45 protein-coding genes and 1 tRNA gene are annotated in these 52,543 nt (G+C 61.5%); 23 read left to right on the forward strand and 23 right to left on the reverse strand.

The genetic code is table 11. The features are described 5' to 3' along the window. Nucleotides 1-77 precede the first annotated feature (77 nt). Nucleotides 78-1,469, reverse strand: a complete 1,392-nt coding sequence (gene gabP / locus ACW9I6_RS07725) for a GABA permease (protein WP_003218057.1) — start codon at nt 1,467-1,469, stop codon at nt 78-80. A 554-nt stretch (nt 1,470-2,023) separates the two neighbouring features. Here gabP and ACW9I6_RS07730 point away from each other — a divergent pair. The 5 genes from ACW9I6_RS07730 (at nt 2,024) to ACW9I6_RS07750 (ending at nt 6,255) form a co-directional block, all read left to right on the forward strand. Next, nucleotides 2,024-2,797, forward strand: coding sequence for an ABC transporter ATP-binding protein (locus ACW9I6_RS07730; RefSeq protein WP_003218059.1), 774 nt, complete (start codon nt 2,024-2,026; stop codon nt 2,795-2,797). 13 nt (nt 2,798-2,810) lie between these two features. Continuing rightward, nucleotides 2,811-3,563 (forward strand): ABC transporter substrate-binding protein, encoded by a 753-nt coding sequence (locus ACW9I6_RS07735; RefSeq protein WP_003218061.1) that lies wholly within the window; start codon nt 2,811-2,813, stop codon nt 3,561-3,563. 73 nt (nt 3,564-3,636) lie between these two features. Further along, entirely contained in the window at nt 3,637-4,332 is a 696-nt protein-coding gene (locus ACW9I6_RS07740) for an ABC transporter permease (RefSeq protein WP_003218063.1), read from the forward strand. Nucleotides 4,333-4,370: 38 nt separating this feature from the next. Then, a complete protein-coding gene (locus ACW9I6_RS07745) occupies nt 4,371-5,060 on the forward strand; it encodes an ABC transporter permease (protein ID WP_032899447.1) in 690 nt (229 codons plus the stop codon). After that, nucleotides 5,041-6,255: a methyltransferase gene (locus ACW9I6_RS07750; protein ID WP_457339127.1), complete on the forward strand. Its 1,215-nt coding sequence runs from the start codon at nt 5,041-5,043 to the stop codon at nt 6,253-6,255. The genes ACW9I6_RS07745 and ACW9I6_RS07750 overlap by 20 nt, the downstream gene beginning before the upstream one ends. A 242-nt stretch (nt 6,256-6,497) precedes the next feature. Here the strand turns inward: ACW9I6_RS07750 and bcsQ (ACW9I6_RS07755) are convergent, their stop codons facing one another. From bcsQ (ACW9I6_RS07755) to bcsQ (ACW9I6_RS07800), 10 genes are all read right to left on the reverse strand, one after another. Next, a complete protein-coding gene (gene bcsQ, locus ACW9I6_RS07755; protein ID WP_457339128.1) occupies nt 6,498-7,439 on the reverse strand; it encodes a cellulose biosynthesis protein BcsQ in 942 nt (313 codons plus the stop codon). Nucleotides 7,440-7,612: 173 nt separating this feature from the next. Continuing rightward, entirely contained in the window at nt 7,613-8,740 is a 1,128-nt protein-coding gene (locus tag ACW9I6_RS07760) for an alginate O-acetyltransferase AlgX-related protein (protein WP_008435708.1), read from the reverse strand. Between the two features lie 12 nt (nt 8,741-8,752). Further along, nucleotides 8,753-10,168 (reverse strand): MBOAT family O-acyltransferase, encoded by a 1,416-nt coding sequence (locus ACW9I6_RS07765; protein WP_003218070.1) that lies wholly within the window; start codon nt 10,166-10,168, stop codon nt 8,753-8,755. Nucleotides 10,169-10,185: 17 nt separating this feature from the next. Then, nucleotides 10,186-10,851: an alginate O-acetyltransferase AlgF gene (locus ACW9I6_RS07770; protein WP_102367914.1), complete on the reverse strand. Its 666-nt coding sequence runs from the start codon at nt 10,849-10,851 to the stop codon at nt 10,186-10,188. Continuing rightward, nucleotides 10,851-11,522 carry an SGNH/GDSL hydrolase family protein gene (locus tag ACW9I6_RS07775; RefSeq protein ID WP_003218072.1) on the reverse strand — a complete coding sequence of 224 codons (672 nt, stop codon included), beginning with the start codon at nt 11,520-11,522 and terminating at the stop codon, nt 10,851-10,853. The genes ACW9I6_RS07770 and ACW9I6_RS07775 overlap by 1 nt, the downstream gene beginning before the upstream one ends. Nucleotides 11,523-11,539: 17 nt before the next feature. Beyond that, complete coding sequence (locus ACW9I6_RS07780) at nt 11,540-15,391, reverse strand: cellulose biosynthesis protein BcsC (RefSeq protein ID WP_177021910.1); 3,852 nt, start codon at nt 15,389-15,391, stop codon at nt 11,540-11,542. Next, nucleotides 15,373-16,569: a cellulose synthase complex periplasmic endoglucanase BcsZ gene (gene bcsZ, locus ACW9I6_RS07785; RefSeq protein ID WP_177009278.1), complete on the reverse strand. Its 1,197-nt coding sequence runs from the start codon at nt 16,567-16,569 to the stop codon at nt 15,373-15,375. The genes ACW9I6_RS07780 and bcsZ overlap by 19 nt, the downstream gene beginning before the upstream one ends. Continuing rightward, the gene (gene bcsB, locus ACW9I6_RS07790) at nt 16,566-18,824 is read right to left on the reverse strand and encodes a cellulose biosynthesis cyclic di-GMP-binding regulatory protein BcsB (protein ID WP_008435714.1); all 2,259 of its coding nucleotides are present in this window, start codon (nt 18,822-18,824) and stop codon (nt 16,566-16,568) included. The genes bcsZ and bcsB overlap by 4 nt, the downstream gene beginning before the upstream one ends. Next, nucleotides 18,821-21,040, reverse strand: a complete 2,220-nt coding sequence (gene bcsA / locus ACW9I6_RS07795; protein WP_003218076.1) for a UDP-forming cellulose synthase catalytic subunit — start codon at nt 21,038-21,040, stop codon at nt 18,821-18,823. Before bcsA ends, bcsB begins: the two co-directional genes overlap by 4 nt. After that, nucleotides 21,037-22,020: a cellulose biosynthesis protein BcsQ gene (gene bcsQ, locus ACW9I6_RS07800; RefSeq protein WP_301048785.1), complete on the reverse strand. Its 984-nt coding sequence runs from the start codon at nt 22,018-22,020 to the stop codon at nt 21,037-21,039. The genes bcsA and bcsQ (ACW9I6_RS07800) overlap by 4 nt, the downstream gene beginning before the upstream one ends. Nucleotides 22,021-22,711: 691 nt before the next feature. Here bcsQ (ACW9I6_RS07800) and ACW9I6_RS07805 point away from each other — a divergent pair. From ACW9I6_RS07805 to ACW9I6_RS07820, 4 genes are all read left to right on the forward strand, one after another. Next, nucleotides 22,712-22,942, forward strand: coding sequence for a DUF2790 domain-containing protein (locus ACW9I6_RS07805; RefSeq protein ID WP_003218078.1), 231 nt, complete (start codon nt 22,712-22,714; stop codon nt 22,940-22,942). Nucleotides 22,943-23,179: 237 nt separating this feature from the next. Next, entirely contained in the window at nt 23,180-23,410 is a 231-nt protein-coding gene (locus tag ACW9I6_RS07810; RefSeq protein WP_457339129.1) for a hypothetical protein, read from the forward strand. Between the two features lie 15 nt (nt 23,411-23,425). Then, nucleotides 23,426-23,501, forward strand: a tRNA-Thr gene (locus tag ACW9I6_RS07815). Between the two features lie 522 nt (nt 23,502-24,023). Continuing rightward, on the forward strand, nt 24,024-24,365 hold the full coding sequence (locus ACW9I6_RS07820; protein ID WP_003218106.1) for a DUF6124 family protein: 342 nt from the start codon (nt 24,024-24,026) through the stop codon (nt 24,363-24,365). Nucleotides 24,366-24,434: 69 nt separating this feature from the next. On the opposite strand, the gene ACW9I6_RS07825 is transcribed toward ACW9I6_RS07820, so the two are convergent. Genes ACW9I6_RS07825 through ACW9I6_RS07835 form a run of 3 tightly spaced genes read right to left on the reverse strand, consistent with a single transcriptional unit; the run spans nt 24,435 to nt 26,039 of the window. Further along, nucleotides 24,435-25,145 carry an SDR family NAD(P)-dependent oxidoreductase gene (locus ACW9I6_RS07825; protein ID WP_003218108.1) on the reverse strand — a complete coding sequence of 237 codons (711 nt, stop codon included), beginning with the start codon at nt 25,143-25,145 and terminating at the stop codon, nt 24,435-24,437. A gap of 31 nt (nt 25,146-25,176) precedes the next feature. Beyond that, complete coding sequence (locus tag ACW9I6_RS07830; RefSeq protein WP_457339130.1) at nt 25,177-25,827, reverse strand: DsbA family oxidoreductase; 651 nt, start codon at nt 25,825-25,827, stop codon at nt 25,177-25,179. Continuing rightward, on the reverse strand, nt 25,824-26,039 hold the full coding sequence (locus tag ACW9I6_RS07835; protein WP_003218111.1) for a tautomerase family protein: 216 nt from the start codon (nt 26,037-26,039) through the stop codon (nt 25,824-25,826). The genes ACW9I6_RS07830 and ACW9I6_RS07835 overlap by 4 nt, the downstream gene beginning before the upstream one ends. A 258-nt stretch (nt 26,040-26,297) precedes the next feature. On the opposite strand from ACW9I6_RS07835, the gene ACW9I6_RS07840 reads away from it, so the two are divergent. Then, nucleotides 26,298-27,071 carry an alpha/beta fold hydrolase gene (locus ACW9I6_RS07840; protein ID WP_177009290.1) on the forward strand — a complete coding sequence of 258 codons (774 nt, stop codon included), beginning with the start codon at nt 26,298-26,300 and terminating at the stop codon, nt 27,069-27,071. Between the two features lie 72 nt (nt 27,072-27,143). Here the strand turns inward: ACW9I6_RS07840 and ACW9I6_RS07845 are convergent, their stop codons facing one another. Together ACW9I6_RS07845 and ACW9I6_RS07850 are read right to left on the reverse strand one after the other, a co-directional pair. Then, the gene (locus ACW9I6_RS07845) at nt 27,144-28,430 is read right to left on the reverse strand and encodes an OprD family porin (RefSeq protein WP_003218115.1); all 1,287 of its coding nucleotides are present in this window, start codon (nt 28,428-28,430) and stop codon (nt 27,144-27,146) included. Between the two features lie 272 nt (nt 28,431-28,702). After that, nucleotides 28,703-29,410: a DsbA family protein gene (locus tag ACW9I6_RS07850; RefSeq protein WP_102367902.1), complete on the reverse strand. Its 708-nt coding sequence runs from the start codon at nt 29,408-29,410 to the stop codon at nt 28,703-28,705. A 227-nt stretch (nt 29,411-29,637) separates the two neighbouring features. Between ACW9I6_RS07850 and ACW9I6_RS07855 the strand changes: the two genes are divergently transcribed. Further along, the gene (locus tag ACW9I6_RS07855; RefSeq protein ID WP_457339131.1) at nt 29,638-31,710 is read left to right on the forward strand and encodes a TonB-dependent receptor; all 2,073 of its coding nucleotides are present in this window, start codon (nt 29,638-29,640) and stop codon (nt 31,708-31,710) included. Nucleotides 31,711-31,879: 169 nt separating this feature from the next. Here the strand turns inward: ACW9I6_RS07855 and ACW9I6_RS07860 are convergent, their stop codons facing one another. From ACW9I6_RS07860 to ACW9I6_RS07875, 4 genes are all read right to left on the reverse strand, one after another. Further along, entirely contained in the window at nt 31,880-32,092 is a 213-nt protein-coding gene (locus ACW9I6_RS07860; RefSeq protein ID WP_003213240.1) for a hypothetical protein, read from the reverse strand. A gap of 243 nt (nt 32,093-32,335) precedes the next feature. After that, nucleotides 32,336-33,442: an agmatine deiminase gene (gene aguA, locus ACW9I6_RS07865; protein ID WP_102604451.1), complete on the reverse strand. Its 1,107-nt coding sequence runs from the start codon at nt 33,440-33,442 to the stop codon at nt 32,336-32,338. A 6-nt stretch (nt 33,443-33,448) separates the two neighbouring features. Then, entirely contained in the window at nt 33,449-34,327 is an 879-nt protein-coding gene (gene aguB / locus ACW9I6_RS07870) for an N-carbamoylputrescine amidase (protein ID WP_301048807.1), read from the reverse strand. Between the two features lie 125 nt (nt 34,328-34,452). Continuing rightward, on the reverse strand, nt 34,453-37,362 hold the full coding sequence (locus ACW9I6_RS07875) for an aminotransferase (RefSeq protein ID WP_457339132.1): 2,910 nt from the start codon (nt 37,360-37,362) through the stop codon (nt 34,453-34,455). Nucleotides 37,363-37,542: 180 nt separating this feature from the next. Here ACW9I6_RS07875 and rfbB point away from each other — a divergent pair, with 180 nt between their 5' ends. The 7 genes from rfbB to ACW9I6_RS07910 are packed head-to-tail and all read left to right on the forward strand — an operon-like array spanning nt 37,543 to nt 44,627. Further along, nucleotides 37,543-38,625 carry a dTDP-glucose 4,6-dehydratase gene (gene rfbB / locus ACW9I6_RS07880; RefSeq protein ID WP_457339133.1) on the forward strand — a complete coding sequence of 361 codons (1,083 nt, stop codon included), beginning with the start codon at nt 37,543-37,545 and terminating at the stop codon, nt 38,623-38,625. Continuing rightward, the gene (gene rfbA / locus ACW9I6_RS07885; RefSeq protein ID WP_029615811.1) at nt 38,622-39,497 is read left to right on the forward strand and encodes a glucose-1-phosphate thymidylyltransferase RfbA; all 876 of its coding nucleotides are present in this window, start codon (nt 38,622-38,624) and stop codon (nt 39,495-39,497) included. The genes rfbB and rfbA overlap by 4 nt, the downstream gene beginning before the upstream one ends. Beyond that, nucleotides 39,494-40,039, forward strand: coding sequence for a dTDP-4-dehydrorhamnose 3,5-epimerase (gene rfbC / locus ACW9I6_RS07890; protein WP_003213229.1), 546 nt, complete (start codon nt 39,494-39,496; stop codon nt 40,037-40,039). Before rfbA ends, rfbC begins: the two co-directional genes overlap by 4 nt. Continuing rightward, nucleotides 40,036-40,917 (forward strand): dTDP-4-dehydrorhamnose reductase, encoded by an 882-nt coding sequence (rfbD, locus tag ACW9I6_RS07895; RefSeq protein ID WP_457339134.1) that lies wholly within the window; start codon nt 40,036-40,038, stop codon nt 40,915-40,917. Before rfbC ends, rfbD begins: the two co-directional genes overlap by 4 nt. A 36-nt stretch (nt 40,918-40,953) precedes the next feature. Next, nucleotides 40,954-42,762, forward strand: a complete 1,809-nt coding sequence (locus ACW9I6_RS07900; protein WP_023659335.1) for a sensor histidine kinase — start codon at nt 40,954-40,956, stop codon at nt 42,760-42,762. Beyond that, nucleotides 42,759-44,144: a sigma-54-dependent transcriptional regulator gene (locus tag ACW9I6_RS07905; protein WP_087692719.1), complete on the forward strand. Its 1,386-nt coding sequence runs from the start codon at nt 42,759-42,761 to the stop codon at nt 44,142-44,144. Before ACW9I6_RS07900 ends, ACW9I6_RS07905 begins: the two co-directional genes overlap by 4 nt. 27 nt (nt 44,145-44,171) lie before the next feature. Continuing rightward, entirely contained in the window at nt 44,172-44,627 is a 456-nt protein-coding gene (locus ACW9I6_RS07910) for a YiiD C-terminal domain-containing protein (protein WP_003213222.1), read from the forward strand. A 113-nt stretch (nt 44,628-44,740) separates the two neighbouring features. On the opposite strand, the gene cysQ is transcribed toward ACW9I6_RS07910, so the two are convergent. Both cysQ and nudE read right to left on the reverse strand, forming a co-directional pair. Then, the gene (gene cysQ, locus ACW9I6_RS07915; RefSeq protein ID WP_003213220.1) at nt 44,741-45,577 is read right to left on the reverse strand and encodes a 3'(2'),5'-bisphosphate nucleotidase CysQ; all 837 of its coding nucleotides are present in this window, start codon (nt 45,575-45,577) and stop codon (nt 44,741-44,743) included. Next, nucleotides 45,574-46,140, reverse strand: coding sequence for an ADP compounds hydrolase NudE (gene nudE, locus ACW9I6_RS07920; RefSeq protein ID WP_003213218.1), 567 nt, complete (start codon nt 46,138-46,140; stop codon nt 45,574-45,576). The genes cysQ and nudE overlap by 4 nt, the downstream gene beginning before the upstream one ends. A gap of 87 nt (nt 46,141-46,227) precedes the next feature. Between nudE and yrfG the strand changes: the two genes are divergently transcribed. Further along, a complete protein-coding gene (yrfG, locus tag ACW9I6_RS07925) occupies nt 46,228-46,890 on the forward strand; it encodes a GMP/IMP nucleotidase (protein WP_003213217.1) in 663 nt (220 codons plus the stop codon). Between the two features lie 120 nt (nt 46,891-47,010). On the opposite strand, the gene lysM is transcribed toward yrfG, so the two are convergent. Next, nucleotides 47,011-47,451 carry a peptidoglycan-binding protein LysM gene (gene lysM / locus ACW9I6_RS07930; RefSeq protein WP_003213215.1) on the reverse strand — a complete coding sequence of 147 codons (441 nt, stop codon included), beginning with the start codon at nt 47,449-47,451 and terminating at the stop codon, nt 47,011-47,013. Nucleotides 47,452-47,581: 130 nt separating this feature from the next. Here lysM and ACW9I6_RS07935 point away from each other — a divergent pair, with 130 nt between their 5' ends. From ACW9I6_RS07935 to ACW9I6_RS07950, 4 genes are all read left to right on the forward strand, one after another. After that, on the forward strand, nt 47,582-48,469 hold the full coding sequence (locus ACW9I6_RS07935) for a LysR family transcriptional regulator (RefSeq protein WP_457339135.1): 888 nt from the start codon (nt 47,582-47,584) through the stop codon (nt 48,467-48,469). 95 nt (nt 48,470-48,564) lie between these two features. Continuing rightward, nucleotides 48,565-49,404, forward strand: a complete 840-nt coding sequence (gene fdhD / locus ACW9I6_RS07940) for a formate dehydrogenase accessory sulfurtransferase FdhD (RefSeq protein ID WP_457339136.1) — start codon at nt 48,565-48,567, stop codon at nt 49,402-49,404. Further along, nucleotides 49,401-51,749: an FdhF/YdeP family oxidoreductase gene (locus tag ACW9I6_RS07945; protein WP_457339137.1), complete on the forward strand. Its 2,349-nt coding sequence runs from the start codon at nt 49,401-49,403 to the stop codon at nt 51,747-51,749. The genes fdhD and ACW9I6_RS07945 overlap by 4 nt, the downstream gene beginning before the upstream one ends. Before the next feature lie 231 nt (nt 51,750-51,980). Further along, nucleotides 51,981-52,463 carry a glycine zipper domain-containing protein gene (locus ACW9I6_RS07950; protein ID WP_008435777.1) on the forward strand — a complete coding sequence of 161 codons (483 nt, stop codon included), beginning with the start codon at nt 51,981-51,983 and terminating at the stop codon, nt 52,461-52,463. Nucleotides 52,464-52,543: the final 80 nt, after the last annotated feature.

The raw sequence follows: 52,543 nt of genomic DNA on the forward strand, positions 1-52,543 counted from the left end.
GACTGGCACACCGCCATCGCGGGCAAGCCCGGCTCCCACAGTGTTTTGCAGTGTTTGATGAATCGTATTTCAATCCATCAGTTAAGCACCGCAGCCCCAACCTTCCGGCCCTTGCGCCGACGCGACACCATCAGCCCCGCCGCAACTACCAGCAAGCTCAGGATCCCGGTGGCAATGATCTCCACCTGATGCGCTTCCTGGAACAACATGATCGTCAGCACGCCCACGATGAACACGATCACCGCATACGTCAGGCCCGGGAACAGCCACATCTTGAAGGCAATCTTCTCGCCCGCTTCCGTGCGTTTCTGGCGCATGCGCAGTTGCGACACGGCGATCACCAGGTACACCAGCAGCGCGATGGCGCCGGAGCTGGCCAGCAGGAATTCAAACACCGCCGCCGGTGCCACGTAGTTGGCGAATACCGCCAGGAACGCCGCGCCGGTAGACAGCAACACCGCCCAGTAAGGCGTGCCGCTCTTGTTGGTGATCTTGGACACCGCCGGTGCATCACCGCGACGGCCCAGGGAGAACATCATGCGCGAAGCGGTGTACAGCGCCGAGTTCAGGCAACTGGTCACGGCCACCAGCACCACCAGGTCAACGATCAGCTTGGCATTCGGGATGCCCATGCGTTCCAGCACGGTCTGGTAGGAACCGACCGCTGCCAGCGCAGGATCATTCCACGGCACCAGGGCCACGACGATGAAGATCGACACCAGGTAGAACAAGCCGATCCGCCAGATCACCGAGTTGGTGGCCTTGGAAATCTGCTGGCCCGGGTTCTTCGATTCAGCGGCCGCGATGGTCACGATCTCGGTGCCCATGAACGAGAACATGGTGGTCAGGATCGCCGCCAATACCGCGCCCATGCCGTTGGGCAGGAAGCCCTGGGTGTCGAACAGGTGCGAAACGCCGCTGACCTGACTGCCCGGCAGGAAGCCGAAGATCGCCAGGATGCCGAGGATCACAAACCCGATGATCGCCACCACTTTGATCAGCGCAAACCAGAACTCGAACTCGCCGTAGTTCTTCACACTGAACAGGTTGGTCGCGGTCAGCAGCAAGGTAATGATCAGGGTGAAGGCCCAGATCGCCACGCCGGGGAACCAGGCGTGCAGGATGGTCGCGGCAGCGTTGGCTTCCAGCGGAATCACCAGCACCCAGAACCACCAGTACAACCAGCCGATGGTGAAACCGGCCCAGTGCCCGATCGCACGGTCGGCATAAGTAGAGAACGAACCCGTGTCCGGCGATGCCACGGCCATCTCGGCCAGCATGCGCATCACCAACACCACCAGCGTACCGGCGGCGGCATAAGCCAGCAGCACGGCCGGGCCCGCCGCAGCAATCGCGTGGCCGGAGCCCACAAACAACCCGGCACCGATAACGCCGGCAATCGACAGCATGGTGACGTGACGCGGTTTGAGCCCCTGTTCGAGGTCATTGGAGCTTTGCGTACTACTCATTGACACACCTTTGCGAGGAATTGCGAATACGGTCCACCCGGTCTGGCGTCTTTCTCGTGAAAAGAAACCAACGGGGCGTTCTTTATTTTTTACGCAAGATTTGCGCCAAAATGTTACAGAGCCACGATTGACGCGGGCTGTAGGGAAACTCAATAGCTCTCGTAAGTCACTGACACTAATGGCATTCCGCTATAGCGTTACTGTGCGACTCACTTGAAAGACGAATCAGTGCACCAAAAACACACACAATTTGTGCGTGACGCCCCATAAAAGGGCTGATAAGGACCGTTCGCCGGTTTAACCCTTCCAACACCCGGACAAAGCTGGCACCATCGCGCCCTTTTTTACGCGAAACCTGTAGGAATACTGGTTCAAACGGCTGTTCGGTTGTTGATGGCGCGACACACTGCTGTGCCGATGCGACACCCTGCCGCAGACCGTCTGTTTACCGCCTGCAGGGCTGTTGGCTGTCATCCGGACGCTATGCTAGCTTGGCGCCTCGCCAGGAAGGCGGGCCAACAGCAGGAGCGCAATGAACACAATGAGGACCGCACATGGCTGAGGCCACGCCCGCGCTTGAAATCCGCAACTTGCATAAACGCTATGGTGAGCTGGAGGTGCTTAAAGGTATCTCGCTGACCGCCCGCGACGGCGATGTGATCTCGATCCTGGGTTCCTCCGGTTCCGGCAAGTCCACGTTCCTGCGCTGCATCAACCTGCTGGAAAACCCGCACCAGGGGCAAATCCTGGTGGCTGGTGAAGAGCTCAAGCTCAAGGCTGCGAAAAACGGCGAACTGGTGGCCGCCGACGGCAAACAGATCAACCGCCTGCGCAGCGAAATCGGTTTTGTGTTTCAAAACTTTAACCTGTGGCCGCACATGAGCGTCCTCGACAACATCATCGAGGCCCCGCGCCGCGTGCTCGGCCAGAGCAAGGCCGAAGCCACTGAAATCGCCGAAGCCTTGCTGGCCAAGGTTGGCATCAGTGACAAGCGTCATGCCTACCCCGCGCAACTGTCCGGCGGCCAGCAACAACGCGCCGCGATCGCACGCACCCTGGCCATGCAGCCCAAAGTCATCCTGTTCGACGAGCCCACATCGGCCCTTGACCCGGAAATGGTTCAGGAAGTACTTAATGTGATCCGCGCCCTGGCCGAAGAAGGCCGCACCATGCTGCTGGTCACCCATGAAATGGGCTTTGCCCGCCAGGTGTCCAGTGAAGTGGTGTTCCTGCACCAGGGCCTGGTCGAAGAGCAAGGATCGCCACAGCAGGTATTTGAAAACCCGCTTTCGGCGCGCTGCAAACAATTCATGTCCAGCAACCGCTAACGGAGCAACATGCATGCAGAACTATAAAAAATTCCTCTTGGCCGCCGCTGTTTCGATGGCGTTCAGCGCCACGGCGATGGCTGAAACCTTGAAAATGGGGATCGAAGCGGCCTACCCGCCGTTCAACAATAAAGATGCCAGCGGCAACGTCGTCGGCTTCGACAAGGACATCGGCGACGCCCTGTGCGCCAAGATGAAAGTCGAGAAGTGCGAAGTGTATGTCTCCGACTGGGACGGCATCATCCCGGCCCTGAATGCCAAGAAGTTCGACTTCCTGGTCTCCTCGCTGTCCATCACCGATGAACGCAAGCAGGCCGTCGACTTCACCGACCCGTACTACTCCAACAAGCTGCAGTTCATCGCGCCCAAAGCCAACAAAGACTTCAAGACCGACGCGGACTACCTGAAGGGCAAGATCATCGGTGCACAGCGCGCAACGCTGGCCGGTACCTACCTGGAAGACAAGCTGCCGGACACCACCGCCAAGCTCTACGACACCCAGGAAAACGCCTACCTCGACCTGACTTCCGGCCGCCTGGACGGGATGCTCGCCGACAAGTACGTGCAGTACGAGTGGCTGAAAAGCAAAGACGGCTCCGCCTACGAATTCAAGGGCGACCCGGTGGTCGAGAGCGACAAGATCGGTATCGCCGTACGCAAAGGCGACCCGCTGCGCGAGCGCTTGAACAAAGCCCTGGCTGAAATCAAGGCCGACGGCACCTACAAGAAGATCAACGACAAGTACTTCCCTTTCAGTATCGAGTGATCCTGAATGGCCTGCCCGGCGTGCTCGCTTGAGTGCGCCGGTCCTGAGCTTTGCCTTGCGAAACGACTAAACCATGAATTTCGACCTCTACGGATTCGGCCCGGCGCTCGCCGCCGGCGCGCTGATGACCGTCAAGCTGGCGCTCACCGCCCTGTGCCTCGGGCTGGTGCTCGGGCTGGCCGGCGCCCTGGCCAAGACTTCCCCGTACAAGCCGCTGCAATGGCTTGGCGGCAGCTACTCCACCCTGGTTCGCGGCATCCCGGAACTGCTGTGGGTCCTGCTGATCTACTTCGGCACGGTCAACCTGATGCGCTCCCTCGGGGAGTTTTTCGGCAACCCCGACCTTTCCCTCAGCGCTTTCGCCGCCGGGGTGATCGCCCTGGGCCTGTGCTTTGGCGCCTACGCCACGGAAGTCTTCCGCGGCGCGATCCTGGCCATTCCCAAGGGCCACCGTGAAGCCGGTGTCGCACTGGGCTTGTCGAAGGTCCGGATCTTCACCCGCTTGATCATGCCGCAGATGTGGCGCATCGCGCTGCCGGGCCTGGGCAACCTGTTCATGATTCTGATGAAGGACACCGCGCTGGTCTCGGTGATCGGCCTGGAAGAAATCATGCGCCACGCGCAGATCGGCGTGACCGTCACCAAGCAGCCCTTCACCTTCTTTATGGTCGCGGCCTTCATGTACCTGGGCCTCACTGTCCTGGCGATGACCGGCATGCACTTCCTGGAAAAACGTGCCGCGCGCGGCTTTGCGAGGAGCACGCAATGAGTGGCGACTACAGCTGGCTGTCGCATTTCGACCTGGGCCTGAACTGGGCCGTGATCATCAAATGGCTGCCGAAACTGGCCCAGGGCGCAACCCTGACCCTGGAGCTGGTGGCCATCGCCGTGATCGCCGGCCTGCTGCTGGCAATCCCGCTGGGCATCGCCCGCTCGTCACGCCTGTGGTACGTGCGCACCCTGCCCTACTGCTACATTTTCTTCTTCCGCGGCACGCCGCTGCTGGTGCAGCTGTTCCTGGTGTACTACGGCCTGGCACAGTTCGACGCCGTGCGTGAAAGCTTCATGTGGCCGTACCTGCGGGACCCGTTCTGGTGCGCCACCGCCACCATGACCCTGCACACCGCCGCCTATATAGCCGAGATCCTGCGTGGCGCGATCCAGGCCATCCCGCCGGGTGAAATCGAAGCCGCGCGGGCGCTGGGCATGTCCAGGCCCAAGGCGCTGTTCTACATCATCCTGCCGCGTGCCGCGCGCATCGGCCTGCCGGCCTACAGCAACGAAGTGATCCTGATGCTCAAGGCCAGCGCCCTGGCCAGTACCGTGACCCTGCTGGAACTGACCGGCATGGCCCGCACGATCATTGCCCGCACCTACCTGCCGGTGGAGATCTTCTTCGCTGCCGGCTTGTTCTACCTGCTGATGTCCTACGTCCTGGTGCGCTTCTTCAAGCTGCTGGAGCGCTGGTTGCGGGTCGATGCCTGCCAGGGCCGCTGACGCCTTGTTGACGGGTGAGCAACTGCTCGCCCGCTTCCAGGCGCTGGATACGTTCCTCACCGAACATCAAGGGCTGTGGCGACCACGGCCCTTTACTCACCTGCAATTGCCGTGGGAAACCCAGCATCCCGAACTGGCCCATTGGCTGCGCCAGCGCTCGCTGGCCGAAGCGGAAAGCAGCCATAACCAGCCTCACCACCTGCCGGCGCCTGCGCCTTTCCCTGAGCTGGCCATGCAGTCGCTGAATCTCAGTGCTGTGGATAACTTACCGTCCCGCCCGCTACCGGCCGCCCGTCATCGCCTGAACGTCGATGTACCCGGCCGCAAATGGCAGCAGATCGAAGCCTTCGGCGCCGCGCTGCAATTTCGCCAAACCCCCGAACACTGGCTCGACTGGTGTGCCGGCAAGGGCCACCTCGGCCGCCGCCTGTTGCAACCCGAGCAGCAACTGACCTGCCTGGAATACGACCCGGCCCTCATCGCCTCAGGGCAAGCCCTCAGCGAACACCATCAATTGCCCGTCACCCATCGCCTGCAAGACGTGATGGCCGACGTACAGATCAGCCGCGACCAAACCCCGGTGGCACTGCACGCCTGCGGCGACCTGCATGTGCGCCTGCTCCGACTGGCCAGCGCCGCCGGCTGCCAGCAGTTGGCCGTGGCGCCCTGCTGCTACAACCGCATCCGCGCCGAGCAGTACCAGCCGCTGTCGATTGCCGCCCAGGCGTCGTCACTGCATTTATCGGTGGAAGACCTCGGCCTGCCGCTGAGCGAAACCGTTACCGCAGGCGCGCGGGTGCGTCAGCAGCGCGATACGTCGATGGCCAGGCGCCTGGGTTTTGATGTTCTGCAGCGGCAACTGCGCGGGAGCGATGCTTACCTGCCCACTCCGTCCCTGCCCGCGAGTTGGCTGGCCAAGCCGTTCGCCGACTACTGCCGCGAACTGGCGGCCCTCAAGGGATTATCCACAGGGGAACAGGATTGGTCGGCACTGGAGGCCCAAGGCTGGCAGCGCTTGGCACAGGTGCGAAACCTGGAATTAGTGCGTGGTCTGTTTCGGCGCCCGCTGGAAATGTGGCTGGTACTGGACCGGGCATTGTTTCTCGAAGAAAACGGTTACAGGGTTCAAGTCGGCAGCTTCTGCGAAACACCGCTCACCCCGCGCAACCTGATGCTGCTCGCCGAGCGCAATTAAAGGGCATTTTGTCGCAGCGTGCCCTGTGGATAACTCTGTTGATGGAATTCTGGCAGAGGCCCTGCCGGCAAGCTTCGCGGCGCAAAATGCTGACTGGTCATTTTTTGTTCACAAAATAAAACGCACGCAAAACAGGCAGTTGCAGCGTGATGAGAACCGCTCCGCAAAATTGCGGTTTGATGACAGGTCGAACCAACCGATTGTGCATAAGCACCTGAGGTTAGCGGCATAACCCGGGCTTTTCAGCGGGCAACCAGCAGGCGACAAAGCGCATTGATATCGTCACAGGCCATGCTTGCGGCTTGGTTATCCAGCGGATCGCTGCCAAAAGCCAGGGCCTCGCTGATCGCCGGATCCCGATGCACCATCTCCAACAGGCTGTCACCCAGGCGCTTCCTGAACACCTCGACCATGTCCAGGCTAAAGCCCGAGGTCTCGTCGAGTTGGTTGATCACGAAATGGCAACGCAGCGCCGGCCGATTATCAAGGTGTGGCGCCAGCAACTGCTCCATCTGCTCCAGGGTGCCAAGGGAAGCCGCATCCGCCTGGGCGATGACCAGCACCACATCGGCCACGTTCAGTGCCTGATGCAGGTAGACGTTATTACCCGCCGGGGTGTCGATGATCACCGTGTCCTGCTCACCCAAGCCCAGGGCCGACAAATGTTGCGCCAGCCAATGCGGCTCCTGTTTCAGCCAGCGCTGGAGGTCTTCCTGCTGACGGATATCGGTTTCGCCAAACGTGATCACCTGGCAACCGGCAAAGCCTGAATGAAGGATCTGGCTCCAGCGCTCGTTATGCAGGCTGGTGCGCCCGATGCCGGGCAAGGTGTGGCCCAGGCCGAAGTGGTGATAGAGCGCGTTTTGCGGGTCCAGGTCCAGCGCCACCACTGGCTGCCCCAGGCGCTGCAAACCGCTGCTCAGCGCGGTGGCCAGGGTGCTGCGGCCGACGCCGCCATTGACCGAAACCAGCGCTACCACCTTCGCCCGGATGTTCGCGGCTTCGCGGGACTGCTCGTTGGCACAAGGGGAATGTCGGGAGAACGACGCGCCACTGCCCATATTGAGGCTGGCACTGTCGTCGACCGGCATGTCTTCGAAGAACTGCAGCATCGAATCCATCCCTTGAACATCACTGGCAGTCGTCTTATCGAACAACGAAAAAAGATCATCGGTACGGCTCATCGCCAACACTCCCTCACGACGCATCTTAAAGACGTGAAAGGTCAGCTGTACTGATGCTTACCGCAGGTCTTTTTGTGGGCGCCTTTGTGTACGCATTCTGTGACAAAGGAATGAAAGTGTCATTATTTTGGTGTTTATGAAGAAATCTTTAAGACGAGCGGTAAATGGTCAATTTACTGACTAATCTTTATCGGGTCGTAAGGTGTTTGCAAATCCCGCTCCGGGATCTCCCAGATCAGCAGCTTGGGCGGCGTCTGCTTGAACGCCGGGCTGTCGAAATAAGCCTTGGCGGCGCCTGAAAATTCGCCGCCGTCCTTGCTGAAGTTACCCACCGGAGCGTTCAGGGCTTTTTGCAGGAAACCCACGAAATTCGAATTGCGCGAAAACGAGGTACCGATCAGTGCCACGTTCGGCAGGCCGGCGTCACCAAACAAATCGTCAGGGTTACTCGACGCCGCCGGGCCGTTCTCATGCGCGGTGCTGGCCGCAACCTGCTCGCCCACCGGCTGTAACTTCGGCGGCAACCAGTCGAGACCGGCCAGGCGCACCAGGTCACCCGGACGCGGTGCGAGCGGTGCCTGGGTAATGTCGAAGGCTTGCTCCGGCGTGGCCTGGATACCGCGCTGCTGGATGCGCAGGGCCACGGCGCGGGCGCCGGCATTCGAGCCGATTTCGCTCCAGTGCGTGTCGGTACGCAGGTAGGCATCCGGGCCGAGGGGTTTCAGGGTGTCGGTCAAATCCAGCACTTCAACGCCCGCCGCTTGCAACAGCGTGCTCCATTGCTGAATCCGGCCATCCAGCACGGCCGGACGATACAAGCCGCAACGCTGGGCAGCGGCGATGCGGGTTTTATCCGGCACCACCATCACTTGCAGATCAATACCGCGCTGGCCTAGCTGCTTTTTCAGGTCGATCACCGCGTCGGCCTTGGTGCGCGCATTGTCTTCGGCGTGGCGGTTGAGCTTCAGTTCATCGCTGATAAACAGCCAGCCCGGGCACCCCTGGCGCACCCGCGGCCCAGTGTCGCCGAACGCCAGCCAACTGGCGCCGCGCTCCAGGTTTGCCGCTTCGATGGCCATCGGTGCCTTGGACAGCTCCTTGGCAAACCGATGGGTCACTTCACCGTGCAGCAGCATGTCGCTGTCGACCTTGGGCGGCAGGAAACTCACCGGGCCCTTGACCATCAGCCAGACGCAAGACAACAGCCCCGCCGCCAGGAAAGGCACCAACACCCAGCCCGCCAGGGGGCTGGTGCGGACGGCCAGTTCACTCGGTGGGGTCGGCGCGGTAGGGGCGGGCATCGTCAGGCTTCCTTAGAACTGAAAGTACAGAAACGGCACGGCATCGCGGCTGGCAATCAGCGCGAACGACAACACAAACCCGGCCACCGGCCACAGGGATGCGGCCACCACAAACCAGGGCTGCGTACCAAAACGCTGCTCGCAGCGGGTCTGCCAGATCGGCGCGATGATGCACACCAAACCGAGCAACGCGGCCATGCCATGGGCCGGGCGCATGGCCACGGCCAACGCATCACCCAAGGCCATGCCATGCATGCCGAATTGGCCGGCGTACATGGTCAGTGCCGAATGGAAGTCCGGTGCGCGGAACAGCGTCCAGGCCAGGCACACAAACAGCAGCGTCAAGATGTGCGACAGCACCGGCGGAATGCTCGGCAGGCTCGAGCGCGACCACGCCCGGTCAATGCACAACGCGATACCGTGGGCCGAACCCCACAACAGGTAGTTCCAACTGTCGCCGCCATGCCACAACCCGGCAATCGCCATGGTCAGGAACAGGTTGCGGTAGGTACGCCATACGCCATCGCGGTTACCGCCGAGGGCGATGTAGAGGTAGTCCCGCAGCCAGCTGGACAACGACAAATGCCAGCGCCGCCAGAAGTCCTGGATGCTGCTGGCGAGGTACGGCCGGTTGAAGTTTTCCGGGAAGTGGAAGCCCAGCATCAAGCCCAGGCCGATGGCCATGGCACTGTAGCCGGCGAAGTCGAAAAACAGTTGCAACGAGTACGCCAGGCAGCCGATCCAGGCATCCACCAAGCTCGGGTTTTCCAGGTGGAAGGCGATGTCCACCAGCGGCGACAAGGTGTCGGCCACCAGCACTTTCATGCCCATGCCGATCATGAAACGCCGAGCGCCAAGGCTGAAATTCGGCCAGTTGAAATAACGCTGGTTCAGCTCGCGCCGCACCCAGTCATAACGAATGATCGGGCCCGCAATCGAATGGCCGAACATCGAGATATAGGTCGCGTAATTGATGAAGCTGCGCTCCACCGGCACGGTGTGCCGATGCACATCCACCAGGTACGAAATCGCCTGCAGCACAATGAACGACAACCCGGCCGGCAACGCCACGCGCTGCCAATCCAGCGGCATCGCGCCGTACCAGGTGATTACCTCACTCACGGTGCCCGCGACGATGTTGGCGTACTTGTACCAACACAGCACCGCGGTGTTGAACACGATCAACGCGATCAACAGCCGCACCCGGCCCTTGCCGTCTTCACGGGAACGGTCCACCAGCAAACCGCCGACCCACGCCACCACGGTCAACACCATGTGCAGGAACAGGAACAGCGGGCTCAACCAGCCGTAGAACAGCCAGCTGCCGATCAACAGGATGACGTTGCGCCAGCCCGGACGGGCCAGCGCATAAATCAACAGGAAGGCCGGCAGGAACAGCGTGAGGAATTCCAGTGAGGCAAAGACCATGGTGGTGTCGGGCCCGATCAGTTAGCGAGCGTGTCGGAGGTAAACAGCAACCTCGAACCGGCGGCCGATGGCAGTGCGAGCACGCTGTAGCGTTCGCCGGCCTTGAGGGTGAAGGTCAGCGGCTGGCCCACCGGCGCGTTGGCGCACTTGAGCTGCACCGACAGTTCCACCGGGTTGATCATGCGGCGCGAAATCGCGCCTTCGGCGACCTTCTTGAACAGTTCGGCTTTTTGCGCCACGGCTTCCAGGCTCGCGTCGACGCAGGCGGCGTCGGCGTTGATAAAGGCCAGCGAGGCCTTCAGTGCGTTGAAGTCATCCGGCTGTTCGTGGATCACCAACTGGCGCGTGCCGCCCTTGGCGTCCGGCACGGCCACTACGGTGGCGAACTCGCCCGGCGCGACGGTCACGGCCAGCTCGGAATCCTTGCCGCCCTGGCTCAACACACCCTTGATCGGGGTCTTGCCGCCCGACACCGGCAGGTAGTCAGACACCAGTTTGTCGCCACCCAACACCAGACTGGCCTTGGAGCCCTGGGGCAGCAATTTCAGCTCGCCGTCGGTGCCGTTGGCCAGGCGCAGGAAGGCCGAATCCTTCTCCGGGCCGGTGGGGTAAAGCGGGATGTCGGCGCTGTAGGCGCTGACGCTGGCGAGCAAGGTCGCCAGGCCCAGGGTGATCCGTTTCATTATTGCGCTCCTTTGCCCACGGCGGCCGGTGGCAACTTCGCCAGGGAGTCGCCGATCGCCTTGGCCCACTTCTGGTAGCCGTCGATGGTGAAGTGCTGGCCGTCGGTGGTGATCCACTGGCCCGGCTTGGAGAAGGTCAGCGAGTCAACGTAGGTGCACGGCGCCACGTTGGTGGCGAGGAACTGCGACATCACCTTGGTGCGCGCATCATCCTTCTTGTACTGCGAACCGACCTTGCCCCACGCCGGCCCGACCCACACGCACTTGGTGCCGGTTTCGGTGATGGCCTTGGTCAGGGAAGTCACGCTTTTCCAGGCCCAGACTTTCGGGAACTGCGGCTCCGGGTACGAGGCCATGGTGTCGGCGATGATGATCACCACCAGGTCCGGCTTGTCCTTGGCGATCAGGTCTTTGATCGGGGTGGTGCTCATGGCGTTCTTGCCGAAAATCTCGGCCTTGCCAACCGGCAGGCGCTCGGCACCGCACTCGACTTTCTTCGGCACGATCCAGTCGGCTGCACCGGCGCCGCACGCGCCGATGGAGTGAACCTTGGCGCCCTGGGCGGTGAGGTTGTCCTGCAGCGGGTTGAGCAGTGAATCAGGAAAGCTCATGTGACTTTCGCCCAATACCAGCAGGGTCAGGCCGGCAATAGCAGAAGCGGAAACAGGCATGGATGACTCCTATCAAATCAATTCGAATAAGGGGAACGGTACGGACTGACCGGCAAGGGCATAGGCCCGCTCAGGTCTTCAAACAAGTAGCGCAGGTAGGCGTTACCGACGTACTGGCGATAGTCCTGGGCGTTGTCGAGACCGACTTCGCCACCCAGGTAAAAGCGCGAGCTGAGGCGGTATTCGGCGGCGGCATTGAAGCTGTAGCCGATGCCGGTCTTGCTGTCCTTGGCGTATTTCGGATCGCCCCGGTCACTCTGGAGCTGGTCATGCCCCGGGAAATAATCGACCGCATCTTGCTCGATATGCTGGATGCCCACCGAACTTTTTATCTGGTAGCTGAACCGATCAAAACTCTGCGCCCAGCGCACCGGCACACCCAGGGAGAAGAAGCGCTGCGGGCTGAAGTAACCGCCCTGGCCGTAGGTGTAGTAACCCTGGTTTTCCTTGAAGCCCATGACCGAACCGCTGATGCCGAGGGTCAGGGTGTCGGTCGGGGTATTGCGCAGGTACCAGTAGATGCCGCTGCCCAGCTCCAGGCGGGTGTTGTCTTCGACGTTGTTGCCCAACAGCTCGTGCAACGAGGCGTAGCCATACACACCGAGCTTCTGGTTGTCGTAGCTCAGGTCGCCACGCCCGCCGTTGGCGGTCACGCCGCCCCATTTCTCGCCGGTACGCTTGTCTTCGGAACCGGCAAAGGAGGTCACACTGTCGGTGACCGGGCGCCGCGAAACATTGACCCCGTAACGGAAGTTGGAGCCCTGGGAGAACGGCCGCGAGACGCTGGCGCCACCGACGATGGTGTCGTACAGAAAGCCCAGCGGGCTCACACCGATGTCGGCCTTGAGGCCTTCATCCGGGTTCTCCACGGCAACGGCCAGACCGACGCCTGTGTCGCTCTGGGAGCCCGCCGGGTTGGCCGTGCCACCGCCAAAGCGTGTGGCAGAGTCGCTCTTCACGCTGCCGGAACTCACATGCACCGGCGTCACGCGCAGCGCAACGTTCAGATCCCCCACCGGCATCCGCGCTTCAAACGGCGCCTCGACGTCAGTGATTTTGCTCAAGCCGCTTTCGCCATTGTTGCTGCGAACGCTCAAGCCCTGCACCAGGTAACCGGTGCGATCCCGCAGGATCGTATCCAGCGCACGACGTGCCGGGCTGAGGTTGGCGGTGTCGAGTGCAGCAATGCTCGACGGTGGCTCGAACGGCTCGTTCCAGTTGTTCGACGCTGGACGCGCGGAGGCTGCCAGGGCATTGTCCGGCACGACATTGGTCGGTGCATCAATCGGCGGCGGCACGGCGCCGGCGACGGTCAGGTCGGTGACCTGGCGACGCTGGCCCGGCAAGCCGACGAAGGGGTTGTAAGGCACGCCCTGGGAGCCGGCCTGAGCCAATTGCGTCTGGCTCTTCTGGCTGTTCTCAATCGCCAACGCCTTGCGCAGCAGCGCAGCGGCTTCGTTGTTTTTGCCCAGCCCCTGATAGATGCGCGCAGCCGAGGTGAGGATCTCGGGGTTGCCCGGTTCCAGGGACAGCGCCTTTTCACTGGCGCTTTCCGCCAGGCCACGATCACGGCCTTGCAGCGCGATATCCGCCAGGCCCAGTTGCAGGCGAGCGTTGTTCGGGTTCTGCTGAATCAGCGGCGCATAAAGCTCCATGGCCTTTTTGCTATTGCCGCTGGCCGCGTACATCCGCGCCAGGGCACCTACCGCCATAGCGTCGTTGGGACGCTGGGCAAGCGCCGGCGACAGCATGTCGTAGGCCGCGACCAGGTCGTTTTTCTCACGCAGGGCATCAGCCTGCTTGACCCGGTACAGGTAGATCAAATCGTCGTAACGCTGGCGACCGGTTTCACTCAGCGGCTTGCCCTGCACTTCACGCAGGATGTCGCCCGCCTCGGTGTAGTGGTTGGCCTTGAGCAGGACATTGGCGTACAGCAGTTTCTGGTCGACGGTCGGGTTCGGATTGTTATCCAGAACCTTCTGCATGATATCCAGGCCCTGCTGCGTCGCGCCGACTTCCACATAAGCGGCCGCCAGCACCGCCAGGCGCTCAGGCTTCTGCCGGGTCATGGCTTCACTGCGGCCCAGCAGCGCGAGGGCTTCCGGGCGTTGGCCACGGCGGGCGGTCTCGATGGCGATGTCGGTCTGCTTGTGCAGCGCGATATCGATACCCAGCTCGTTCATGTCAGCGGTACGTTGCCCCGCAGGGATACGCGCCAGGGTCTCTTCAGCCTTTTTCCACTCACCCAGCTCCGCCGACAGCAGCGTGCTGGTGTACAGCGCGTCCGGCTGGTTCGGCTGCTTGGCCAGCAAGCCGTCGATCAAGGCACGGGCGTTGCGAATCTGGCCGTCGCGCAGGTAAATGCGCGCCAGGGCGAAGCGTGTCCACGGGTTTTCCGGGTCGGCATCAAGGGCTTGTTTGTAGGCGGCTTGCGCGGCTTTCAAATCGCCCCGCTGCTCGGCCAGCTTGCCGACCTGGGTAGCGCGCAATGCGGTGATTTTCACACTCGGCGCGAACTTCGCGCGCTCGGCGGGCGACACCGAGTCGATCAGCTTCAAGGCTTCTTCCGGCTGCCCGGATTGGGACAGCACGTTGATCAAGCCGCTCAGCGCGTCCGGGTCGCCAGGATGACGGGCGAGCACTTTGCGGTAGCCGGCTTCGGCGGTGTCGAACTGATTGTCCTGGGCCTGGAAACCCGCCAGTGCCACGGCAGCGCCGGGCTGGCCAGGGTTCAAGCGTTCGGCCTGGGCCACCAGGTCGCGGGCCTGGCTGCCGCGCCCGCCACGCTGGGCGTCACGGGCCTGGTTGAGCAGGTTCCAGTAGCGCACATCATTGAGCGCCGACTGCCATGCCGCGCCCCCCGGCAAACGGGTGGCTTGTACGAGGTAGCTTTCAGCCTCGCTGAAGCGCTGCTGCTGTTGACGCAGCACGCCCATGCCGCCGAGGGCATCGACGTCATTGGGTTTTTCGTTGAGGCGCGCCGCCAATAGCGGCTCGGCGGTTTTCAGGTCGCCGTCATCCAGCGCCTTGAACGCCTTGGTCATCTGCGGATCACGCTGCCAACCGGCGCCGGTCTTGCCTTGGGCAATGCCCTTGTTCATCAGCGCACGGATTTCGCTGTCGTCCGGATGCGCAGCCAAAAACTGCTGGAACAACGGCACCTGGTCGCTCTTCGGCGGGCCGAGCCAGATCAGCGCAAAGCGCCAGGTTTCATCGGCGTTGCCGCCCACGTCGTTGTTCGGTGCCAGCTTGGCCAGGGCGCGGATGCCGTCGGCGCGGGTGGCCGGGTTACGCGCCAGATGCTTGGCCAGGAACAGCGCCACAATCGGGTCGTTCGGCCGCTCGCGGGACAAACGCTGCAAGCCGGCGATGGCCTCGTTCGTGCCCTTGGGCGTGAAGCCCAGGGTGTTGTAATACTCGCGGGCAAGCAGGCCCTGAGGCTGGCGCCCCTGGAAGATCTGGCGATACAACGCCACCGCTTGTTCGCGCTCTTCTTCAGGCTCACCGAGTTCACGGGCCTGTTCCAGCAACTTCGCGTTGGCCGGGATGTTGACGGTGATGTCCTGCTCCAGCAGCAAGGCCTGGCGCGGTACCGGGCTCAACGCCTGCAGGCGGGCCAGGTACTTTTGCGCTTCGGCCGGACGCTGTTGTTGCACCTGGATCAAGCCGATGCCGTACAGCGCATCCGGCTGTTCGGGGCTCAGGCGCAGCAGTTTCTGCCAGGTCTCGAGGGCGCGTTCCGGGTTCTTTTTCGACTGCCAGTAATAGCCCTGCTCGATCAGCAGGCTTTGCGGGTCAGTGGTTTCGGCAAAGCTGGCGCTGGAAGCCAGGGCCGCCAGAATCGCAATGGCTAGCGTGTGACGGCGCATGCAGACTCCCAGGATAATTTCACCGTGCCGTCTTGTTCGAAACGGTACTTTTGATCAGCGAAGCCCTGGCCGAACAGGCTGAGCATGTAGTCGTAGTAAATCGGCTGGGCGCTGTCCGGGGCCGAAGGCGCGAGCGCCTTGGCAAGGGCGTCGTCGACTTTCTGCTTTTGCAATTGCGCCAGGGCGGTTTCGCCCCGGGCCTGGAAGAAGGCCATGGTGGAGGCCGAGAACCCCGTCGGCGTGTAGCCGTTGTTTTTCTCGACTTCACCGGTCAGCACGTGGACTTTCTCCGGCGGCAAACCGCTGACCGACGCAGCAGTGGCACGGGAAATCCCGCCCAAGGCCTTGAGCATCGGTGCGGCCAGCGGGTCGCTCTTGGCGGTCATGCCGGCCCAGAGGTAAGTGCGGATCGCGTCGTAGCTGCCCAGGTCATCGGAAAACGGGTCGACGATAAACAGCCCGGTGTTCGCGCTGGTGGCGCGATAACCGACCCAGTTGGCCGCCAGGCCATGGGGATTGCTCGGCAGGTCGGCGAGCATCTTCGCGTTGCTCTCGGCCACTTCGTTCCAGCCGGCGTTCGGGCGCTCTTTTGCAAAGCGGCGCAGTTGCGGCAGTACTTGATAGCTGGGGTTGAAGCGCCACAGGCCTCCCGCGTGTGCATAGCCTACCGGCCCCGGCAACAGCATCTTGCCCAGGCCCGGTACGCGCACGATCAGGTTGCGTTCAACGTTGGCCAACACCAGTTGCGCGTCGCTGCGGTACTGCGGTGCGTTCCACACGCGCGCGGCTTCGAGCAACGCATAGGCCATCCACAAATCGGCGTCGCTGGCGGAGTTGCTGTCGATCGCGCCCCACTTGCCATCGTCACGCTTGCCCCACAGCCAGGCCGGCAGGTTCTGGCCGATGTCGGCGCCCGCCATGTTGGACTTGGTCCAGGTCCAGAGCTTGTCGAAGGTCGCCCGGTCGTTGCCCACCAGGGCAAAGAACATCGCGTACGACTGCCCTTCCGAGCTGCTTTCCGTCGGCTTCATGGACGAGTTCAACACCCGGCCATCGTCCTGGATAAAGCGCTTGGCATAGTTCTGCCACAGCGGCCAATCGCAGGTCTGTGCCTGGGCGGCACCGGCAAGCAATGTGCTGCCAATCACCGCCAGGATCGCGCTACGCAAAGGGTTCATGCCAACCGCCGTTTTGCACGGGCACGCAGTGCCAGGTAGATCAGGCAGGTCAGCACCAGCAGCCCCAGGAAGGTAATCGCCAGCATCCAGCCCAGGTTCTGGGACAGCTGCCATTGCATGAATTTGAAGTAGTTCAGGTCGCCGACGTAGTACTGCTGGTCCGCGACCAACGAGCTGATCTGCGTGCCCTGCACCACCGCCAGGCTGCCCTGGATCGAGTCTTTGTAGTCGTCACCGCCAATCAGCGCCGAGGTCGCTTCAAGCAGGCCCTGAGGCTGGTTGCTGGCGATCAGCACCACGCTGCGCCCGGCCTTGAGCGGCGATTGGAAGCCGGCGAACCAGGTGCTGTTGCTCAGGCCGCTGAAGGTGATGCCGGCATTGGCCGTATGCTGGTTGGCCGCGGCGTCCGGGCTGATCCAGCTGCGCACATAACGTGGCAGGTCAGACAACAGGAAGTGGTGCTGCAGGCCGTCACTGGTGGCCGGCAGGTATTGCTGCCATTGCTGCAGCAGCGGCTGGTTGCCGCCGGTGGCGAGCACCAGCAGGTCTTTGTCGGCAACGCTTTGCACGTCTTTGGCCTGCACCACTTTGACGGCGGTGGCCGGGTAGCCGGTGGACTCGCCGAAGCGGCCCATCACAGTCAGGTAGGCGCTCAATTCATCGGTGCCGACGTTGTCCGGCATCACCACCGCCGACTCCGAAAGGTCAGCCAGGCGGGTGAACGGGAAGCCGGAATCGTTGAACACGCCCAGGTTCGGCATGGCGATAAAGTGCTGGTAGCTGCTCAGGTCCAGGCTCGAGTCCGGGTCAATCGCACCGCGCATGTTATCGACGATGATGTCCCGGCATTCGCCTTCCTTGATGTAGTCGTACATGAAGCGCAGTTGCAGCTTGGACTTGGGCGAAGCCGAGCTGATCGGCAACAGGGTCGTCACTTCACGGGGCAGGGTTTCGTCTTTCTTCAGCTGGTCCAGCAGGCTCTGCCCACCGCCCAGGTTGCTCACCGACGGCAACGCGACAGACTTCATGAACTGGTCGTTCAGGCCGATCAGCAAGGAGGAGTTGGTGGACACCTGCTGCGGCGTGTAGCGGTATTTGACGTTGAGCGGCACGCCCTCTTCACGCCAGTTGAACAGGTCGGGCGGCAGGCGCAGGTCGACGCTGATCGGGCCCGGGTTGTAGCCGGAGACGTTGAGTTTTTTCAGTTCTACCAGCTCGCCAAGGCGTACCGGACGGTTGCTGGGCAGCCAGTTCGGCGCGTCGTAAGGGCTGCGCGGGGCCAGGGTGTCGAGCCTGGTGATGACCACGCTATTGCCGGTCAACACCGGGTTGCCCAGCACCACGGCGGTGGCGGCACGCTTGAGTTCGGCGCCATCACGGCCGGAGACGATCAGCAGCTTGCCATTTGGGTCGTTGGGGTTGGTGATCAGGGTCAGGGTCGGCCCTTTAGGCTCAGGGACCGCCACACCGTGTACGTCCACGGCCTGGGTACTTTGCACCAGCACGATGGCGTTGCCCTTGGCCGGAATCTCGCCAAGGGTGGTCGGGAACGTCGCACCCCGGTAGCTGGCCAAGCCGCCTACCCACGACGACAGCGCACCGGCAGCTTCCAGCGCGGCATTGTCTGGCGCGCTGGCAAACACGAATGGCAGGCTGACCTGGCGCGCATCACGCTTGTCGAAGAACGGCAGCGGCAACACCGACAGGTCGTCTTTCAAGACGATCGGCTGCACCTGCACTTTCAGCTCACTGCTGTTGCTGATCTTGGCCCACAGGCTGCTGTGCAGCGGGTCTTCACAGGACATGGTGTAGTGGCCGATGAACTGCAGGCTCAAGCGGTTGAATTCGGTGATCAGGTGCGCCGGAATCTGCACCAGTTTTTCCTGCTGGATGCCTGCGCCCTCTTTGGGCAGCGGCAGGCTGGCGGCGACTTCGTCGTTGACCAGCACGTTGATCTGCGACAGGTCCGCCAGCAGCGCCGGCGAGTAGCTGTACTTGAGCAACAGTTGCGCGCCCTTCACCACTTCATCGGCACGGATGTCGAAGTTGACGCTGTCGGACGCTTCCACGCCTTGCAGGTTCATGGTGTCGCGACGGCCCAGTTGCTTGAGGGTCAGGCTGTAGCCGTCGTCAGTGCTCTGCACCGCAACAGCGGGTGCAGCGGCCTGTGCCTGCGAGCCCAGGCCCAGCAGCGAAGCGATCATCAGCGCGAGCACGCCGCGCGACTGCGGGCGGGCAAATAGTGTGGAAGTCATGGCTTGTCCATCAGCGTATCGAGCGGTTGTGAGGGAGTGCGGCGCAGGGCCAGACGCAATTCATGCAGCGTGGCGCGACCCAGGGTAAACAGGCCGCCGATGCCGATGGCACCGACTTCACGCAGGGCTGACAACGGTGTATCGGGCTGGCCGGCGCCCCAACTCGCGGCCCAGGTGTCGGCGCGGGAAAACGTCAGGCGTACCAGTTCGCTTTGTTGGCGCAGGGACAGTGCATCGAATTGCGCGCCAATCTGCGCGCCCTTGCTGAACACCACCCGCGCCTGGAACAGGCTGTCTTGTCCGTTGCGCGACAGCACCAACTGCAACTGTTCGCCCCGGGCAATCTGGTGCCCGTCGGCGAGGATCAGGCCGAAGCCGTTCTGCGAGAAATCCTGGGTCGTGCCTTTGAGCACACGACCGTCGGCGCAGATCACACTGACCGGCAATTTCGCGCTGACCCGCGGCTCGGAGCGCACTTGCCGCGCTTCGGAAGCCACTGCCACTGCCGCGCTGGTGATGATCAGGTTGTAGAGGGTCCAGGTCAGGTTGATCGCCACGGTGACCGCGGTGGACTCGTCGCCCCAGATCAATTGATACAGACCGAAGCACAGCCCGACCAGGTTCACCGCCAGCAGTACCAGGTACGGCCGGGCGAGTTTCCAGTCGAAGAATTGCTTGTCGATGATCCCGCCCTTGTCGGTGACGTTGAAGCCGCCCGCCTTGGGGTTGACCAATGCAACCAATACCGGCGGCAGGATGTACCAGGCCAGTACGGTCTCGTAGACCTCGTTCCAGAACGAGTGGCGGAAGCGCCCCTGGATCCGCGAGTTGGTCAGGCTCGAATGCACGAGGTGGGGCAACACATAGGCGACAATCATCAGCGCCGAGGCGTGGAAAATCTGCGCGCCGAAAATCAGGTAGGCCAGCGGCGCGGTGAGGAACACCAGCCGCGGCAAGCCATAGAAGAAGTGCAGCATGGCGTTGGCGTAGCAGATGCGCTGGCCCCACTTCAGGCCTTTGCCCAGCAGCGGATTGTCGGTGCGGAAAATCTGCGCCATGCCCCGCGCCCAACGGATGCGCTGGTTGATGTGGCGTGACAGGCTTTCGGTGGCCAGGCCCGCGGCTTGCGGGATCGCCAGGTAAGCGGTGTTGTAGCCCAGGCGGTTGAGCTTGAGCGCGGTGTGGGCGTCTTCGGTGACGGTCTCGACGGCCACGCCGCCGATTTCCAGCAAGGGCTTGCGGCGGATCACCGCACACGAGCCGCAGAAGAACGTCGCGTTCCACAGGTCGTTGCCGTCCTGCACCAGGCCGTAGAACAACTCGCCCTCGTTGGGCACGGCGCGGAAGGTGTCGAGGTTCTTTTCAAACGGGTCGGGTGAAAAGAAGAAGTGCGGCGTTTGCAGCATCGCCAGCTTGGGGTCCTTGAGGAACCAGCCGAGGCTGACTTGCAGGAAGGAACGGGTCGGCACGTGGTCGGCGTCGAACAGCGCGATGTACTCGCCGTCGGTGACCTTCAACGCTTCATTGAGGTTGCCGGCCTTGGCGTGGAAATTGTTGTCGCGACGGATGTAGTTCACGCCGATCTTGCGGCAGAAATCGCGGAAGTCGTCGCGACGGCCATCGTCGAGCACGTGGACGCGCAACTTGTCCTTGGGCCAGTCCATCGCCTGGGCGGCGAAGATGGTCAGTTTGACGATGCTCAACGCCTCGTTGTAGGTCGGGATGAACACGTCGACCGTGGGCCACTCCGACGGTTCGGTCTTGAGCCACACCGGCTCGCGGCGCAGCGGCCAGGCGGTTTGCACGTAGCCGAAGATCAGCACCACCAGCGCGTACAGCTCGGCGAGCACCAGGCCGTAGCCGAACAGCATGTCGAGCCAGGTTTCAAAACCCAGGGTGGAAGTCAGCCGCCAGTACATGTAGCGCAGCGACGCCACCAGCGACAACACCACCAGCGCGAGGATCGCCATGCGCCCGGGAATCTTGCGCAGCAGCAGCACCGCAAGGAAGCACACGGCGGCAAACAGGCATTGGCTGTAGAGGTCCAGCGGGGCGCTGACAATGCTTACCAACAGCAAGGTGCCGACCACACAACTGATCACCACCAGCACTTTGCGCAGCGTATCGGGCCAGCGATTGAAGCGCGAAATGGCGGCGTCCAGCCGCTGCTCGGCGCGCCCCGGAGTGTGGGGCGTAGAGGACGTAGTGTCGGTCATGGAAGGTCCGAATCGATGCGTTCGAGCAACGTGCGGCACAGGGCATGAATGTCCTGGCAGCCGAGACTGTTGACGGTAGGGTCGAGGGGGTCGCGGCCGCAGGCCTGGGCTTCGCTGAACACCGGGTCACGGTGGACCGTGCCGAGCAGTGCATCGCCGAGGCGGGCCTTGAACACTTCGGCCATGTCCAGGCTGAAGCGGTGGGCGCCGTCGAGTTGGTTGATCACGTAGTAACGCAGTGGCGGTTTTTCGCGCTCAAGGTACGGCGCCAGCACGCTGTCCATCTGGGCCAGGGTGCTGAATGAGGAAACATCCGCCTGCACCGCCACCAACACCACGTCTGCCAGGGCCATGGCCTGGTGCAGGTACACCGTGTTGCCGGCGGGCACGTCGATCACCACCGTGTCCTGGCCATTCAACTGCAAGCCGGCCAGGTGCCGGGGCAGCCATTGGGCGTCTTCGCCGAGCCAGCGATTGAGGTTTTTTTGCTGGTCGTTGTTGGTCTCACCGAAGGCCACGAGGCGGCAACCGGCAAAGCCGCGCTCGGCCAGGCCTTCCCAAGACTCATTGCTCAAGCTCGTCGCGCCGATGCCGGGCAAATTCAGGCCCAGGCACAAGTGATGACGCAGGGCGTTTTGCGGGTCCAGGTCCAGCGCCACGGCCGGGTGGCCTTGACGCTGCAAACCGCTGGCAATGGCCGCGGTCAGCGTGCTGCGACCGACACCGCCCTTGAGCGAGACCACCACGATCACCTTGGGTGAGGATTGATCCGAGTACACCTCACCGGTCGGCCCTTCGACCACTTCGGGAGGTTGCAGGTGATCGGCTTCGCCCTGGGTCAGCTCTTCGAGCAAGCGCAGCAATGGCGCCGACGGCGGCTCATCCAGCGCGACGGTGCAAGCGGTTTGGGCCGGGATGGGCACGGCGTCGAAACGCTCGACCACCACGTCATCCTCAAGATAATCATGGACGGCGTACATCTCCCGGTAGCCATTTGGATTGGCGCCCAGCTTATTGAATAGTTTTGAAATATCGTCTGCGCGACTCACCCACGGCCCTCCCCGGTTATTACGCTTTAAAGGCGTTAAAAAGGTCAGCCCGTTGGGCTGACCTTGGTTTTTCTAGTTATGTGTTGGCTGGCGGCATTCTGTGATATCAGATTGATGGTGTCAGTATTTTGATGCTTTGGGATTAATTATTTCCGACGAGCGGCTTAGTGCCGTATTTTTGACTTATTTGGCGAATTTTTATCAATTTCTTTCAGATCAGAAGCTTGCGGAGGCTTCTAACAATTTTTCTGGCCGCCTGGTCAGGAAAAATTGCTTAGCTGACGAATCAAATTACAACTTACTAATTAACCGCCAACGTTCCGTAAACCGGGTTAAACGATTCCGCTATTTATATGACGCTTAATATTTCGAAACAGAATACGGTAAGACTCACCTTATTCAAGGGAAAAACGATGACCGTTATGTCGAAAACATCTAAGAGAAAGACCATGAGGCACTAATGCCTCTAATGGATATGTTTCTGTATCAAGTTGTATGCAATCCCCTTCTCAACACATGCCGAGGCAAAACGCCGGGGTGCATGACACAGGCCGGATACCTCCCGGGCGCTCAATAGGCTCCAACGCAACACACACCCTATTGAACCTCAGAGGACACCACCATGAACCGCAACACCCTCATCGCCAGCAGCCTGTTTGCCTTGCTCAACGTTGCCGCCTTTTCGGCCCAGGCCAGCCCCAAGCTGGATGTACAGCAGGTACTGTCGACCGTGGACGATGGAGGCGCGGCGTGTGGCGTGGTGAATGCGCGGATGACCTACCTGGATTCCCATGGGCAGAAGCGGGTGTTTGAGTACAAGAAATTTGCCGATTCGTGTAACGAAGGCAGCTAAAAGCTGAACGACAAAGCCTGTGGCAAGGGAGCTTGCTCCCGCTGGAGTGCGCAGCGCTCCCACTGTTTTGGGCCTGCTGCGCAGCCCAGCGGGAGCAAGCTCCCTCGCCACAAAATTTCATCTGAAGTTAAAAGGCATTAACCGCGAATACGGTGCTCGGTGAACTCATAATCCTCCTGGCAATCGTCGGTCGGGTCCGCCGCCACACCAGCCGTTCTCGGTTTGAATCGGCTGGGTTTGCTGCGCATCGCGGAAAAACGTGATGGTGAAGCGGCCGTCGGGCTTGAGGTTGTTGTTCCAGGACAGGAACTGGCACTTGCCGCTTTCTGCACGCAGGCCTTTCCAGTGATCCAGCGCATGGGAATGGCGGGGCTGGGGTGGCTGAAACGAGGCCGCGCAGAGAAAACCCGGTCGGTTGCAAAAATAGTCAGAATTCAGGGGTTTACAGATGCTTGCCAATCGCTATAATCGTCGCCCTAACACGCCGGTATAGCTCAGTTGGTAGAGCAACTGACTTGTAATCAGTAGGTCCCGGGTTCGACTCCTGGTGCCGGCACCATACAAAACGAAGCCCTCGCAGAAATGCGGGGGCTTTGTTGTTTCTGGGGTGTTCATATTCTGTCTACGCCTGGCGCCCCAACTGAACAAGCCGGTGAGCCTCCAGAAAGATCAATTCCTGTAGCGAAGTCCCGCCTTCAGCGTTTTATGCAGAATTATGGGTAGCCAATAATTATGGCGTATCCATAAAAAGAGCTAATTCATGAGCACATGCCGCTGCGGCCCCGAATTTTCGTACACCCATATCAGCTTGCCTCCCCATCCTCCACCCCGCTAACCTCCCCCAGTCGCTGCAAAATCAGCGGCCGGATGTGGAAGTCCGTACTATGGCTAAAGGCGCTCAAACGCCCATGAACACCTGCCGGCTTTTTTTTTCGCCTGTATTCTTGTGTTATGGCGGCTGTGTGCGGGGCACTTCGGTGCGCCGGGTTCCTTTAGCCCCGGTCTTCCACACCTGCGCACAGCTGCCACCCTCATGTGGAAGTGAGATTGGCAGTTCCTGAATCGCTAAAGGAGCTTCGCCATGTTCAAGGTCACACCCAACCCGCCTCAAGCCCCAATCGACGCCAAGCTTCATGCCGCCGCACAGCGGGCGATTGATCATTACTTGCACCCATCAGACGATGCAGAACCTGCGGCGCGTCCAGGCAGTAATCTGTTCTCCGTTTCGCCCGATGTGGATACCGAAACGCTGCTGGCCAATGCCGCAGAAACCCTCTCATCAGCCAACGAGATGGTCTCGAATCTGGCATTTGAGTTGGAAGGATCACAAAGGGCAGTGGCATTGGGGATTCAGCAACTGATTGAGTTGAGTTCAATGCTGGTAGATCGAGCGTTGGAACAAGTCGCGCCTGCAACCCGTTAATTTCGACAGGCCAACAAAAAACGCCCCGAACGATCACTGTCCGGGGCGTTTTTCGTTCAACCGCTTCGCTTAGTGCCCAGCACTCTGCCCACCGTCCACATGCAGAATTTCCCCGGTCACAAACCCAGCCGATTCCAGGTACACAATCGCCTGCGCAATATCCCGCGCTTCACCCATGTGCCCCACCGGATGCAGGCTGCCCAACGCCGCATGCGTCTCTTCCCCATGCATCGGCGTCTTGATAATCCCTGGGCTCACCGCGTTCACGCGAATCCCGCGCTTGGCGTATTCAATCGCCAGCGATTTGGTCGCCGAGTTCAGCCCGCCTTTGGTCAGCGAGGCCAGCACCGAAGGCACGCCATCAATCGCGTGGTCCACCAGGCTGGTGGTGATGTTGACGATGTGCCCGGCGCCCTGTTTCAGCATCTCGGTAATCGCCAGTTGGGTGATGTAGAAGAACCCGTTCAGGTTCACCGCCAACACGTTTACGTAGTCTTCGTGGGTGTAGCTGGTGAACGGTTTGGCAACGAAGATCCCGGCGTTGTTGATCAGGCTGTCGATGCGGCCAAAACGCGCTACGCCTTCGCGGATGACGCGCTCGGCGGTGGCCGGGTCGGCGATGTCGCCGGCCACGGTGAGGATGTCCGGATCCGTCGACGGTTTGATCGACCGGGAGGTGGCAACCACGCGGTAATCCAGCTCGCGGTAAGCCTTCACTGCAGCAGCGCCCAGGCCTTGGGATGCACCGGTGATCACAACGACTTTTTTCGAATTGCTCATGATGAAACCTCTATATGGAAAATGGGATGGTTCAAGCAGCCGCGGCGGACATTTCCCGCAGCATCTGTTCGTAGTAACTGACTGATTGCGACCCGGAGACCAACTGGCGGCCATTGAGGACCATGGCCGGTACGGAGTTGATGCCGTGCTCGCGGTAGAACGCTTCCAGCTCGCGCACTTCATTGGCGTAGGCGGTAGAGCCCAGCACCCGTCGTGCGCTTTCAATTTCCAGCCCGGCCTCGGCGGCCAGACGCGCCAGGATTTCGTGATCGCTGACGTTCTGGCCATCGCTGAAATACCCGCGCAACAGCGCCTTTTTCAGCTCGAGCTGGCGCCCTTGCTGCAACGCCCAAAACAGCAACCGATGGGCGTCGAAGGTGTTGTAGAAGTGGCTGCGCTTTTCCAGGTCGAAGGTGAAGCCGATGGCCGCGCCTCGCTCCATCAACATCCTTTTGCCGCTGGCAACTTCTTCAGCGCTGCGCCCGTATTTGCGCATCATGTGGGCAACGGCGTTTTCGCCTTCGGCCGGCATGTCGGGGTTGAGTTCGAAGGGTTTGAAGGTCAGTTCAACCGTCACTTCACCCGCCAGGTTGTCGATGGCTTGTTCCAGGGCGGTGGCGCCGAGGGCGCACCATGGGCACACCACGTCGGAGATGAAGTCGATGGTGACGGGCGTGCTCATGACGGATTTTCCGCGAGCTGTTTGCGGTACTGGGTGGTGGTGATGCCGGCGTAGCCCCAGTTATCGGTGTCGACTTCTTCGATGACGATGTGGGTCAGGTCGGGGCGTTTGTTGAGGACGCGTTCGAGGGTTTCGGTGATCTCGGCAATGACCTGGGCTTTCTGCTCCGAGGTAACGCCGTCGCGGGTGATACGTACGCTGACAAATGGCATGACAAGGCTCCAGTGACTTGCCCATCGACATGGTGGGCAGGCAGTGAGGCCAATTTAAGAGGTTGCCTGAGGTGGATAAAGGTGGGGCGGAGTACTTCATTAGTGATGCTATGTAATCAATCGAGACGTCCAGCGCTGCGTTTTTTTACTGCTCCCTGGAATAACCGCCCTCCCCGCGCGTCTTGCCTACAGGCTTAAGGCAGGCTGCAAACGCCTTGAGTGCTGGCCGATAACCCCTCACTTACGGACGTGCCCCACATGCTTAAATCCACAGTCAAAACCCTGTTGCTGCCTACACTGATGGCCGCCGCGATGCTCACCGGCCAGGCCTATGCCGCCACCCCGGCGCTATCGGACACCACCGTGGTGCTGGTGCACGGCGCCTTTGCCGATGGCTCCAGCTGGAACAAGGTGATTCCGTTGTTGCAGGCCAGAGGCTTGAAGGTGGTGGCGGTGCAAAACCCGCTGACGTCCCTGGCCGATGATGTGGCCGCCGCCCAGCGGGTGATTGATGCCCAGAGTGGGCGGGTGGTTCTGGTGGGCCATTCGTGGGCCGGCAGTGTGATCACACAGGGCGGCACCAGCGACAAGGTCAAGGCACTGGTTTATGTGGCCGCGTTCGCGCCGTCCGAGGGCCAGAGCTCTGCCGAGTCCGAGAAAGGCTACCCAACCCCGCCGGGTATCGAGACCATCAGTGCCGACGCTTCCGGCTACTTGTATTTGCCCGCCGCGTCCGTGGCGAAAAACTTCGCCCAGGACTTGCCTGCCGACCAGGCCAACCTGATTGCCGTGACCCAGGGGCCGATTCTGGGCAAGGCGTTCGACGATAAAATCACGGTCGCCGCCTGGAAAACCAAACCCAACTATTACATCGTCGCCGCCAAGGACCGCATGATCGACCCGGGCCTGGAGCAGGCCTACGCGAAGAAAATCAATGCCACCACCACCGTGGTGCAAACCAGCCATGTGCCGATGCTGTCGCAGCCGCAAAAGGTCGCAGATGTGATCATCGCAGCCGCCAGCAAGCGCTGATCGCAGGCATAAAAAAACCCCGAACCAGTCGGGGTTTTTTATCGCCTTGAATCAGGCGCGACGCCGAATCAATTAGAAAACGTTGATTGGGTAGTCGGCGAACAGGCGGATCTCGTTACCACCCACGTTGTAGTTGCTGGCGTTGTTGGAAACGCGCAACCACGACGCACGGGCACGCAGGCTCAGGTCTTTGGCCGGGCCGCTCTGTACTACGTATTTGAACTGGTTGAAGATTTCACGCTCGGTGCCACTGCCGCGGTTGGAACCGTCGTCAATGTTGGTGCCGCGCACGTAGGCGATGTTGTAGGTCAGGCCAGGCACGCCGAAGGCGCTGAAGTCCAGGCCGTAGCCTGCTTGCCAGGAGCGCTCGTCCTTGCCGTTGAAGTCAGACCAGTAGGAGTTGGCCAGCAGGATGGTGTTGCCACCGTCGCCGATGCCGCCAGCGTTGCGGTAGCCGCCGTACAGGTAACCGGTGTCACCGGTGCTGCGCTGGTGAGCCACGGTGAAGCTGTGCGGGCCAACGGCCCACGTGGCGCCCAGGCTCCAGATTTTGTTGTCGCGAGCGTCGGCGTCGCCTTGGTTTTCCAGGGCGAAGCTACGGTCGAGCTTGGTCTTGTAGCCGTTGAAGTCGAAGGTCAACGATTGCTTCTCTGGCAGGGCCAGCACGTAGTTGACGTTGACGTATTGCTTCTTCAGCACGTCCTGCATGTTGGAAGCGTAGAGCGCTGCCGACAGGCTTTCGGTGAATTTGTAGCTACCGCCGATGTAGTCGATGCTTTTCAGCGCGCCACTGTCGGAACCCTCGGCGCTCTTGCGAGCTTCCTTGGTGAAGTGACCAGCGTCCAGTTGCAGGCCGGCGATTTCCTTGGAGACAATCGAGGTACCGGTATAGGTTTCGGACAACAGGCGGGAGTTGTCGTATTCCAGGACCGGCACGGCTGGCATCTGATCACCGTACTTGATCACGGTGTTGGAGATGCGTGCCTTGACGGCAGCGCCGCCCTTGGCCAGGTCGTTGGCTGCTTCGCCGCTGTCGCCTTGCTTGAAGAAGTCGATACCGCCAGCGCCGCTGCGACCTTTACCACCATCCAGGCGAATGGCGTATTGGCCGATCACGTCCACACCCACACCAACGGTGCCTTGGGTGAAACCGGATTCGAACTTGCCGATGAAGCCCTGGCCCCATTCGGCTTTGTCTTGCTTGCCGTTTTTGTAGTCGCGGCTGATGTACGCGTTGCGTGCCGCGATGTTCAGGTGGCTGTCTTCAACAAAACCCTTCGATTGGGATTGGTCGTCAGCCATTGCTTGCGTAGCGCTCAAAATCCCCAGAGCGATCAGCCCCATCCGTTGCTTCAACATTTTCTTATATTCCTTATTGCTGGTTGAGTACGCGCTGTGACACCAGGCTCCGTGTTGCTTTTCTGGTGTCGACTTTCCCAGATAAAAAAAGGCCCGCGGACGACGTGAAATGCCGCGGGCCTTTTTTTATTGGGGAAGTCATGGCGGTTAGCCACAGGCGTTGGGGCGAATCCTATCCGCGCCCTTTACTGTGTGTCAATTTCGTGAATCTTCTGTATTTAGGCTAAAAAAGTCTAAGAAACATTAAATAGCCATCATTGCGCAAGGCTCTATCAAGCGCTTCCTGGATCTGCACACCCTTGCAGGCCACACATTGGTGCACTCGATTGGGTGGGTTGAATCGAAATTGCGACTCTTTGTCTCAGCCACTCAACGAAGGCTTCTGGCTTGCCCAACCAGGGGCTGATATCGAGCAATTGCAGTTGCCCATTCTGCTCCAGGGCCAGTGTGGGGAAGCCCTGGCCGCCGACTTTTGCCAGCCATTGGCGGCTGTCATTGATGTGCGCTTGAGTTGCTGCGCCAAGGATTTCACTGAAAGCGGCGGTGAAGGCTTGGGGATCCAAACCGATGGATTCGGCCAGGGTCAGCAGCACGTCCTTATCGGCAATTCGGCGACCTTCGACGTAGTGCGCCGTTTGCAGACGCGCCAATAATTCCAGCCCGCGACCGGCGATTTTTTCTGCGGCCAGCACGGCGCTGGTCGGCGGGGCTGAGTCGAACACCGCACCGTGGTCCCGCAACAAACCTTCGAAATACGCTTCGCCAAACGGTTGCCCGGTGTACTCGGCGATGCGCCGGTCGTGGGGCATTACGTAGTCACGCAACTGCGGCGATACGGATTGGCGATTCGCGCCGGTCATCATGCCGCCGCCATGCAACTGGATCGATAACACGCTCCGGGCGGCGCTCAGCAGCGGCTCGGCGCCGTAACACCAGCCGCACAGCGGGTCGTAAATGTAGTGAAGTGTGGCTGCCGACATGACGGGCTCCGATGGATGTTGATGACCGGCAGATTAGTCTTACGCACAATTGGGAAAAACCCCGGATCGGCTTTCAGACTGTTTCGAGAATCGGTCGAATACCCTTGAAAAACATACGCCGTAACATTTTTCAGAAAGGTCCGCCTAGGAATAGATAACCTGCGCAAATAGTAAGCATTACCATTAACGCACTTTTATTCTGCCAACCTTTTTGGATACACACCCCGATGCCTGCCCTTCGCCTGACGCCCATGACCCTTGGGCTCTCTGTCCTGCTGTCTGCCGGATTTACCTGCGCTGCCACTGTCCTGCCGGAAACCTCCGTGAGCGCCGAAGCTGACGAGGACGACCCGCGCGTCAAGGAAACCAGCACCGCCACTCGCACGGCCACACCCGTGCGTTATGTGCCCCAGGCCATCGACTCGGTAAAAACCGACAACCTGCGTTCCTACGGCACCAATGACCTGGGCCAGGCCTTGAGCGGTATACCCAACGTCAGCAGCGGCGCCGACACACGGTTCGACAGCCTGCGCATCCGCGGCTTCGACGCCAGCAACGACTTCTACCTGGACGGTGTTCGCGACGACAGCCAATACGTGCGCGACCTGCACAACATCGAACGCATCGAAGTACTCAAGGGCCCGGCAGCCGTGTTGTACGGCCGCGGCGGCCAGGGCGGCATCGTCAACCGTGTGAGCAAGCTGCCCCAGGCCGGTCGCGCCTCCAGCATCGAGGCCCAGGGCGGCAGCAATGATTTGCGCAGCCTGTACGCCGACCTCAGCACCGACCCCACCGATACCATCAGCCTGCGCCTGAACATGGGCAACCAGGACAACAACAGTTTCCGCGACGGCGTCAGCGGTAATCGCCAACTGTTTGCGCCGTCCATGAGCTGGCAACTGAGCCCCGACCTGAACTGGCTGGTGCAGTACGAATACAGCCGCTACAACCGCACGCCGGACCGGGGCATTCCCGGGGTCAATGGGCGGCCGGCGGATGTCAGCCGCGGCACCACTTATGGTGACAAGCGCGATTACATCGACGACACGTCACAATCCCTGCGTTCGCGGCTTGCCTATGAGCTGAACGACAGTTGGCAACTGCGCCATACGTTGGGCGTGTTCACCCTGGACAGCGACTTCGATAACACTTACGCCGTCAGCTACGACCCAAAAACCGGCAAGGTCGGGCGCCAGCGCTGGCAGCAGGACTTGACCACCCGCAACATCCTCAACAACGTCGAACTGGAAGGCGGCTTCACCACCTTTGGCCTGGAGCATCGCTTGCTCACCGGAGTGGAATTGGGCAACCAGCGCCGTGACCCGAAACTCTATCGAGCGCCGCTCGCCGCCGTGCCGAGCGTGGATGTGTACGACCCCAACCCGGACCTGCGCCACTACGGTCGCCTGCCGGCATTCAGCAGCAGTCACACCGAAGCGCAAAGCCAGGGCCTGTATGTGCAGGACCAACTGCGCCTGAACGATCAATGGCAACTGCTCGCCGGTTTGCGCTATGACCGCTTTGATGTGGAGTCCACCAACAAGCTGACCAACGCCTCGGAACAGGTCGTGAGCCACAGCACCAGCCCGCGCGTGGGCCTGGTCTGGACGCCGCTGGAACACCATTCGTTCTATGCCTCGTGGAGCAAGACGTTCTCGCCGACCGGCGGCGGCCTGATCGGCATCACACCCAATGCCACGGGCAACGCCAACGACCTGAGCCCTGAGCTGACCAAACAGAAGGAAATCGGGGTCAAGAGCGACTGGCTCGACGACCGCCTGAGCACCACCCTGGCGGTGTATGAACTGGAGCTCTACAACCGCCGCACCCGCGACCCGCTGGACCCGACCATCACCCTGCTCAGCGGCGAGCAGCGTTCCCGTGGCGTGGAGTTGACCGCTACCGGCAAGATCGTCGGCAACTGGTACGTGCGTGGTGGCGTCGGCCTGCAGGACGCCACGGTGGTGAAAGACAACAATGGCTTTGAAGGCAAGCGCATCAGCGACGTGGCCAAGCGCAACGCGAGCCTGTTCGTCACCTGGAAACCGGAGATGGGCTGGTACGCGGAAACCGGGCTGACGCTGGTGGGTGAGCGTTATGCGGATAACGCCAACACGGTGGCGTTGCCGGGTTATGGGCGCTGGGACGCACTGGCCGGGTTCCGGCAGAAGGAATGGGATGTGCGGGCGGCGCTGAACAATATCAGCGACAAGACATACTACGCGTCAGCGACGAGTGCGGCGCAGATTCAGTTCGGCGACCCGCGCAGTCTGGTGGTGACCGGAACCTACAGTTTCTAACAGGCTTGCGTGGCGAGGGAGCTTGCTCCCGCTGGGGTGCGAAGCGCCCCCAAAATAGGCGACTGTGTTTTTTCAGATAGAACTCGATGATCTGTTTTGGGGCTGCTGCGCAGCCCAGCGGGAGCAAGCTCCCTCACCACAAGGTCCAGTGCAACATTGAAAACAACCGTCAGCCTTGCATCAATTCACACAACGCCTGCACCTCGTCCTCGCTGAACAGCCCCGCCGGGTACCGTTCGCTCATCACCCGGCGCGGGTCGGGCGTCCTGATCTGCCGCGAACCGTTTGCCTTCAACCAGAGCGCCAGCGCGTGGATCGCGTCACCGTTCACCCGCAAAGGGTGGAACGTGCGCGTGTACATCAGGTTGATATCGGCATTCATTTCAGCGCTCTCTCCGACGGCATGAGCGGCTAACTTACTCAAGGTTTATGACAGAACCGCTTAGTCATACACCGTGCTGTGTGTCGCAACAGCGATACAAGAGCTATGCCAATGTGCCCGGTTTGTCGGCACTTGCACACAAAAAAGCCCGCGAACCTGACGGGCCGCGGGCTTGCTGTAAGCGCGCAAAACATGGCGCACTCGATTGCCGTTAAACCCGGCACCAGGCTGTTACAAGTGCACTCAGTTTTTGTGCGGGGCCGGCTGTTGCTGGGTCAGACAGTGGATGTTGCCACCCCCCAGTAACAGTTCGCGGCCAGGCACCATCACCACTTCATGCTGCGGGAACAGGCTCTGCAGAATCTCCTTGGCGCGGCTGTCCAGCGGGTCGTCGAAGCTCGGCGCGATGATGCCGCCGTTGACGATCAGGAAGTTGACGTAGGAACCGGCCAACCGCACGGTGGGATTGCGCTCCTGGGTGCCGTCTACCGGGTCCACGCCTGCGCATTCTTCCTCGGTGGCGTACAGCGGCCCCGGGATCGGCATTTTATGCACTGTGAACGAGCGGCCCTGGGCGTCGGTGCTGCTTTGCAGTACGTCCATGGCGGCATGGCAGCGCGCATAGTTCGGGTCTTGCGGGTCGTCGGTCCAGGCCAGCAACACTTCGCCCGGGCGTACGTAGCAGCAGAAGTTATCCACATGCCCGTCGGTTTCGTCGTTGAACAGGCCATCCGGCAACCAGATGATCTTATCCACCGCCAGGTTGGCGCTGAGCACCGCTTCGATTTCCTCACGCTGCAGGTGCGGGTTGCGGTTGCGGTTAAGCAGGCATTCTTCAGTGGTGATCAGGGTGCCTTCGCCGTCGACGTGGATCGAACCGCCTTCCAGCACAAACCCTTCGGTGCGATAACGCGGGCTGCGCTCGATCTCGAGGATCTTGCCGCCCACCTGGGAGTCGCGGTTCCACGGCGAGTACAAGCCACCATCAAAACCGCCCCAGGCGTTGAAGTCCCAGTTCACACCGCGCACTTCACCGCTGTTGTTGATCACGAAGGTCGGCCCGGTATCGCGGACCCAGGCGTCGTCGCTGGACATTTCCACCAGGCGAATATTCGGCACGTCCAGGCGCGCCCGGGCGTTTTCGTACTGGCCGGCTGAGACCGCCACGGTCACCGGTTCAAAACGTGCGATGGCCTTGGCCACCGCCACATGGGCGGCCTGCGCCGGCTTGCCGCCCAGGCGCCAGTTGTCCGGGCGCTCGGGCCAGATCATCCAGGTTTGGGTCTGTGGCGCCCATTCGGCAGGCATGTAGAAGCCGTCGGCGCGGGGGGTGCTGTGCAAAGTGGTCATGGCGATTCAGGACTCCAGGGAACCGTCGAGGGTTTTAAGCGCACCATACAGGTTCGGACGGCGGTCGCGGAACGAACCCCAGGCGCTGCGAATGTGTTCAAGTTCATCGAGATCGAAGCGGTGCACCAGGATGCCTTCTTCGGTTTCGTTGAGTTCTTCTACTTTCTCGCCGAACTGATTGGCAATGAAGGACGAGCCGTAGAAAGTGATGTCGTAGCCGTCTTGCTCCTCGTTACCGATGCGGTTGCTGGCGATCACCGGCATCAGGTTGGCGCCGGCATGGCCTTGCTGTACCCGCTGCCAGTGGTCACGGGACGAAATTGTCTTGTCGTGGGGCTCGCTGCCGATGGCGGTCGGGTAGAACAGGATTTCCGCGCCTTGCAGCGCCATGCTGCGGGCGGCTTCCGGGAACCACTGGTCCCAGCAGATGCCCACGCCGATCTTCGCATAGCGGGTGTTCCACACCTTGAAGCCGGTGTCGCCGGGGTTGAAGTAATACTTTTCATGGTAGCCCGGGCCGTCCGGGATGTGGCTTTTCCGATAAATCCCGAGGTTGGAGCCGTCCGCGTCGATGATCGCAATGCTGTTGAAACGCGCGCGGCCGGCCAGTTCATAGAAACTGATGGGCAACACCACCTGCAGTTCCCGGGCGACCTTCTGGAAGTGCTTGATCGCGACGTTATCTTCAACCGTGGTCGCCAGTTGCAGGTAGTCCGGGTTCGGCTTCTGGCAGAAGTACGGGGCCTCGAACAGTTCCTGGATCAGGATGATCTGCGCGCCCTTGGCGGCGGCCTCACGCACCAGCCTTTCAGCGGTTTCGAGATTGGCATCAAGGTCCCAGGAACAAGCCATCTGGGTCGCGGCAACGGTAACGATACGGCTCATGAATCATCTCCTCGGCGGCGGGCAAGTGGACGCCTTTATAGCGGATAAAAATCGGCTTTTGAAGCTAATAAATATCCGCTCATCGAAAAATGATCAAATTTTACCGATAACAATCGAGTTTATTGTTACAAGCCTTCCTCCAGAACCTTCGCCAGCATGTCGACGAAGAAATCCACACTGTGCCGTGAGGTGACCATCGGCGGCTTGATCTTGAGGATGTTCAGGTGGTCGCCGGTGGGCTGCATGAAGATCCCCAATTCCCGCAGCCGGTCACACAGCAGCGCAGTCTCTTCGGTGGCCGGTTCCAGGGTCTGTCGATCGCGGACCAATTCCAGCCCCAGGTAAAACCCGGAACCATGCACTGCGCCCACCAATGGATACTGCTCGACCAGCGCCTCCAACCGCGCCTTGAAGTGTCCGCCCACCTCCTGGGCGTTTTCCCACAGCTTTTCTTCCTCCATCACATCCAGCACCGCCATGCCGATCCGGCAACTCACCGGGCTGCCTCCCGATGAGGAGAAGAAGTAACCCTCGGCCTCCAGCGCCTCGGCGATTTCCCGGCGGGTGATCACCGCGCCCAACGGCTGGCCATTGCCCATGCCCTTGGCCATGGTGATGATGTCCGGCACCACGCCCTGCTCTTCAAAGCCCCAGAAGAAATGCCCCATGCGGCCGTAGCCCACCTGCACTTCGTCGGCGATGCACACGCCGCCCTGCTCACGAACCAGCGCGTACACCTGCTGCAAATAACCGGGCGGCAAGGAAATCCCGCCGGCATTGCCATACACCGGCTCGCAAATGAAACCCGCCAGTTGGCGATTCTGCGCGGCGATTTTCGCCAGGTTGTGTTCCACGCTGCGTACGTAGTCGGGGGCGCTGTCCTGCCCGCGAAACTCGCCGCGATAGGTATTCGGCGCGGTCACCGGGTGCACCCAGTCCGGGCGGCTGCTCAAGGCCTGGGGGTTGTCGGCAATCGAAGTCGACACCGCATCCGCCGCCACCGACCAGCCGTGGTACGCCTCCAGCACGCTGAGCATGTCGCGCCCGCCGCTGTAGGCCCAGGCCAGGCGAATCGCCAGGTCGTTGGCCTCGGTGCCGCTGTTGACCAGGAACACCCGGTCCATGGAGTCCGGCGCCAGCGCCAGCAAACGCTCGGAGAATTCGGCAATCGCCGCATAGTGGAAGCGCGAGTTGGTGTTGAGCAGCGACCATTGCCGCGCCGCCACCTCGGCCATGCGCGGGTGACCGTGGCCGAGGACGGCGACGTTGTTGAGCATGTCGAGGTAGGAACGGCCCTGCATGTCGATCAAATGGTTGCGCCAGCCGCGCTCGATGCGCGGCGGGTCGACGTAATAGTGCTTCTGCGAGCGGGCGAAGCTGGCGTCCCGACGCGCCAGCAGGGCTTCGGGGTCCAGCTCCGGCTCGGCGTCGCAGGCCAGCCCCAGCAAGGTGGCCGGGGATGGGCAGAGCATTTGCCATGCCGCCGCCCGGGAAGGCGTGCAGAACAGCGGCGGCTCAAGCTCGGCGCGGCACAGTTGTACTGTCAGCGGCGCGACCACGTCGCCGATTACCTGGCCTTTTACCACTGCGGCGCCGCGCTTCAACAAGGCGTTCACGCCCCACAACCGAACACTCAACTGGGCGCTATGCAGGCTCAGCAGGCCATCGGCGCCATGGCGCAAGGTGCCGGCGAACGGTGCTTCCACCGTGGCGCCCAAGGGCATGTGCAGTTCTACGTGAAGCGCGAAGGTGTCCGGCTCCACGGCACTGTCGGGTTGGGTGCGGGACAGACGGTATTGACCATAACGACTGGCTGCCAGGCCATGGACCACGGCCGCTTGTTCCAGCAATCGGCGATCAATGCCCTCCTGCTCCCAGTTACCGGCCTCGAAATGCGGGCTGAGCACGCCCAGATCGATCAACGCGAATTCACGCCCAACGAGCCCCGGCAACAAAGGCGCGAAGCCTTCACCGACAATCGGCGGCAATTCGGCACCGACGCAGTTCAGGATCGCCGCCTCCATCAATTCAAAGGGCACCGAGGTGGCTACGTGGAAAATTTCCCACTCATGCTCGGCATTCTTCAACAGGTACGCGTTATCCGGGTCCAGGCGTTGCTGCTGTTCGCTGCTCAGCACCAACACCGCGGCCCGCGCGACGATCAGCGGCCATAGCACCTGCAACTCTTCGCGCTGCAACGGCGTGATCCGGTGGCACGCCTGGATCGCCGGCAGGATCGCGAACGGATCACCCTCGGCATGATGCAGCAGCGCCGCGCAGGTCACCGACAGGTCGGCAATGCGCCAGGTGCGCACCAGGTCGCCAAAATCGATCACGCCTTCAATCTGCCAATGCCGCTGGGCATCACGCTGCCAGACCACGTTGTCATCGGTGATGTCCATGTGCACGGCTTGCCAGGGCAGGCGGTCGGCCAACGGCCGCAGACGCTGCCCGACCTGCTCCACCACGCGCTCCAGCCCGGCCCGATGCGGGAGGTTTTCGAGGGTCGACAGCAAATGAGTGATCAGCTCAAGGGCATGGCGTGGGTCCCATTGCAGGGTACGTTCCAGGCCCGGATGCTCGAAGTCGGCCAGCGCCTGGCTCATCCGCCCGCAGAGTTCGCCGAAGCCTGCGATCACCTCGCGCCCCAGATGGGGCAGATGGGTCAGCGGCTGGCCGTCGATGTAGTCCAGCAACCGCAGGTGCACGGTTTGCCCGGCGACGGTCTCGGTCAGCAGTTCTTCGCCAGCAAGCGACGAGATCACCTTGGGCACCCGTACATCCGAATGTTCCTGCAGATGCTTGAGGGCTGCGTGCTGGGCCTGCAGCTCGACGGCGGCGTAGTCGCCCCGGCAGATTTTCAGCACAAAGCGGCCACGCTCGCTGTCGATACGGTAATTGAGGTCTTGCTGGCTGCCGAGGGACTGCAACGCCCCACCCAGGCCGTAATGCTGCTCAAGTAGCTGCGTCGCAGGCACAGGCCCGACTTGCGGGCATGGCAGGCTGGCGCGATGAATCAACGTGGCGAGCAACATGTGAAGACCCCTGGTGTTTTTATCAGGCGCCTATATCGCCATTGTTGAAGGGGGTTACGCAACCCCTGCAAATACGGTGTTTCGGCACGCAAATTGCCATCGGGCCTTGCACCGTCTCGCGCCACAACTCAAGCTATGCTCCATTCGCTTAATGTCCGTCTAAGGAAAAGGGCTTCCGACATGCGCATTCTCATCACCGGCGGCGCCGGATTCATTGGTTCCGCTCTGATCCGGCACCTGATTCAACACACCGAGCACGAAGTGCTCAACCTGGACAAACTGACCTACGCAGGCAACCTCGAGTCGCTGACCAGCATCGCCAGCGATAGCCGTTATGAGTTCGTCCAGGCCGACATCATCGACCAGGCCACCGTCAGCGCCATACTGACGCGCTTTGAGCCCCACGCGATCATGCACCTGGCGGCCGAGTCCCATGTGGACCGTTCCATCGACGGCCCGTCGGATTTTATCCAGACCAATATCGTCGGCACCTACAGCCTGCTGGAGGCCGCACGCGGTTATTGGCAGAAGCTGGAAGAACCGGCCAAGAGTGCCTTCCGCTTCCACCACATCTCCACCGATGAAGTGTATGGCGACCTGCACGGCGTCGATGACCTGTTCACCGAAACCACGCCCTACGCCCCAAGCTCGCCGTACTCGGCCAGCAAGGCCGCGTCCGATCACCTGGTACGCGCCTGGCAGCGCACTTACGGCCTGCCGGTGCTGTTGACCAATTGCTCGAACAACTACGGGCCGTTCCACTTTCCCGAGAAGCTGATTCCGCTGGTGATCCTCAACGCCCTCGCAGGTAAACCATTGCCGGTGTACGGCGACGGCCTGCAAGTGCGCGACTGGCTGTTCGTCGAAGACCACGCCCGCGCGCTGTTCAAAGTGGTGACTGAAGGTGTGGTAGGCGAGACCTACAACATCGGCGGCCATAACGAGCAGAAGAATATCGACGTAGTGCGCAGCATCTGCGGCCTGCTGGAAGAACTGGCACCACAACGCCCGGCGGGCGTGGAGAAATTCACTGACCTGATCACTTTCGTCAAGGATCGCCCGGGCCACGACCAGCGCTATGCGATCGACGCCAGCAAGATCGAACGCGAGCTGGGCTGGGTTCCGCAGGAAACCTTTGAAACCGGCCTGCGCAAAACCGTGCAGTGGTACCTCGATAACCTGGAATGGTGCCGCAGGGTCCAGGACGGCAGTTATCAAGGCGAACGACTGGGCAACACCGACTTTAAGGATCTGATCGCATGATGAAGGGAATCGTACTGGCCGGTGGCTCCGGCACGCGTTTACACCCCATTACCCTGGGCGTTTCCAAGCAACTGTTGCCGGTGTATGACAAGCCGATGATCTACTACCCGATCTCGGTGCTGATGCTGGCCGGGATCAAGGAAATCCTGGTGATCTCCACCCCGGTAGACCTGCCGCAATACCGCAACCTGTTGGGCGATGGCAGCCAGTTTGGCGTGCGTTTTACCTACGCCGAACAACCGTCGCCGGACGGCCTGGCACAAGCGTTCTTGATTGGCGAAGAGTTCATCGGCGATGATCCGGTGTGCCTGATCCTGGGCGACAACATCTTCCACGGCCAGCATTTCGGCGACCAACTGCGCACTGCTGCAGAGCGCCCATCTGGTGCCACGGTGTTCGGTTACTGGGTGAAGGACCCGGAGCGTTTCGGCGTGATCGATTTCGACAGCGAAGGCCGCGCACTTTCCATTGAGGAAAAACCCGCCAAGCCAAAGTCGAGCTACGCGGTGACCGGCCTGTATTTCTACGACAACGACGTGATCAAGATCGCCAAGGCGGTCAAGCCATCGCCGCGCGGCGAATTGGAAATCACCGACGTCAACAACGCCTACCTCCAGCGCGGCGACCTGCACGTAGAACGCTTCGGCCGTGGCTTTGCCTGGCTGGACACCGGGACCCACGACAGCCTGCTGGAAGCCTCGACGTACGTTCAGACCATCGAACACCGCCAAGGCCTGAAAGTGGCGTGCCTGGAAGAAATCGCTTACGAGAACGGCTGGATCGACCGTGATCATTTACTGGAACGGGCCAAATATTTTGGCAAAACCGGCTATGGTCAGTACTTGTTCACTCTCGCTGGGGAAACTAAATGAATGTAACCGCCACTGAACTGCCCGGTGTATTGATCATCGAGCCGAAGGTTTTTGGCGATGAGCGCGGCTTTTTTTATGAAAGTTTCAACGCCCGGGCTTTCGCCCAGGCGACCGGTTTGCAACAAGAGTTTGTGCAGGACAACCATTCGCGCTCTCAAAAGGGTGTGCTGCGTGGCCTGCATTACCAAGTGGAACACGCTCAAGGCAAGCTGGTGCGTGTAACCGCCGGTGAAGTGCTGGACGTGGCGGTGGATATCCGTCGCGGCTCACCACTTTTCGGCAAATGGGCCAGCGTGCATTTATCCGCGGAGAATAATCGCCAGCTGTGGATTCCACCGGGATTTGCACATGGTTTTGTGGTGCTCAGCGACTACGCCGAGTTCCTCTACAAAACCACGGATTACTACACGCCCTCGGCAGAACGCTGCATTCGCTGGGACGATCCGGACCTCAACATCAACTGGCAACTGACCGGCACGCCAACCTTGTCCGCCAAGGACCAGAACGGTAAAAGCCTGAAAGAAGCCGACCTGTTCCCATGAACAGCCCGTTGAAAATCCTCATCAGCGGCCAACACGGCCAGGTCTCCCGGGAGCTGCAACAGCGCCTCCAGGGCCTGGGCGAGTTGGTCGTGTTGGGCCGCGACCAGCTTGACCTGACCCGTCCCGAGCAGGTCCGCGACCAAGTACGCGCCCATCGCCCGGGCCTGATCATCAACGCAGCCGCCCATACGGCCGTCGATCAAGCCGAGAGCGAGCCGGACGTGGCCTTCGCCATCAACGCCACCGCGCCCGGGATTTTCGCCGAGGAAGCCGAGGCACTGGGCATTCCGCTGATTCACTATTCCACCGACTACGTGTTCGACGGCAGCAAGGCCGCCCCCTACAACGAGGACGACGCAACCAACCCGCTGGGCGTCTATGGCGCAAGCAAGCTGGCGGGCGAACAGGCGATCGCGGCCGTCGGCGGTGAACACCTGATCCTGCGCACCAGCTGGGTCTACTCGACCCACGGCAAGAACTTCCTGCTGACCATGCAACGCCTGCTGCAGGAAAAACCGCAGATGCGCATCGTCGCCGACCAGATCGGCGCGCCGACCTGGGCCGGGACCATCGCCAACAGCACCCGTGCACTGATCGAGCGCTGGCAGGCGGGCCAGGCCGGTGATTGGGGTGTCTACCACCTGACGGCCCAGGGCGAGACCTCGTGGTTCGGCTTTGCCCAGGCCATCGGCGAGCAACTACGGGCCAACGGTCGTGCCTGCGCCGAGCTGGAAGCGATTCCCTCCAGCGCCTATCCAACGCCGGCCAGGCGCCCGCTGAACTCGCGCCTCGATTGCAGCCGCCTGCAACAGCAATGGCATGTCTCGCAACCGCAGTGGCATGACGCATTGCGCGAGTGTCTTGCCGAGCAGCACTAGGCATAATGCGCCTGTACCCACAGGCGCATGACTCCCATGACTCCACCCCTTCCGCGAAGACCCCGCTGGCGCAGCCTGGCATTGCTGGCGCTATGCCTGGCACCGCTGTTGTGGCCGCTGGAGCACTTGGCCGAGCGTTATTACCGCAACGAACTGGCCGGTCAGAACCGCCAGACGCTGGACCTGTACGTCGCCAACCTGCTGGGCACCCTGCACCGCTACGAAGTGTTGCCACAAATCCTCGGTGACCTGCCGGCCCTGCGCACCGCCATCGACGCGCCTCACGTCAGCACCAACCTGGTCAACGCCAACCACCTGCTCAAGGACGTCGCCGCCCAGGCCGGGGTGGAAGTGATGTACCTGATGGACACCACCGGCAAGACCCTCGCCGCGTCCAACTGGGACAAGCAGGACAGCTTCGTCGGGCGTAATTTTTCCTTTCGCCCCTACTTCAGCGAAGCCATGGCCGGGCGCCTCGGGCGCTTCTTCGGCCTGGGCACCACCTCGGCCAAACGCGGTTACTTCTTCGCCGCCGCTGTGCGAGATGGTGACAAGATCATCGGCGTGCTGGTGGTGAAGGTCGACCTGGACCACACCGAAAGCCTGTGGGGCAACACCCCCGAACAACTGCTGGTCACCGACCACAACGGCGTGGTGATCCTGACCTCGCGCCCGCAATGGCGCTTTCGTGCCACCCGGCCGCTGACGGATGAAGAACGCCGCGCCATCATCGCCATCCAGCCCTATCCGACCCGCGACCCGCAGCCGCTGAGCCTCAGCCCGACGGCGTGGGTGCGCCAATCCACCGACATCGCCGAAACCGGCTGGAAAGTCGAGATTCTCGCGCCGCGCACCTTGATCAGCCGCCCGGTGCGCACCGTGGTCGCGGTGGGTGGCGCCGCCTTGCTGGTGCTGATGCTGTTGCTCGGCCTGATGATGCAGCGCCGTCGTCACTACCTGGAGCGCATCGCCTTCGAAGCCAAGGCCCGTCGCGAACTGGAGATGCGCGTGATCGAGCGGACCAGCGACCTGGAAGGCCTCAACCGGCGCCTGAAACAGGAAGTGCTGGAACGTGAACATGCCCAGCAGGAACTGGTGCGCGCCCAGGACGACCTGGTGCAGGCCGGCAAGTTGTCGGCGCTGGGTACCATGTCGGCGAGTATCAGCCATGAACTCAACCAGCCGTTGGCGGCGATTCGCAGCTACGCGGAAAACGCCGGGATTTTGCTCGACCATGAGCGCACCGACGACGCCCGTGGCAACCTCAAGCTGATCAGCGAGTTGACCGGGCGCATGGCCTCGATCATCGCCCACTTGCGCGCCTTCGCCCGGCGCGACCGGCATGCGCCGGAAAGCGTGGCCCTGCAACCGGCCCTGGACGATGCCCTGGCGCTGCTGGCCAAGCGGCGGCGGGCAATGGAAGTGGAACTGATCCGCGACCTGCCCGAGGCCACCTTGTGGGTGGCGGCCGGCGAAACCCGCCTGCGCCAGGTGCTGGGCAACCTGCTGGCCAACGCTCTGGACGCCCTGACCGAAAAAGGCCCGCCGCGCAAACTCTGGCTGAGTGCCCAAACCACCGAACAGGGCGTCAACCTGTACATTCGCGACAACGGCCCGGGTTTCTGCATGGAAGCCCTGGGCCGCGCCAGCGAGCCCTTCTACACCACCAAGACCCGCACCCAGGGCCTGGGGCTGGGCCTGGCGATCTGCGACACCCTGATGCGCGCCTTTGGCGGTGAACTGTTGTTCGCCAACCACAAGGAAGGCGGCGCACTGTTAACCTTGAAACTGCGCGCCGGAGCACCGGGTGTCAGTCTGCAACCGTCCGAGGACCGCAGTGTATGACTATCGATAACCAGATTCAGGTGGTGTTGATCGACGATGATCCACACCTGCGTCAGGCCCTCTGCCAGACCCTGGACCTGGCCGGGCTGAAAGTCCTGACCCTCGGCGAAGCCCAGGGCCTGACCGCGCGCCTGTCCCGGGATTGGCCGGGGGTTGTGGTGAGCGACATCCGCATGCCCGGCATGGACGGCCTGGAACTGTTGAAGGAACTCCACGCCCAGGACCCGGAGCTGCCGGTACTGCTGATCACCGGCCACGGCGACGTGCCACTGGCGGTGCAGGCGATGCGCACCGGCGCCTATGACTTCCTGGAAAAACCCTTCGCCAGCGACGCCCTGCTCGACAGCGTGCGCCGCGCCCTGGCCCTGCGCCGCCTGGTGCTGGACAACCGCAGCCTGCGCCTGGCCCTGAGCGACCGTCAGCAATTGAGTACGCGCCTGGTGGGCCACTCCCCGCAAATGCTGCGCCTGCGCGAGCAGATTGGCGCGCTGGCGGCGACCAAGGCTGATGTGCTGATCCTCGGTGAAACCGGTGCCGGCAAGGAAGTGGTAGCGCGTGCGCTGCACGATCTGTCGAACCGCCGCAGCGGCCCGTTTGTGGCGATCAACGCCGGCGCCCTGGCCGAGTCGGTGGTGGAAAGCGAGTTGTTCGGGCATGAGCCAGGGGCCTTTACCGGCGCCCAGAAGCGGCGCATCGGCAAATTCGAATTCGCCAACGGCGGCACGCTGTTTCTCGACGAAATCGAAAGCATGAGCCTGGATGTGCAGGTCAAGCTGCTGCGGCTGTTGCAGGAGCGTGTGGTGGAGCGTCTGGGGGGCAACCAACTGATCCCGCTGGATATCCGCATCATCGCCGCCACCAAGGAAGACCTGCGCCAGTCCGCCGACCAGGGGCGCTTCCGGGCGGACTTGTATTACCGCCTCAACGTTGCGCCGCTGCGCATTCCACCGCTGCGCGAACGGGGTGAGGATGCGTTGATGCTGTTCCAGCACTTTGCCGACGAAGCCAGCACACGCCACGGGCTACCGATGAAAGAGCTGCAACCGGGCCAGCGCGCGTTGTTGTTGCGTCACAGCTGGCCGGGCAATGTCCGCGAGCTGCAAAACGCCGCCGAGCGTTTCGCCCTGGGCCTTGAACTGGCGCTGGACAGCACCCCGGACAGCCCCTCGCCGGGCATCCTCACCAGCACGCCCGGCGGCTTGAGCGAACAGGTCGAACAGTTTGAAAAAAGCCTGATCGCCGCCGAACTGGCGCGCACCCACAATTCCATGCGCAGCCTCGCCGAGGCATTGGGCGTGCCGCGTAAAACCCTGCACGACAAACTGCGCAAGCACGGGCTGAACTTCGCTGACAGCGGCAACAGTCACGCTGACGACGAATGACCCTTTTCCCCCTGCCAAGAGGCCACCATGAGTCGCGATAGCCGTTACCTGGAATCGATCCTTCACCACGACATTCCCCTGACCCGGGAAATGGGCCTCAAGGTTATCGACTGGCAGGACCGGCAGCTGCAACTGCGCTTGCCGCTCGACGCCAACATCAACCACAAGAGCACCATGTTTGGCGGCAGCCTGTATTGCGGCGCCGTGCTGGCAGGTTGGGGCTGGCTGCATTTGCAGTTGCGTGAGGAAGGGATCGAAGACGGGCATATCGTGATTCAGGAAGGGCAGATCAGTTATCCGCTGCCGGTGACTACCGATGCGACGGCGATTTGCCAAGCACCTGATGACAAGGTGTGGAAGCGATTCGTCGCCACCTACAAGCGTTATGGCCGGGCGCGCTTGGCGCTGGAGACGTGGATCGTCAATGAGGGCAGTGAAGAGCGGGCCGTGGCCTTTACCGGGCAGTACGTCCTGCACACATAACAAATGTGGGAGCGGGCTTGCTCGCGAAAGCGGTGGATCAGCCAATACATCTGGTGACTGACACACTGCCTTCGCGAGCAAGCCCGCTCCCACATTTTTGATCGGCGCTGTGTTTAAGAACGGGCCAGAGTCAGCAACCGCTCACGCCATTCAGCCTTGGCCGGCAGTGCCAAAAAGAACGGATTCAACAGCGATTCCCGCGCCGGGTAACTGAACGGCTGCCCATTCAATTCCAGCACTTCACCGCCCGCTCCTTCCAGCACACCCTGTGCCGCAGCGGTGTCCCACTGCGAGGTGGGCGCCAGGCGTGGGTAGCAATCGGCGCTGCCCTCAGCCAACAGGCAAAACTTCAAAGAACTGCCGATATTGGCCAGCTTCAGCTCGCCCAATCCGGCACTCAAGCCAGCGAGCAAGCGATCCTGTTCAGGGCTCGTATGGCGACGACTGGCAACCACGGTAAATGCTTCACCGCTCGCCGGGGTCTGGCGCACCTGGATTTGCTTGGGCGCAGCACCTACATCGGAACGCCAGGCACCCAGCCCGGCACCCCCGAAGTAGCACCGACCGCTGGTAGGCATCGACACCACACCGAACACCACGCGGCCTTTTTCGATCAGCGCGATGTTGACGGTGAACTCCTCGCTGCCGGAGATGAATTCCTTGGTGCCATCCAGCGGGTCCACCAGCCACCAGCGCTGCCAACCGGCGCGCACGCTCTGGTCAATGTCCGCGTCTTCCTCCGAGAGCACCGGAATGCTCGGGTCCAACGCAGTCAGCCCGGCGAGGATCAAGTGATGGGCAGCCAAGTCGGCGGCAGTGACCGGTGAATCATCGGTCTTGGTGGTGACGGCAACATCGGCGCGCCAATACGGCAGGATGACCTCGCCAGCCTGGCGGGCCAATTCGATCGCGGGGGCAATAAACGGGTGACCCAGGAACAGTTCGCTCATGGCTGGAACGCTCCACGTTGAGTCAACAGGTCGCGTACCAGGTACAGCGCGGCCAATGCACGGCCCTCGCTGAACTGCTCGTTCTGCGCCAACTGCGAGAGCTCCCGCAGGTTGACCCGGTCGACGCGCATCGGCTCCGGCTCGTCGCCTTCGAGGCGCTCTTCATACAGTTCGGTGGCCAGCACCACCTGGATTTTCTGGCTCATGTAGCCGGGGGACAGCGACAGCTCGGTGATGTGCTCCAACTGGCGGGCGCCGAAACCGGCTTCTTCCTTGAGCTCACGGTCGGCTGCCGCCAACACGTCTTCGCCCGGTTCGATCAGGCCCTTGGGCAGTGACAGTTCATACTCGTCGGTGCCGCCGCAATATTCTTCGATCAGCAACGCATGGTCCGAGTCGATCATCGCCACGATCATCACCGCGCCATATCCGGCCCCCCTGCCCACCAGGCGCTCGTAGGTCCGCTCCACGCCATTGGAAAAGCGCAATTGCACTTCCTCCACGCGGAACAAACGGCTACTGGCGACTATTTCGCGGGCGAGGACGGTGGGTTTCTGGCGCATGAGCGGCTCCTTGGCGTGATCGGGTTACTATACCGTGGCTTTTCCGATTGTCTGTGTCGGATATCTTTTCTTACATGAGTGTTCTTTATGCCTCCATTGCCCTGGCACGCCATCGACACCGTCCTGCTGGACATGGACGGCACCTTGCTCGACCTGCACTTCGACAACCATTTCTGGATGGAGCACCTGCCCCAGCGCTATGCCGAGTTGCATGGTGTGAGCCGGGCCATGGCCGAGATGGAGCTGCAGCCGCTGTTCGAGCGTAACGCCGGACAGTTGCAATGGTATTGCCTGGATTTCTGGAGCGCCGAACTCAAGATCCCGGTGCGCGAGCTCAAGCTGGAAACCGCGCACCTGATTGCCTTGCGCCCGGATGCCGACACCTTCCTGGCGGCGATCAAACAGGCGGGCAAGCGGGTGATCCTGATCACCAATGCCCATCGGGATTCGCTGTCGTTGAAGCTGGAACGCATCGAGTTGGCGCCTTATTTCGAGCGACTGATCAGCTCCCATGACTATGGTTTTGCCAAGGAAAACCCGCAGTTCTGGGACGCCCTGCACGCCGACATCGCCTTCGACCCGGCCCGCAGCCTGTTTATCGACGATACCTTGCCGATCCTGCGCAGCGCCCGGGATTTTGGCGTGGGGCACTTGCTGGCGGTGAAGGAACCGGACAGCCGGAAGGGGCCCAAGGACACGGCGGAGTTTGCAGCGGTTGGGGATTACCGGGACTTGATCGTAGGTTTGTAACAACGCTGAAGGTCCAATGTGGGAGCGGGCTTGCTCGCGAATACGGTGTGTCAGCCACTGAATATATTGACTGATCCACCGCTTTCGCGAGCAAGCCCGCTCCCACATTGGGTCCGCGGATTACTCAGGAATACGCAGCGTCTGCCCTGGGTAGATTTTGTCCGGATGGGACAGCAGCGGCTTGTTGGCTTCGAAGATTTTGTTGTACTGGTTGGCGTTGCCATACACCGCCAGCGAAATCGCACTCAGGGTGTCGCCCTTTTTCACCACGACAAAGCGGGCCGCCGCGACAGCAGGACCGGAAACGGTGATCTGGTCATCAACACTCGCAACGCCGGCGATGTTGCCCAGCGCCAGCAATATCTTCTCTTTCTCTTCCTGGCTGGCGACTTCACCTGTCACGGTCACCTTGTCACCGTCGACGGTGGTTTGCACATTGGGGTTACCCAATCCAACCTTGGCCACGTGCTCTTTTAACTGCTCGCTCGCGTTGGCATTACCCGGTGTCAACAGGTCAATCAACTTCTCGCCTGCTTCCTTAACAAAGCTTAAAAGACTCATGGTGCGCTCTCCTTGGGATTTAATTTCCAGATGCCAAAGACTAGACCAGTCCTACAGAATTGGGTTCCAGCCTGACCAAAGACCCAAACACGCTAGAATCCCACCGCATTGGAATAAGCCCGGAGCGAAGATGGACATCAAACAGCTGAAATTCCTCATCGCCCTCGACGAAACCCGTCACTTCGGCCAGGCGGCGGCGCGCTGCCATATCACCCAGCCGACCCTGTCGATGCGCCTGCGCAGCCTGGAGGAAGAGCTGCAGTTGCCGCTGGTCAATCGCGGGCAGCGCTTCGAAGGCTTTACCGCCCCCGGCGAACGCGTGCTGGCCTGGGCACGCACGGTGCTGGCGGCCTATGACGGCTTGCAGGCCGAGGCCGCTGCGTGTCGCGGCAACCTGGTAGGCACGTTGCGCCTGGGGGTGGTGCCGTTGTCGAGCTTCGATCCGCTGGCGTTGATGCAGAAGCTGCACAAGGAACACCCCAGCCTGCGCTTTGAGTTGTCCGCGTTAAGCTCCGAGCAAATCCTTGAACAGCTCGCCAGCAACCGCCTGGACCTCGGCGTGTCGTACCTCGAGCGCCTGGACGCCGAGCGTTTCGACTCCCTGGCCCTGGGCGAAACCAGCATGGGCCTGCTGTACGACCAACGGTTCTTCAGCTTCGGCGACAAGCCCTTGAGTTGGGAGGCGCTGATCGAACTGCCCCTGGGCATGCTCACCAGCGGCATGCACTTTCGCCAGTCCATCGACCACAATTTCCACAGCCGTGGCCTCAACCCGCAGCCACTGTTGCAGACCGATGCCGTCCATCAATTGTTACAAGCGGTGCACGGCGGCCTGTGTTGCGCGGTGATGCCACTGGACGGCGGCCTCGACGCCCTCACCGAGCACCTGCGCCTGCAACCCATTGAAGACGCTCACACTTTGGCTCGCCTGGGGTTGATCATGCGCCGCAGTGCACCCCGTTCGGCCTTGGCGGAAGCGTGTTTTGCGCTGTACCAGAAATCGCTGATCGAGACTTGATCGACGGCATCTATCGGTAGATCAGTACTGACGATTAGACGCGACCCTTTGTCGCGCCTAGTCTTACAGCTGAATACTCCCGGTGGTAATGCCCAATGAACGCCCAGCGCCCAGTCTGCGCGGCGCCCGCCCTCGAAACGCCCGCGCCCGCCGCCAGCCAGAGCTACCAGTTTTGTAATCTCGAACACACCGAATCGGCCAGCACCGCGCTTGCCGAGGAAGTCGCGTTGGCGATTGCCTATAACGACATCAGCCAGGCGGTGATGCTGGTGACGCCGACCGACCTTGAAGACTTTATTGTCGGATTCAGCATCGGTAGCGGCATTATCGAAGACGTTAGCGACATTTATGACATGAAAATCAGCGGTTCGGGCTCGACCCAATACGCTCAGGTGCAGATTTCCAGCCGCGCGTTCTGGAATATGAAGCAGCAGCGCCGGCAACTTGCCGGCACCAGTGGCTGTGGGCTGTGCGGCGTAGAAGCCGTGGAGCAGGCGCTGCCCAACCTCAAGGTGTTGCCCGGCGCGCCGTTGCCGCCTGCCGAATGGCTGGATGGCCTGCGCCAGCGCATCAGCGCGTTCCAACCGCTGGGCCAGTACAGCGGCGCGGTGCATGCGGCGGTGTTCATGAACAACCAGGGCGAATTGCTGCTGGGCCGTGAAGACATCGGTCGGCATAACGCCCTCGACAAGCTGATCGGTGCGCTGATCCGCCAAAAGATTCCGACCGACGGCGGCCTGGCGATTGTTACCAGTCGCTGCAGCCTCGAACTGATCCAGAAAGTCCTGCGTGCAGGCATCCAGACCCTGGTCAGCCTGTCGTCGCCCACCGGTCTGGCCCTGCAATGGGCTCGCCGGCACAACCTCAATCTCATCCACCTGCCGCAGAAAAGTGCGCCGCGGGTCTATAGCCCTGCGATGGAGAATCAAGCGTGAGCAATCATCATCAAGCCGACGACAAACCCACCCCGCGCTACAAGCCCTATAAAGGCCCGGCGGGTGGTTGGGGCGCACTGATCAGCGTGGCGCAAGCCTGGCTGACCAGCGACAACGCGCTGAAAAACATCCGCATGATGCTCAAGACCAACCAGAACGGCGGCTTCGACTGCCCGGGCTGCGCCTGGGGCGACTCGCCGGAAAGCGGCATGGTCAAGTTCTGCGAGAACGGCGCCAAGGCGGTCAACTGGGAAGCCACCAAGCGCCGGGTCGACGCGGCATTCTTCGCCAAGCACAGCGTCAGCGCGCTGCTGGAGCAGAGCGACTACTGGCTGGAGTACCAGGGCCGCCTGACCGAGCCGATGAGCTACGACGCCGAAACCGACCGTTACAAACCCATCAGCTGGGAATCGGCTTTCGACTTGATCGGCAAGCACCTCAATGCGCTGCCAAACCCGGACATGGCCGAGTTCTATACCTCGGGCCGGGCCAGCAACGAAGCGGCTTACCTGTATCAACTGTTTGTGCGCGCCTACGGCACCAACAACTTCCCGGACTGCTCGAACATGTGCCACGAAGCCAGCGGCGTCGCCCTGGCGCAAAGCGTGGGCGTGGGCAAAGGCACCGTGACCTTCGATGACTTCGAGCATGCGGATGCGATTTTCGTCTGGGGCCAGAACCCCGGCACCAACCACCCACGCATGCTGGAGCCACTGCGCGAAGCGGTAAAACGCGGCGCCCAGGTGGTGTGCATCAACCCGCTGAAAGAGCGTGGCCTGGAACGCTTCCAGCACCCGCAACACCCGCTGGAAATGCTCACCAACGGCGACAAGCCAACCAACACCGCCTACTTCCGCCCGGCGCTGGGAGGCGACATGGCCATCCTGCGGGGCATGGCCAAGTTCCTGCTGCTGTGGGAACGCCAGGCCCAGGCCGAAGGCAAGGAGGCCGTGTTCGACCACGACTTCCTCAACGAACACACCGCCAACGTGCTGGATTACCTGGGCAAGATCGACGACACCTCATGGGATGAAATCGTCGAGCAGTCCGGCCTGACCCTGGTGGAGATCGAGCAAGCGGCGCGCATGTACGCCAAAGGCAAGAACGTGATCATGTGCTGGGCGATGGGCATCACCCAGCATCGCCACTCGGTGCCGACCATCCAGGAAATCGCCAACCTGATGCTGCTGCGCGGCAACATCGGCCGCCCGGGCGCGGGCCTGTGCCCGGTGCGTGGCCACAGTAACGTGCAGGGCGACCGCACCATGGGCATCAACGAACGGCCACCGGTGGCGTTCCTCGATTCCCTGGAGCGTCGTTTCCAGTTCCAGGTACCGCGCGATAACGGCCACAACGTGGTGGAAGCGATTCACGCCATGCTCGAAGGCCGCTCCAAGGTCTTTATCGGCCTGGGCGGCAACTTCGCCCAAGCCACGCCGGACAGCCCACGCACCTTTGAAGCACTGCGCAATTGCGACCTGACCGTACAGATCAGCACCAAGCTCAACCGCAGCCACCTGATGCATGGCAAGGACGCGCTGATCCTGCCATGCCTGGGCCGCACCGACATCGACATCCAGGCCGAAGGCCCGCAAGCCGTGACCGTTGAAGACTCGTTCAGCATGGTCCACGCCTCCAACGGCCAGCTGCAGCCGCTGTCGAAACAGATGAAATCCGAGCCTGCGATTCTGGCGGGCATTGCCGCCGCCACCCTGGGCAGCAAGCCGGTGGACTGGAACTGGCTGGTGGCCGATTACGACCGTATTCGCGACCTGATCGCCGACACCATTCCGGGCTTCAAGGACTTCAACGAGCGCCTGAAAAACCCGGGCGGTTTCTACCTGGGCAACTCGGCTGGCGCTCGTCGCTGGAACACCCCGTCGGGCCGCGCCAACTTCCGCCCGAACATCCTGCCCAAGGACCTGGTGCACGAACGCACCCGCAACACCGGGCAATTGCCGGACCTGATCATGCAGTCGATGCGCTCCCACGATCAGTACAACACCACCATCTATGGCCTGGACGACCGCTATCGCGGGGTCAAGGGCCAGCGGGATGTGTTGTTCGTCAACGAAGCCGACATCATCCGCCTGGGCTTCAAGCCGGGGCAGAAGGCTGACATCGTGTCGATCTGGGACGACGGCCGTGAGCGTCGGGTGAAGGGCTTTACCTTGCTGGCATTTGATATTCCGGCGGGGCAGGCTGCGGCTTATTATCCGGAAGTGAATCCGCTGGTGCCGCTGGAAAGCACGGGGGATGGCAGCCATACGCCAACGTCGAAGTTTGTAGCGATCCGCCTGGAAGCAGCGAGTGCGACCGACTTGATCATGGCGAAGTCGGCCTAAGCGACACCTCGCCACAGACAGCACCCGAGTTTCTTACGGGCACAAAAAAGGCCGCTTTTGCATAAAAGCGGCCGTTCCGAAGTAACTAAAGACTCGCAAAACTCACTTAAGTTCCTCATACAAAACAGTAACTTAGAGAATTGTATACAACCCATACCACTGGTCGGGTTTCGATTGTCACCGTCTCGATACAACCTCAGGATCGCGCCGTCATCCTCTTGAGGTTCCTCTATGAAGTTCTCCTCGATTCTCTTGTTGTCCCTTGGCCTGGTCAGTGGCGCAGCCATGGCCGGTGGCACCACCGAAGCCGGTGTGGGCGGCGCATTGGGCGGGGTTCTAGGTTCTGTCGTAGGTCAGCAGTTGGGCGGTAACACTGGTTCAGCCATCGGTGCGGCTCTTGGCGGCGCAGGCGGCAGTGCGGTGGGCGCAGACAAGCGCAGCCGCGGTGAAGCAGCCATTGGCGGCGCATTGGGCGCGGCCGGCGGCAACGTGGTGGGTCGCAGTGTCGGCGGCAGCACCGGCAGCCTGATCGGCGCAGCAGCCGGCGGTGGCGCCGGTGGCGCACTGGGCAACTACATGGGCAACAAGAGCGATGACGATGATCGTCGTTACCGTGGGCGTGATAACCGCCGCTATGACCGCGACGACCATCGCGGGCGCGGCCATGCTTATGGGCATCGCAAAAACAAGCATCACTATCGCCACCACCGGTAACGCGCGAATCGAAAGAACAACGCGGGTTTAATGTGGGAGCGGGCTTGCTCGCGAAGGCGTTGTATCAGCCAATACATCCG

The sequence above is a fragment of the Pseudomonas sp. SDO5522_S412 genome, from assembly GCF_054071215.1.

Excerpts from the sequence above, each read along its gene's own strand:
- gabP (WP_003218057.1), bottom strand. The coding sequence starts at position 1,469 with ATGAGTAGTACGCAAAGCTCCAATGACCTCGAACAGGGGCTCAAACCG.
- ACW9I6_RS07730 (WP_003218059.1), top strand. The coding sequence starts at position 2,024 with ATGGCTGAGGCCACGCCCGCGCTTGAAATCCGCAACTTGCATAAACGC.
- ACW9I6_RS07735 (WP_003218061.1), top strand. The coding sequence starts at position 2,811 with ATGCAGAACTATAAAAAATTCCTCTTGGCCGCCGCTGTTTCGATGGCG.
- ACW9I6_RS07740 (WP_003218063.1), top strand. The coding sequence starts at position 3,637 with ATGAATTTCGACCTCTACGGATTCGGCCCGGCGCTCGCCGCCGGCGCG.
- ACW9I6_RS07750 (WP_457339127.1), top strand. The coding sequence starts at position 5,041 with ATGCCTGCCAGGGCCGCTGACGCCTTGTTGACGGGTGAGCAACTGCTC.
- bcsQ (WP_457339128.1), bottom strand. The coding sequence starts at position 7,439 with ATGAGCCGTACCGATGATCTTTTTTCGTTGTTCGATAAGACGACTGCC.
- ACW9I6_RS07760 (WP_008435708.1), bottom strand. The coding sequence starts at position 8,740 with ATGCCCGCCCCTACCGCGCCGACCCCACCGAGTGAACTGGCCGTCCGC.
- ACW9I6_RS07765 (WP_003218070.1), bottom strand. The coding sequence starts at position 10,168 with ATGGTCTTTGCCTCACTGGAATTCCTCACGCTGTTCCTGCCGGCCTTC.
- ACW9I6_RS07770 (WP_102367914.1), bottom strand. The coding sequence starts at position 10,851 with ATGAAACGGATCACCCTGGGCCTGGCGACCTTGCTCGCCAGCGTCAGC.
- ACW9I6_RS07775 (WP_003218072.1), bottom strand. The coding sequence starts at position 11,522 with ATGCCTGTTTCCGCTTCTGCTATTGCCGGCCTGACCCTGCTGGTATTG.
- ACW9I6_RS07780 (WP_177021910.1), bottom strand. The coding sequence starts at position 15,391 with ATGCGCCGTCACACGCTAGCCATTGCGATTCTGGCGGCCCTGGCTTCC.
- bcsZ (WP_177009278.1), bottom strand. The coding sequence starts at position 16,569 with ATGAACCCTTTGCGTAGCGCGATCCTGGCGGTGATTGGCAGCACATTG.
- bcsB (WP_008435714.1), bottom strand. The coding sequence starts at position 18,824 with ATGACTTCCACACTATTTGCCCGCCCGCAGTCGCGCGGCGTGCTCGCG.
- bcsA (WP_003218076.1), bottom strand. The coding sequence starts at position 21,040 with ATGACCGACACTACGTCCTCTACGCCCCACACTCCGGGGCGCGCCGAG.
- bcsQ (WP_301048785.1), bottom strand. The coding sequence starts at position 22,020 with ATGTACGCCGTCCATGATTATCTTGAGGATGACGTGGTGGTCGAGCGT.
- ACW9I6_RS07805 (WP_003218078.1), top strand. The coding sequence starts at position 22,712 with ATGAACCGCAACACCCTCATCGCCAGCAGCCTGTTTGCCTTGCTCAAC.
- ACW9I6_RS07820 (WP_003218106.1), top strand. The coding sequence starts at position 24,024 with ATGTTCAAGGTCACACCCAACCCGCCTCAAGCCCCAATCGACGCCAAG.
- ACW9I6_RS07825 (WP_003218108.1), bottom strand. The coding sequence starts at position 25,145 with ATGAGCAATTCGAAAAAAGTCGTTGTGATCACCGGTGCATCCCAAGGC.
- ACW9I6_RS07830 (WP_457339130.1), bottom strand. The coding sequence starts at position 25,827 with ATGAGCACGCCCGTCACCATCGACTTCATCTCCGACGTGGTGTGCCCA.
- ACW9I6_RS07835 (WP_003218111.1), bottom strand. The coding sequence starts at position 26,039 with ATGCCATTTGTCAGCGTACGTATCACCCGCGACGGCGTTACCTCGGAG.
- ACW9I6_RS07840 (WP_177009290.1), top strand. The coding sequence starts at position 26,298 with ATGCTTAAATCCACAGTCAAAACCCTGTTGCTGCCTACACTGATGGCC.
- ACW9I6_RS07845 (WP_003218115.1), bottom strand. The coding sequence starts at position 28,430 with ATGTTGAAGCAACGGATGGGGCTGATCGCTCTGGGGATTTTGAGCGCT.
- ACW9I6_RS07850 (WP_102367902.1), bottom strand. The coding sequence starts at position 29,410 with ATGTCGGCAGCCACACTTCACTACATTTACGACCCGCTGTGCGGCTGG.
- ACW9I6_RS07855 (WP_457339131.1), top strand. The coding sequence starts at position 29,638 with ATGCCTGCCCTTCGCCTGACGCCCATGACCCTTGGGCTCTCTGTCCTG.
- ACW9I6_RS07860 (WP_003213240.1), bottom strand. The coding sequence starts at position 32,092 with ATGAATGCCGATATCAACCTGATGTACACGCGCACGTTCCACCCTTTG.
- aguA (WP_102604451.1), bottom strand. The coding sequence starts at position 33,442 with ATGACCACTTTGCACAGCACCCCCCGCGCCGACGGCTTCTACATGCCT.
- aguB (WP_301048807.1), bottom strand. The coding sequence starts at position 34,327 with ATGAGCCGTATCGTTACCGTTGCCGCGACCCAGATGGCTTGTTCCTGG.
- ACW9I6_RS07875 (WP_457339132.1), bottom strand. The coding sequence starts at position 37,362 with ATGTTGCTCGCCACGTTGATTCATCGCGCCAGCCTGCCATGCCCGCAA.
- rfbB (WP_457339133.1), top strand. The coding sequence starts at position 37,543 with ATGCGCATTCTCATCACCGGCGGCGCCGGATTCATTGGTTCCGCTCTG.
- rfbA (WP_029615811.1), top strand. The coding sequence starts at position 38,622 with ATGATGAAGGGAATCGTACTGGCCGGTGGCTCCGGCACGCGTTTACAC.
- rfbC (WP_003213229.1), top strand. The coding sequence starts at position 39,494 with ATGAATGTAACCGCCACTGAACTGCCCGGTGTATTGATCATCGAGCCG.
- rfbD (WP_457339134.1), top strand. The coding sequence starts at position 40,036 with ATGAACAGCCCGTTGAAAATCCTCATCAGCGGCCAACACGGCCAGGTC.
- ACW9I6_RS07900 (WP_023659335.1), top strand. The coding sequence starts at position 40,954 with ATGACTCCACCCCTTCCGCGAAGACCCCGCTGGCGCAGCCTGGCATTG.
- ACW9I6_RS07905 (WP_087692719.1), top strand. The coding sequence starts at position 42,759 with ATGACTATCGATAACCAGATTCAGGTGGTGTTGATCGACGATGATCCA.
- ACW9I6_RS07910 (WP_003213222.1), top strand. The coding sequence starts at position 44,172 with ATGAGTCGCGATAGCCGTTACCTGGAATCGATCCTTCACCACGACATT.
- cysQ (WP_003213220.1), bottom strand. The coding sequence starts at position 45,577 with ATGAGCGAACTGTTCCTGGGTCACCCGTTTATTGCCCCCGCGATCGAA.
- nudE (WP_003213218.1), bottom strand. The coding sequence starts at position 46,140 with ATGCGCCAGAAACCCACCGTCCTCGCCCGCGAAATAGTCGCCAGTAGC.
- yrfG (WP_003213217.1), top strand. The coding sequence starts at position 46,228 with ATGCCTCCATTGCCCTGGCACGCCATCGACACCGTCCTGCTGGACATG.
- lysM (WP_003213215.1), bottom strand. The coding sequence starts at position 47,451 with ATGAGTCTTTTAAGCTTTGTTAAGGAAGCAGGCGAGAAGTTGATTGAC.
- ACW9I6_RS07935 (WP_457339135.1), top strand. The coding sequence starts at position 47,582 with ATGGACATCAAACAGCTGAAATTCCTCATCGCCCTCGACGAAACCCGT.
- fdhD (WP_457339136.1), top strand. The coding sequence starts at position 48,565 with ATGAACGCCCAGCGCCCAGTCTGCGCGGCGCCCGCCCTCGAAACGCCC.
- ACW9I6_RS07950 (WP_008435777.1), top strand. The coding sequence starts at position 51,981 with ATGAAGTTCTCCTCGATTCTCTTGTTGTCCCTTGGCCTGGTCAGTGGC.